At 71.6% G+C, this 55752-nt stretch carries 53 protein-coding genes and 1 pseudogene (2 of these 54 running past the window's edge); 23 read left to right on the top strand and 31 right to left on the bottom strand.

Going from position 1 to position 55752, the window contains the following annotated elements; all coding sequences use genetic code 11:
* From ACFYY7_RS05675 to ACFYY7_RS05635, 9 genes are all read right to left on the bottom strand, one after another.
* Window positions 1-136, bottom strand: partial view of a zinc-binding dehydrogenase gene (locus ACFYY7_RS05675; RefSeq protein WP_388657462.1) — the beginning only. 1004 nt of this gene lie to the left of the window's left edge; the window shows 136 of its 1140 coding nt (coding positions 1-136); the start codon lies at window positions 134-136; the stop codon falls past the left edge of the window.
* Window positions 133-435: a putative quinol monooxygenase gene (locus ACFYY7_RS05670; protein ID WP_388657459.1), complete on the bottom strand. Its 303-nt coding sequence runs from the start codon at window positions 433-435 to the stop codon at window positions 133-135. Before ACFYY7_RS05670 ends, ACFYY7_RS05675 begins: the two co-directional genes overlap by 4 nt.
* Window positions 436-440: 5 nt before the next feature.
* Window positions 441-1100: a glycerol-3-phosphate responsive antiterminator gene (locus tag ACFYY7_RS05665; RefSeq protein ID WP_388657457.1), complete on the bottom strand. Its 660-nt coding sequence runs from the start codon at window positions 1098-1100 to the stop codon at window positions 441-443.
* A gap of 96 nt (window positions 1101-1196) precedes the next feature.
* Complete coding sequence (locus ACFYY7_RS05660) at window positions 1197-2750, bottom strand: FAD-binding oxidoreductase (RefSeq protein ID WP_388657454.1); 1554 nt, start codon at window positions 2748-2750, stop codon at window positions 1197-1199.
* Complete coding sequence (locus tag ACFYY7_RS05655; protein ID WP_376320524.1) at window positions 2747-4420, bottom strand: FAD-dependent oxidoreductase; 1674 nt, start codon at window positions 4418-4420, stop codon at window positions 2747-2749. Before ACFYY7_RS05655 ends, ACFYY7_RS05660 begins: the two co-directional genes overlap by 4 nt.
* Window positions 4421-4494: 74 nt before the next feature.
* Window positions 4495-6066: an FGGY family carbohydrate kinase gene (locus ACFYY7_RS05650; RefSeq protein WP_351252748.1), complete on the bottom strand. Its 1572-nt coding sequence runs from the start codon at window positions 6064-6066 to the stop codon at window positions 4495-4497.
* A gap of 94 nt (window positions 6067-6160) precedes the next feature.
* Window positions 6161-7615, bottom strand: a complete 1455-nt coding sequence (locus ACFYY7_RS05645; RefSeq protein WP_388657450.1) for an MFS transporter — start codon at window positions 7613-7615, stop codon at window positions 6161-6163.
* Window positions 7616-7890: 275 nt separating this feature from the next.
* Entirely contained in the window at window positions 7891-9444 is a 1554-nt protein-coding gene (locus tag ACFYY7_RS05640) for a peptidoglycan-binding protein (RefSeq protein ID WP_388657447.1), read from the bottom strand.
* 227 nt (window positions 9445-9671) lie between these two features.
* A complete protein-coding gene (locus ACFYY7_RS05635; protein ID WP_388657444.1) occupies window positions 9672-10388 on the bottom strand; it encodes a nitroreductase family protein in 717 nt (238 codons plus the stop codon).
* Between the two features lie 227 nt (window positions 10389-10615).
* Between ACFYY7_RS05635 and ACFYY7_RS05630 the strand changes: the two genes are divergently transcribed.
* The 4 genes from ACFYY7_RS05630 to ACFYY7_RS05615 are packed head-to-tail and all read left to right on the top strand — an operon-like array spanning window position 10616 to window position 13582.
* Window positions 10616-10849, top strand: a complete 234-nt coding sequence (locus ACFYY7_RS05630; protein ID WP_388657441.1) for an acyl carrier protein — start codon at window positions 10616-10618, stop codon at window positions 10847-10849.
* Window positions 10846-12096, top strand: coding sequence for a beta-ketoacyl-[acyl-carrier-protein] synthase family protein (locus tag ACFYY7_RS05625; RefSeq protein WP_388657439.1), 1251 nt, complete (start codon window positions 10846-10848; stop codon window positions 12094-12096). Before ACFYY7_RS05630 ends, ACFYY7_RS05625 begins: the two co-directional genes overlap by 4 nt.
* Window positions 12097-12125: 29 nt before the next feature.
* Window positions 12126-13067, top strand: coding sequence for an alpha/beta fold hydrolase (locus ACFYY7_RS05620; protein ID WP_388657436.1), 942 nt, complete (start codon window positions 12126-12128; stop codon window positions 13065-13067).
* Window positions 13068-13081: 14 nt separating this feature from the next.
* Window positions 13082-13582 (top strand): SRPBCC family protein, encoded by a 501-nt coding sequence (locus ACFYY7_RS05615; RefSeq protein WP_388657433.1) that lies wholly within the window; start codon window positions 13082-13084, stop codon window positions 13580-13582.
* 46 nt (window positions 13583-13628) lie between these two features.
* Here ACFYY7_RS05615 and ACFYY7_RS05610 read toward each other — a convergent pair whose 3' ends face one another.
* A complete protein-coding gene (locus tag ACFYY7_RS05610) occupies window positions 13629-13997 on the bottom strand; it encodes a nuclear transport factor 2 family protein (RefSeq protein ID WP_388657430.1) in 369 nt (122 codons plus the stop codon).
* Between the two features lie 148 nt (window positions 13998-14145).
* Window positions 14146-14601, bottom strand: coding sequence for a DUF5709 domain-containing protein (locus ACFYY7_RS05605; RefSeq protein ID WP_388657427.1), 456 nt, complete (start codon window positions 14599-14601; stop codon window positions 14146-14148).
* A 271-nt stretch (window positions 14602-14872) separates the two neighbouring features.
* On the opposite strand from ACFYY7_RS05605, the gene ACFYY7_RS05600 reads away from it, so the two are divergent.
* On the top strand, window positions 14873-15103 hold the full coding sequence (locus ACFYY7_RS05600; protein WP_266728817.1) for a DUF6296 family protein: 231 nt from the start codon (window positions 14873-14875) through the stop codon (window positions 15101-15103).
* Window positions 15104-15127: 24 nt separating this feature from the next.
* On the opposite strand, the gene ACFYY7_RS05595 is transcribed toward ACFYY7_RS05600, so the two are convergent.
* Complete coding sequence (locus ACFYY7_RS05595; protein ID WP_351252758.1) at window positions 15128-15553, bottom strand: cold shock domain-containing protein; 426 nt, start codon at window positions 15551-15553, stop codon at window positions 15128-15130.
* 138 nt (window positions 15554-15691) lie between these two features.
* Complete coding sequence (locus tag ACFYY7_RS05590; RefSeq protein ID WP_388657424.1) at window positions 15692-16567, bottom strand: DMT family transporter; 876 nt, start codon at window positions 16565-16567, stop codon at window positions 15692-15694.
* A 131-nt stretch (window positions 16568-16698) separates the two neighbouring features.
* Here ACFYY7_RS05590 and ACFYY7_RS05585 point away from each other — a divergent pair, with 131 nt between their 5' ends.
* Window positions 16699-17853: a winged helix DNA-binding domain-containing protein gene (locus tag ACFYY7_RS05585; RefSeq protein ID WP_388657422.1), complete on the top strand. Its 1155-nt coding sequence runs from the start codon at window positions 16699-16701 to the stop codon at window positions 17851-17853.
* A 10-nt stretch (window positions 17854-17863) separates the two neighbouring features.
* On the opposite strand, the gene ACFYY7_RS05580 is transcribed toward ACFYY7_RS05585, so the two are convergent.
* Complete coding sequence (locus tag ACFYY7_RS05580) at window positions 17864-18706, bottom strand: response regulator transcription factor (protein WP_388657419.1); 843 nt, start codon at window positions 18704-18706, stop codon at window positions 17864-17866.
* 131 nt (window positions 18707-18837) lie between these two features.
* On the opposite strand from ACFYY7_RS05580, the gene ACFYY7_RS05575 reads away from it, so the two are divergent.
* Both ACFYY7_RS05575 and ACFYY7_RS05570 read left to right on the top strand, forming a co-directional pair.
* A complete protein-coding gene (locus tag ACFYY7_RS05575) occupies window positions 18838-20514 on the top strand; it encodes an AMP-binding protein (protein WP_266728749.1) in 1677 nt (558 codons plus the stop codon).
* A complete protein-coding gene (locus ACFYY7_RS05570) occupies window positions 20511-22118 on the top strand; it encodes an AMP-binding protein (RefSeq protein WP_388657415.1) in 1608 nt (535 codons plus the stop codon). The genes ACFYY7_RS05575 and ACFYY7_RS05570 overlap by 4 nt, the downstream gene beginning before the upstream one ends.
* A 22-nt stretch (window positions 22119-22140) precedes the next feature.
* Here the strand turns inward: ACFYY7_RS05570 and ACFYY7_RS05565 are convergent, their stop codons facing one another.
* The 3 genes from ACFYY7_RS05565 to ACFYY7_RS05555 form a co-directional block, all read right to left on the bottom strand.
* Window positions 22141-22359 carry a hypothetical protein gene (locus tag ACFYY7_RS05565; protein WP_124721328.1) on the bottom strand — a complete coding sequence of 73 codons (219 nt, stop codon included), beginning with the start codon at window positions 22357-22359 and terminating at the stop codon, window positions 22141-22143.
* A gap of 77 nt (window positions 22360-22436) precedes the next feature.
* Complete coding sequence (locus ACFYY7_RS05560) at window positions 22437-22991, bottom strand: GNAT family N-acetyltransferase (RefSeq protein ID WP_388657412.1); 555 nt, start codon at window positions 22989-22991, stop codon at window positions 22437-22439.
* A 52-nt stretch (window positions 22992-23043) separates the two neighbouring features.
* Window positions 23044-23754: a hypothetical protein gene (locus ACFYY7_RS05555; RefSeq protein ID WP_388658371.1), complete on the bottom strand. Its 711-nt coding sequence runs from the start codon at window positions 23752-23754 to the stop codon at window positions 23044-23046.
* A gap of 375 nt (window positions 23755-24129) precedes the next feature.
* Here ACFYY7_RS05555 and gcl point away from each other — a divergent pair, with 375 nt between their 5' ends.
* Entirely contained in the window at window positions 24130-25905 is a 1776-nt protein-coding gene (gcl, locus tag ACFYY7_RS05550) for a glyoxylate carboligase (RefSeq protein ID WP_388657409.1), read from the top strand.
* Window positions 25906-26600: 695 nt separating this feature from the next.
* On the opposite strand, the gene ACFYY7_RS05545 is transcribed toward gcl, so the two are convergent.
* The 3 genes from ACFYY7_RS05545 to ACFYY7_RS05535 all read right to left on the bottom strand — a co-directional run bounded on the left by ACFYY7_RS05545 (window position 26601) and on the right by ACFYY7_RS05535 (window position 30046).
* Window positions 26601-28058, bottom strand: coding sequence for a catalase (locus ACFYY7_RS05545; RefSeq protein ID WP_388657407.1), 1458 nt, complete (start codon window positions 28056-28058; stop codon window positions 26601-26603).
* Between the two features lie 201 nt (window positions 28059-28259).
* Window positions 28260-29159 (bottom strand): 2-hydroxy-3-oxopropionate reductase, encoded by a 900-nt coding sequence (locus ACFYY7_RS05540; protein ID WP_388657405.1) that lies wholly within the window; start codon window positions 29157-29159, stop codon window positions 28260-28262.
* 47 nt (window positions 29160-29206) lie between these two features.
* Entirely contained in the window at window positions 29207-30046 is an 840-nt protein-coding gene (locus tag ACFYY7_RS05535) for a TIM barrel protein (protein ID WP_388657402.1), read from the bottom strand.
* Between the two features lie 225 nt (window positions 30047-30271).
* Between ACFYY7_RS05535 and ACFYY7_RS05530 the strand changes: the two genes are divergently transcribed.
* The 9 genes from ACFYY7_RS05530 to ACFYY7_RS05490 all read left to right on the top strand — a co-directional run bounded on the left by ACFYY7_RS05530 (window position 30272) and on the right by ACFYY7_RS05490 (window position 39001).
* Entirely contained in the window at window positions 30272-31468 is a 1197-nt protein-coding gene (locus ACFYY7_RS05530; protein WP_388657400.1) for a lactonase family protein, read from the top strand.
* Between the two features lie 98 nt (window positions 31469-31566).
* Complete coding sequence (locus ACFYY7_RS05525; RefSeq protein WP_376316310.1) at window positions 31567-31818, top strand: hypothetical protein; 252 nt, start codon at window positions 31567-31569, stop codon at window positions 31816-31818.
* Window positions 31815-32192 (top strand): helix-turn-helix domain-containing protein, encoded by a 378-nt coding sequence (locus tag ACFYY7_RS05520; RefSeq protein WP_358947389.1) that lies wholly within the window; start codon window positions 31815-31817, stop codon window positions 32190-32192. The genes ACFYY7_RS05525 and ACFYY7_RS05520 overlap by 4 nt, the downstream gene beginning before the upstream one ends.
* A gap of 190 nt (window positions 32193-32382) precedes the next feature.
* A complete protein-coding gene (gene uraD, locus ACFYY7_RS05515; RefSeq protein ID WP_351252772.1) occupies window positions 32383-32892 on the top strand; it encodes a 2-oxo-4-hydroxy-4-carboxy-5-ureidoimidazoline decarboxylase in 510 nt (169 codons plus the stop codon).
* A gap of 5 nt (window positions 32893-32897) precedes the next feature.
* Complete coding sequence (gene uraH, locus ACFYY7_RS05510) at window positions 32898-33290, top strand: hydroxyisourate hydrolase (RefSeq protein WP_266728726.1); 393 nt, start codon at window positions 32898-32900, stop codon at window positions 33288-33290.
* Window positions 33291-33295: 5 nt separating this feature from the next.
* Window positions 33296-34243, top strand: a complete 948-nt coding sequence (gene pucL, locus ACFYY7_RS05505; RefSeq protein WP_388657397.1) for a factor-independent urate hydroxylase — start codon at window positions 33296-33298, stop codon at window positions 34241-34243.
* A 68-nt stretch (window positions 34244-34311) separates the two neighbouring features.
* A complete protein-coding gene (locus ACFYY7_RS05500; RefSeq protein WP_388657395.1) occupies window positions 34312-35706 on the top strand; it encodes a nucleobase:cation symporter-2 family protein in 1395 nt (464 codons plus the stop codon).
* 42 nt (window positions 35707-35748) lie between these two features.
* On the top strand, window positions 35749-37146 hold the full coding sequence (locus ACFYY7_RS05495; RefSeq protein WP_388657393.1) for an 8-oxoguanine deaminase: 1398 nt from the start codon (window positions 35749-35751) through the stop codon (window positions 37144-37146).
* Between the two features lie 505 nt (window positions 37147-37651).
* Window positions 37652-39001 (top strand): nucleobase:cation symporter-2 family protein, encoded by a 1350-nt coding sequence (locus ACFYY7_RS05490; protein WP_388658369.1) that lies wholly within the window; start codon window positions 37652-37654, stop codon window positions 38999-39001.
* A 124-nt stretch (window positions 39002-39125) separates the two neighbouring features.
* Here the strand turns inward: ACFYY7_RS05490 and ACFYY7_RS05485 are convergent, their stop codons facing one another.
* Window positions 39126-40004, bottom strand: a complete 879-nt coding sequence (locus ACFYY7_RS05485; protein WP_388657391.1) for a chitosanase — start codon at window positions 40002-40004, stop codon at window positions 39126-39128.
* Between the two features lie 208 nt (window positions 40005-40212).
* Window positions 40213-40521 (bottom strand): SH3 domain-containing protein, encoded by a 309-nt coding sequence (locus ACFYY7_RS05480; protein WP_351252777.1) that lies wholly within the window; start codon window positions 40519-40521, stop codon window positions 40213-40215.
* Window positions 40522-40824: 303 nt separating this feature from the next.
* On the opposite strand from ACFYY7_RS05480, the gene ACFYY7_RS05475 reads away from it, so the two are divergent.
* Both ACFYY7_RS05475 and ACFYY7_RS05470 read left to right on the top strand, forming a co-directional pair.
* Complete coding sequence (locus ACFYY7_RS05475) at window positions 40825-41508, top strand: alpha/beta fold hydrolase (RefSeq protein WP_388657388.1); 684 nt, start codon at window positions 40825-40827, stop codon at window positions 41506-41508.
* Window positions 41509-41578: 70 nt separating this feature from the next.
* Entirely contained in the window at window positions 41579-43717 is a 2139-nt protein-coding gene (locus ACFYY7_RS05470; RefSeq protein WP_388657385.1) for a hypothetical protein, read from the top strand.
* A 63-nt stretch (window positions 43718-43780) separates the two neighbouring features.
* Here the strand turns inward: ACFYY7_RS05470 and ACFYY7_RS05465 are convergent, their stop codons facing one another.
* Window positions 43781-44386, bottom strand: coding sequence for a TIGR03086 family metal-binding protein (locus ACFYY7_RS05465; RefSeq protein WP_388657383.1), 606 nt, complete (start codon window positions 44384-44386; stop codon window positions 43781-43783).
* A 48-nt stretch (window positions 44387-44434) separates the two neighbouring features.
* The gene (locus ACFYY7_RS05460) at window positions 44435-45496 is read right to left on the bottom strand and encodes an amidohydrolase family protein (RefSeq protein ID WP_388657380.1); all 1062 of its coding nucleotides are present in this window, start codon (window positions 45494-45496) and stop codon (window positions 44435-44437) included.
* Window positions 45497-45670: 174 nt separating this feature from the next.
* On the opposite strand from ACFYY7_RS05460, the gene ACFYY7_RS05455 reads away from it, so the two are divergent.
* Window positions 45671-46654 carry a fibronectin type III domain-containing protein gene (locus ACFYY7_RS05455; RefSeq protein ID WP_388657377.1) on the top strand — a complete coding sequence of 328 codons (984 nt, stop codon included), beginning with the start codon at window positions 45671-45673 and terminating at the stop codon, window positions 46652-46654.
* Window positions 46655-46810: 156 nt separating this feature from the next.
* On the opposite strand, the gene ACFYY7_RS05450 is transcribed toward ACFYY7_RS05455, so the two are convergent.
* The 3 genes and pseudogenes from ACFYY7_RS05450 to ACFYY7_RS05440 form a co-directional block, all read right to left on the bottom strand.
* Window positions 46811-48613 (bottom strand): ankyrin repeat domain-containing protein, encoded by a 1803-nt coding sequence (locus ACFYY7_RS05450; RefSeq protein ID WP_388657375.1) that lies wholly within the window; start codon window positions 48611-48613, stop codon window positions 46811-46813.
* A gap of 130 nt (window positions 48614-48743) precedes the next feature.
* Window positions 48744-49211, bottom strand: a pseudogene (locus ACFYY7_RS05445) (hypothetical protein); the annotation flags it as partial.
* Between the two features lie 140 nt (window positions 49212-49351).
* A complete protein-coding gene (locus ACFYY7_RS05440; RefSeq protein ID WP_388657372.1) occupies window positions 49352-49981 on the bottom strand; it encodes a TetR/AcrR family transcriptional regulator in 630 nt (209 codons plus the stop codon).
* Between the two features lie 83 nt (window positions 49982-50064).
* On the opposite strand from ACFYY7_RS05440, the gene ACFYY7_RS05435 reads away from it, so the two are divergent.
* On the top strand, window positions 50065-51369 hold the full coding sequence (locus tag ACFYY7_RS05435; RefSeq protein WP_388657369.1) for an extracellular solute-binding protein: 1305 nt from the start codon (window positions 50065-50067) through the stop codon (window positions 51367-51369).
* 87 nt (window positions 51370-51456) lie between these two features.
* On the opposite strand, the gene aceB is transcribed toward ACFYY7_RS05435, so the two are convergent.
* Together aceB and ACFYY7_RS05425 are read right to left on the bottom strand one after the other, a co-directional pair.
* On the bottom strand, window positions 51457-53076 hold the full coding sequence (gene aceB, locus ACFYY7_RS05430) for a malate synthase A (RefSeq protein WP_388657366.1): 1620 nt from the start codon (window positions 53074-53076) through the stop codon (window positions 51457-51459).
* A gap of 234 nt (window positions 53077-53310) precedes the next feature.
* Window positions 53311-53916 (bottom strand): NTP transferase domain-containing protein, encoded by a 606-nt coding sequence (locus ACFYY7_RS05425; RefSeq protein ID WP_388657363.1) that lies wholly within the window; start codon window positions 53914-53916, stop codon window positions 53311-53313.
* Window positions 53917-54205: 289 nt separating this feature from the next.
* On the opposite strand from ACFYY7_RS05425, the gene ACFYY7_RS05420 reads away from it, so the two are divergent.
* The gene (locus tag ACFYY7_RS05420) at window positions 54206-54508 is read left to right on the top strand and encodes a DUF5955 family protein (protein ID WP_356078955.1); all 303 of its coding nucleotides are present in this window, start codon (window positions 54206-54208) and stop codon (window positions 54506-54508) included.
* A 27-nt stretch (window positions 54509-54535) separates the two neighbouring features.
* On the opposite strand, the gene ACFYY7_RS05415 is transcribed toward ACFYY7_RS05420, so the two are convergent.
* Both ACFYY7_RS05415 and ACFYY7_RS05410 read right to left on the bottom strand, forming a co-directional pair.
* The gene (locus tag ACFYY7_RS05415; protein WP_351252790.1) at window positions 54536-55180 is read right to left on the bottom strand and encodes a response regulator transcription factor; all 645 of its coding nucleotides are present in this window, start codon (window positions 55178-55180) and stop codon (window positions 54536-54538) included.
* Window positions 55177-55752 carry the 3' portion of a sensor histidine kinase gene (locus ACFYY7_RS05410; protein ID WP_388657360.1) on the bottom strand. The gene runs 633 nt beyond the window's last position, so the window shows 576 of its 1209 coding nt (coding positions 634-1209); its start codon lies beyond the right edge, outside the window; the stop codon is at window positions 55177-55179. The genes ACFYY7_RS05415 and ACFYY7_RS05410 overlap by 4 nt, the downstream gene beginning before the upstream one ends.

Below are 55752 nucleotides of genomic sequence, written 5' to 3'. Positions count from 1 at the left end.
AGGCGGCGGCGATCCGTACCAGCACCTCGCCCTCACGCGGGGCGCCGAGCTCCAGCTCCTCCACCTCGACCGGGCGCGTCCCGGAGTACGGGCGGGCCGTCGATGTCCCGCGCAGCACCACCGCACGGGTCTTCACGCCGCCACCTCCGGACGCCGGGCGCAGCGCAGCACGTCGCGGCTCTCCAGCAGCGGGACGACCTTGCCGAGCACGATCTCCTGGAAGTGCGGGGTGGCGCAGTGCTCGGTGAAGTCGGCCTCGGAGGCGTACTCCTCGTACAGCACGATCGCCCGCGGGTCCTCGGTGCCCTGGTGGACCCGGTAGGCGAGGTTGCCGGGCTCCTCGCGGGAGGCGGCGGCCATCGCGTCGAGCAGGGGGAGGACGGTGTCCTCCTCGCCGGCCCTGGTGCGGTAGCGGGCTACGACGACGTATGTCATGGGGGTTACTCCTGGGGTGGGGCGGGCCTCTTCAGGGCGCCGGGCGGGACCGGCGGCAGCTGGTCGCGGCGCAGGTGCCAGAGGCGGGGGTCGGACGTGGCGGCCGCGGCCGAGCCGAGGGCCAGCGCGAGTGCCACGTCCGCGGGGGTCTCCACGAAGCCCGCGGCCACCGACGGGGACATCGCGCGCTGTGCCTGCGCGCTCATCCGGGCGATGATCGGGGCGGGCATGATCTCGACCAGGTCCGGCGCCCCGCGCGAGATCGCGTCCGTGGAGCGGCGCAGATTGGACCGGTCGGTGACGAACACCTTCATCATCGTCAGCAGGCCGAGCGGGCGGCCCTTCTCTATCAGGGAGAGCCGGGTGCTGACCACGCCGTGTGCGCCCATGTTCTTGATGAACTCCAGCGCGCCCCGGTCCTGAGCCAGACCGGGGCTGCTGTCCACGTTCACGAACACGGTCTTCCCCGCCCGGCCCAGCGCCGGTACGACCTGGGGGAGCATCCCCACCGCGAACGACGCGAGGATGCACACCTTCGCCGGTGCGGTCAGGAACTCGCGCAGCGGCTGGGTGCCGACCACCGACGCGACGACCGGCACCTCGGCGAACGCCGCGGTGAGCCGGGGGTCGAGTGCGGCACCGGACCGGGAGGGGGAAGGGGTCATGGCAAGGGCCTGCCTGGGGAGGGAGGGGTTCGTGGTTGCTGCCGGCCCGGGTCCTCTCGTCCGGATCGTGCCTGATCCGGACGAGAGGCCCTGGCGTCAGTTCAGCGGAGACGTACCGAATCGGCTGGGAAGGCCCAGTTTGCCAGGGTTGAGAATGCCGGCCGGGTCCAGGGCCTTCTTCACCGCGACGAAGGTCGCGAAGCCCGCCCCGAGGGATTCCTCCAGGTAGGGGCCGCGCAGCAGACCGCAGCCGTGGTGGTGGCTGAGCGCGGCCGCGTGCTCGATCAGTACGGCGTTGGCGGCGTCCCACACCGAGCGGTACCAGTCGCGGCGCGACTCGGGAGCCACGTCGCCGCGCAGCGAGAAGTACACGCAGGCGCCGTCGGTGTACGCGTGGGACTGGTGGGCCGAGGCGGCCAGGGTGCCGGGCACCGACTGGATCGCGGCGACCACCTCGTCGTAGATCACCGGGAGGTCGGTCCAGGACGCGGCCATCTCCAGGGTGTCGGCGACGAAGCCCGGGCCGGGCTTGAAGCCGTCGGCGGACTTGCCGACCAGCATCCGCTCGTCCAGCCAGCGCTCGAAGACCGCCTTGCTGTCCAGCTCGGGGCCGTACGCCTCGCAGACCTCCTTCGCCACTTCGATCGAGGCGTCGACGATGGCCGGGTCGCCCTCGTCGGCGACGAGCAGGAGGTTGGTCTCCGGGTGGCCGAAGTGGGTGCCCGACTCCAGGGTGTCGTACAGCCGCAGGACGGCCGGGGTCGCACCGCGCTGCATGATCTTGCGGCAGGCGTCCAGGCCCTCGGCGAAGGTCTTGAAGCCGTACGCGACGGCGTTCGCGTACTCCGGCAGCGGGTGGACCCGCAGCCGGGCCGAGACGATGACGCCGAGGGTGCCCTCGGAGCCGACGAACAGCTGGCGCAGGTCGGGGCCGACCGCGGCGCGCGCGTAGTCGCCGTACGTGGCCCGCGTACCGTCGGCGTGCACGACGTCCACGCCGACGACCATGTCCTCGATCTTGCCGTAGCGGGTGGAGAGCTGGCCGGCGCCGCGGCAGGCGATCCAGCCGCCGACGGTGGAGACGGCGAACGCGGACGGCCAGTGGCCGGTGGTGACTCCGTACTCCTCCTGGAGCTGCTTCTCGAAGAGGTCGCCGAACATGCCGGCCTGGACGTCCACGATGTTGGACTCGGCGTCGAAGCCGGTGATCCGGTTCAGCCCGCAGACGTCCAGGACGACGCCGCCGAAGACCGGCAGCGCCGCGCCGGTGACGTTGGAGCGCCCGGCGGACGGGGTGACCGGGATGCCCGCCTCGTGGCAGATCCGCAGCACGGCCGCGACCTGGTCGGCGTCGGCCGCCTCGACGATCACGGCGTCCGGCGTCGCGGGGCGGCCCTCGGTCTCGCCGATCATCGAGCCGGCCCACCAGTCGCGGGTCCGGGTGACGACCTCCTCGCGGGCGGTGTGCACCGCGTGCGCGGCCTCGCGCAGCGCCTCGATCACGGTCTCGGGGACCTCGACCGGGTCCACCTGGAGGGCGGCCTCGCCGTCCCCGATCGCGGTGTTCTGCGCCCACTTGGCGAAGCTGGGGGCACCGATCGTGTAGTTGCCCCGGTTGAACGGGTGGGTGATGGTCTGACGGCTGATCATGCTGCTGCCCCTTCGAGGAGTACGGACTTTTCGTGACGGACGGCTGCGAGGTACTCGGAGACCGAACGCTCCACCTCGGCCTCCGAGAGGTTCAGTTCCCGGCCGAGGATCGCGCCCACGGCCCCGGCGGCCTCGGCGGACGCGTCCCGGGCGAACAGCCGGGCGCGCATCCGGCGGGAGAGCACGTCGTCGACCGAGCGGGCCAGTTCGGCGCGGGCCGCGTAGACGACCTCGGCCCTGGTGTACGGGAGTCCCGCGACGATCGGCTCGGCCAGCGACGGGTCGTCCTGGATCAGGTCGCCGACGAAGCGGGCCTCGGTGCCGAAGCGCTCGCCGAGGTGCGCGGCGATGCCGCCGGAGGCCGCGACGGCCTCGGCGTCGTAACCGGCGCCGCCGAGCAGCGGGAGGTCGGTGGTGCGGCTCCTGCCCTTGCGGCCGAGGACGGTCATCACCTTGTCGATGACGAGTTCGCCCATGTGCCGGCTGGTGGTGAGCTTGCCGCCGGTCACCGTCACCATGCCGGTGCGGCCGACGGTGATGTGGTGGTCGCGGCGCATGTCGAGGGTCGCGCCCTCCTTGCCGCCGACCAGCGGGCGCAGACCGCCGATGGAGCCGACCACGTCGTCCGGGGTGAGCTTCCCCTCGAAGGCGGTGTTGGCGCCCTCCAGCAGGAAGTCCATCTCCTCGCGGGTGCAGTGCACGTCGTCGGGGGAGCCCTGGTAGTCCTCGTCGGTGGTGCCGAGGACGACGCTGTTGCCCCAGCGGGTGCAGGTCGCGCGGCGGGCCCGGCCGGGGATCGGCACGGTGACCGTGCAGTTGATCCGCACCTTGTCCCACGGCACCACGATGTGGACGCCCTTGGCGGGCCTGACCTGCGGCTTGTGGCCGTCGTCCGCCTTCGCGTCGAGCTCGTCGGTCCATACGCCGGTGGCGTTGACGACGGCCCGCGCCCGGATGTCGAAGGTGTCGCCGTCCGCCGAGACCCGGGCGCCGGACACCTTGCCCGCCTGCATCAGCAGGCCCTCGGCCCTGGCCCCGTTGAGGATCGTCGCACCGAGCGCGGCGGCGGTCCGCACGATGGTGAGGACGAGGCGGGCGTCGTCGGTACGGGCGTCGAAGTACATCAGCCCGCCCTTGAGGTTCTCCGCGCGCAGCGTCGGGGCCTGCGCGAGGACCTCGGGAACGGTGAGCCGCTGGTGCAGCTTGCCGATCCGCCAGCCGCCCACCAGGTCGTACGTCCACAGCAGGCCCTCGAAGCCCTTGGCGAGGCGGGCGTCGAAGATGCCCTCCTTCTCCAGGATCGGGAAGAGGAACGGCAGCCGGTGCACCAGGTGCGGGGCGTTCTTGCGGAAGCGGTGCCGCTCCAGGAGCGAGTGGCGGACCAGGTTGACGTTGCCCTGCTCGATATAGCGCAGGCCGCCGTGCACCATCTTCGAGGACTTCGACGACGTACCGGAGGCGAAGTCGTCCTTCTCGACCAGCGCCGCGCGCAGCCCTCGCGAGGCCGCGTCGAGCACGGCGTACGCCCCGGTGATGCCGCCGCCGATGACAAGTACGTCGTACGTGTCGTCGGCCAGCCGGCGCTTGAGGGCCGCCCGGTCGAGCAGCAGGGGCGTTCGGCGGGTCGCCGCGGCGCTGCGCCGCGGCTTCCGGGCGGGCATGGTGATCACAACATCAACTCCTGGTGTTTCGGTGCGGCGGCCGCGTGGTCGGTACCGGCCGCCGGGTGACGGTCGGGGGGCCGTCAGTGGGGGGTGTGAGGTTCGGGGTCCCGCAGCGGGAGCAGGGCGGGGTCGTTCAGGTGGGCGATGAGCACGTCGCGCCAGGCGGAGCGTTGCGCGGTGCGTTCGGCCGCCGTGATCGAGGGCTCGAAGATCCGGCCGAGCGGCTGTGCCTCGACGACCTCTTCGAGCGAGGACCACAGGCCCTGCGCGACACCGGCGAGATACGCGGTGCCCCGCAGGCTGGCGGTGGCTGAGTCGGAGACCCGCTCCAGCGGCAGGCCGGTCAGGTCGGCCTGGATCCGCATCAGCGGGTCGCTGCCGGATACCCCGCCGCCGACCCGGAGCCGGGTGAACGGGGTGCCCATGGTGTCGGCGACCCCGTCGATCAGGTCGCACACCGAGTGCGCGATCCCGTCGAGCACGGCGCGGGCCAGGTCGGCGCGGGTGGTGGCGAGGGTGAGCCCGGTGAGGGAGGCGGTGGCCTCCGGGTGCCAGACCGGCGTACGGACCCCGGCGAGCGCCGGGACGAAACGCGGGGTGCGGCCCGGCCGGGTGGGGACCCGGCCCGCCTCCTCACCGAGCTCCTTCGGCGATGCGAACAGCCCCAGGTCGTCGCAGAGCCAGCGCAGTGCCGAACCCGCCGTGGAGGTGTACGCCTCCAGGCTGTAGTGGCTGATGTCGCCCTGCCGCCGGCCGGGCTGGGCGAGCACCCCGGAGATGTCCGGCCGGGGCAGGGCGGGCGTGGTGCCGGTCGCCGCGTCGACGAAGGCGCCGGTCCCGTAGACGCACATGCCCTGCCCGGCGGCGAGGCCGCCGAGCGCGACGAGTGCGGCGTGCTGGTCGCCCATGGAGGCGGCCAGCGGGACGGCGATCCCGAGGGCGGCCGGGTCGGTCGTGCCGAATCCGGCGTCGTCGGAGCGGAGTTCCGGGAGCAGGTCGAGGGGGAAGCCGAGGTGGCCGATCCACTCCTCGTCCCAGGCGTGCCGCTCCAGCAGATAGCCACCGGTGGAGGCGGCGTTCGTCGGCGTCGTGGCGTGCACGGCGCCGCCGGTGAGCCGCCAGATCAGCCAGGTGTCGACGGTGCCGAAGAGCAGCCGGCCCTCACGGTGCGCGGCGGCCACCTCCGGGTGCGCGGCGATCTGCCGGGCGGCCCAGAGGAACGGTGCGCGGGCACCGACCGGCCGGCCCTGTCGGGCCAGCAGGGCGGCGTCCCACTCCGCCTCGTACGCGGTCAGCTCGGCCGCGTGCCGCCGGTCCTGCCACACCACCGCGGGCAGCAGCGGCCGTCCGGTCACCCGGTCCCACAGCATCGCGGTCGCCCGCTGGGTGGACAGGGCCACCGCGGTGATCTCGATGCCCTCCTCGCGGGCCCGGCCGACGGCCCGGCGCGCCACCTCGACGGTGGCGGTCCAGATCTCCATCGGGTCCTGCTCGACCGAGAGGTCGTCCGGATGGCTGACCTTGATCGACCGGTAGAACACCTCGTGGGCGGCGCCGGAGTCGAGGACGACTCCGGCCCGGGTGCCCGTGGTGCCCTCGTCGATGGACAGCACACCGCGCCGTGCGGCGGCGCCGGGGAGCGTCTGCGTCATTGCAGCCCTTTCATTACGAGCATCGCGAGCGAGCTGTGCGGAGGGAGTGGGAGGGGAGGTGACCATCGTGTGGTGCGACGGGCCCGGCGGCCGGTCAGCGCGCGGTCACGGACTCCGCGGATTCCGGCGCACCCGACCGGGCGGCAACGGCGGTCCGGTCCTGTCCGGCTGCCTCGTCGGGGGAGGCGGCCTTCGTCGGGTCCCACTTGATCGCCAGGCAGGTGATCAGGCCGAGCAGCGGTACGACGGAGAGCACCAGGAAGGTGTCGGCGAGCCCCAGGGAGTCCTTGATCTGCGGGAACACGTACAGCCCGACGACACTGCCGAAGCTGCCGACCATCCCGGTGACACCGGTGCCCAGCGCCCGGACGTCACTGCTGTACGAGAGCGCGGCGATGGACTTTCCGTTGGCACCCGGACCCGCGGAGTGGCAGAGGATGAACAGCACCGGCAGCAGGAACGCCACGGCCGTGGGCACCTTCTCGAAGGTCAGCCCCATCGCGAGCAGCGCCACGAACACCCCGGCGAAACCGGCGGCGGAGCTGAGCCGCAGCCCGAGCCGGCGGCCGAAGTACGCGGAGAGGAGCCCGCCCGCGATACCGAAGGCGTTGAAGACCATCGAGCCGATCGTCGCCTTCTCGAAGCTCTCGCCGAAGATCGTGAGGCTGATCAGCGGGAGGTACCAGCCGACCGCGAAGTACTGCATCGACTGCCCGAGCGAGATGACCGAGGACAGCACCGTGCGCGGCAGGTACTCGCCCCTGAAGAGCAGCCCGGCCTGCCGGAAGCCGATGGCGGGCGCCTCGGTGGCGGCGCGGGTCGCCTCGTCCGGCTTCCCGGCGACGGCCTCGATGCCGTAGATCCGGTCCAGGTTGACGACGGCCTCGTCCAGCCGGCCCTTGCTCGCCAGCCAGGTGGGGCTCTCCCGCAGCATCAGCCACTGGCCCAGCAGCAGCACGGCGGCGACGACCGCGGCCGAGCCGACCGACCAGCGCCAGATGTCCGCGCCGACGTCCAGGTTGAAGAAGACCAGGGCGAGCACGAGATTGCTGGTGGTGGCGACGTACCAGACGGCCTGCCACAGGTTCAGCCGGCCGCCCAGCTTCGCGGGGGTGTACTCGGCCAGCAGCGCCATGGCGACGGCGAAGTCGATGCCGTAAGCGACACCCACCAGGACCCGGCCGAGCCAGACGACGGTGAAGTCACCGGCGAAGGCGGCCAGCAGGGCGCCCGCGATGGCGAACACCTTGGCGATGAGCAGCGGGGGAACGCGGCCGATCCGGGTGGCGAGCCAGCCGCCGACCGGGTTGAAGATGATCGCCAGGGCCGGAGCGGTGGCCGTGAGGATCGAGACCTGCGTGCTGGTGAGCTCCATCTGGGTCGTCATCGGCCCCAGGCCGGCGCTCAGCGCGGCATTCGAATAGGCGTCGAGAAACAGCCCGCCGAACACGAGAAACCAGATGACCTGCGCCCGGCCGGTGATCTTTCCCAGCCCATCGATGAGCGCAACGACGTCGCCGACGCCTTTGACGCTCGGACGTTGTGCCATGAATCCGCCTTCGAGGAAGACCCATCGGCGGCACGGGGAGCACAAAAAAACAGGCATGACGAAACCACCGACAGGTGGTCTATGTCTGTGCCTGTCAAAACACTGCGGAAAGCGCCGCAGCACGTGAACTGCAAGGAATGCGAACTACGCAGTGAGGTTAAGAACGCGCCAGGAGAAACGTCAAGGGTTTCCGGCAGGTTACTTGAACGTGACATGGATTCCGCGAGCGGGCGGGGCGGTCCGCACCCGCCACGCCCGCCCGCGCGGAAAGCCCGTCAGCGGCCCGTCTGCAGCGCCGCCCAGGTGCCCGGCCCCACGATGCCGTCGGCCGTCAGCCCCCGGCTCGTCTGGTAGTTGCGCACCGCCGTCACCGTCGCCGGGCCGAAGCTGCCGTCGATGCCGACCGTCGTGCCGAGCGCCGCGGTCAGCGAGCGCTGGAGCCGCTTCACACCGTCGCCCGAGGCGCCCTGCTGGAGGCTCGGGGTCGTCCCGGCCGACAGCAGCGCGGTCCAGGTCCTGGGCCCGACCACACCGTCGGCGCTCAGCCCGCGCGCCGCCTGGTACGCCGCCACCGCGGTCTTCGTCGCCGGGCCGAAGTTTCCGTCCACGGAACCCGCGGGGTAGCCCTGGTCGTTCAGCAGCTGCTGGACCGCCTTGACCTGAGCGCCCGTCGAGCCGTTCTGCTGGGTCGCGTACGAGGTGAAGCTCAGCCCGTCGCCGCTGTTGCCGCCGCCGGAGCTCCCGCCGACCAGCTGCATGTAGCGGTTCCAGTCCCAGTAGGGCCCCGGGTCGGTGTGGTCGTTGCCCGGTGCCTCGCTGTGCCCGATGACGTGCGCCCGGTCCTTCGGGATCCCGTAGCGGTCGCACAGCGACTTGGTCAGCGCCGCCGAGGAGCGGTACATCGTGTCGGTGAACCAGGACGGGTCGTCGATGAACCCCTCGTGCTCGATGCCGAGCGCCGAGGCGTTGGCGCTCTTCGCGTGGTACGCGGTGTCCTTGTCGCGCACCATCTGGGTGATCTCGCCGTCCGAGGAGCGCACCACGTAGTGGGCGCTCACCTCCGCGGTCGGGTTCTGGAACCAGCTGATCGAGCCCGCGTACGAGCCCTGCGTGACATGGACGACCACCTTGTCGATCTTGGCCGAGCGGCCGGGGGCGAAGTTGTTCGGATTGGCGGCGACCCACTTCGCGGAGGGGTAGTCGGGGCTCTGCGTGCGTACGTCGGTATCGGCGAGCGCACCCTTCTGCGGGGCGACCGGACGGCTCGTCACCGAGATCCGCTCACCGCCGGGGACGACCGTGTGCAGCCCGGAGGCCAGGAAGGTGTAGACGGTGTCGGCGTAGAGGGCGGCGGCGGCCCCCTGCGCACCGCCGTACCGGGCGACGGCCGGGTACCAGGCGTCGATGTCGTCGCGGTCCCGGGCGTCGAGGCCGAGCTTGTCCGCGTAGGCGCGCAGCACCGCCGCGCCGCCCAGGATGTTGGCCCCGGTGTCGGTGCGCAGTTCGGCGAGCGGCTTGCCGGTGAGGGCCGCCGCCCGCTCCAGTGTCCGGTTCGTGGGGTTGCTCACCAGGTGCATCACGCCGTAGCCGCCTGCCTGGCTGGGGCGCCCGGAGTGGCCGTCGAGCCGGGTCTCGCCGTAGCCGACGGCGGCGAGCAGATCGCGCGGCACGTCGAACTCCGCGGCGGCCCGGGTGAACGCCCGGTCCATCGGATGGCTGTCGTCCGGAGCGGCGAAGGCCGGCGTGCCGGTCACGGTCAGGACGGTGGCGGTGAGGGCCGCCAGGACGGATGCGCGGCCCTTTGTGTGGGCGGCGGCGCGGCTGGGCATACCTGCTCCTGCTCGGTGGGGGGAAGAGCGAAAAGGGGACGGCCCCCGGGCCCGAGTGGGGTGGGCCGAGGGCCGTGAAGCCCGCTCAGCGTATCTATCCGCCAAGTGCATGACAATCATTTGCAGGTGTGTCGAACTGACGCTCACTCCAATGGAGTTGAGGCGGAATCAGACGGCCTGCCCGGCCGGTGGACGGGCCGTCACCGGGCAGGACCGACGGGGGCCGCCTACCAGCGGTCGCGGTGGATGACGTCCGCCACCGGGCGGCGCCGCACCGGGCCGAAGTTGCCCTGCGGCCATCCGACCGGAATGGCGGCATAGGTGTGCATGTCCTCGGGGATGCCGAGGGCTTCCTTCCACTCCTGCTCCAGCATCAGATGCCAGATGGTGATGTTCGCCGCGAGCCCCAGGGCCCGCGCGGCGAGAAGGACGTTCTGCACGCCCGGATAGACGCAGGAGCCCTCGGCGAGCGCCTGGAAGCGCGTCTGGGTGTTCATCATGTGCTCGGTCGCGGCCGGGCCGAGCGCCCGCGCGGAGGCCAGCAGCCCCTCCTCGTCCAGGCGCGGCTCCGGGAACCGGTAGCACGGCACGATCAGCGCCGGTGTGTCGGCGAAGTGGTCGCGCTGGTACTCGATCGCGGCGACCATCCGGCCGTACGCCGCGTCGTCCATGCCCTTCGGGGCGTACTTCCCGGTCGTCGCCAGATAGGCGTCCACGCACCGCTTCCACAGCGGCGCCAGACGGGCCATCACCTCGCGGTCGGTCACCACGACGTACTCGTAACACTGCATGTTGCCGCCGCTGGGACCCCAGACGGCTGCCTGTATGAGCTGCTCCAGCGTCTCGTCCGGCACCGGTTCCGGCTTCAGGCGGCGCATCGCGCGCATGGTGGACATGGTCGGGAAGAGCGCGGGCCCGTCCGCATGAGTCGTGTCGATCGTCATGATCGCGGAGTTTACGGGCCGGGCACCGGCGGCGGGAGGCCCGTCGGGCGCCGTGAACCGCTGAATTCGTACACCTGGACGGCCCCCCACCGCACGGGGGAACGCGGACCGGCTCGACCTTCGCGAAGGCGTATAAATGGTTCTTCCGGACCAGCCGGCGTCCCCCGATGGCACTCACACCTCACGCGGCAGGGCGTCACCGCGTACGAGAGCGCAGGAGCGCCACAATGAGCACGGCAGAAGAGATCAGCACCTTGCTGGTGGCGAACTTCGGCACCGACCCCCTCGCCATCGTTCCGGAAGTATCGCTCCGTCATCTCCGGCTCGACTCACTGGCGTTGGAGGAACTGCGGCTGATCATCGAGGACCGGATGGGCGTCGATCTGGACGACGTCCAGCTGTCCTCGCGGGACACCGTCGGGCAGCTCGTCGACCTGGTGCACCGCAAGGCAGCCGCGTGACGGGCCGCCCGTACCGCCCCGAGCCGTTCGCCGCCGCCGTCACCGGGATCGGCATGGTCACCGCCGCGGGCACCGGGGCCGAAGCGACCTGGCGCACCGTCCATGAGGCGTCGACCGCCCCGTCGGTGCCGCACCGGCCCGAACTCGACGGCCTGCCCTGCGACTTCATGTACACCATCACCGGCCTCGACCCGCGGGCACTGCTCGGGGTGGCGACCGCGCGGCTGATGGACCGCTTCTCCCAACTCGCCGTCATCGCGGCCCGCGAGGCCGTCGCCGACGCCGGTCTCGACCCCGCGGTCTGGGACGGCGGACGGGTCGCCGTCGTGATCGGCTCCGCCCACGGCGGACTGCCGTTCTACGACGAGCAGCACACCACCCTCACCGAACGCGGCGCACGCCGGGTCTCCCCGAAACTCGCCCCGCTCACCGTCGTCAACGGCGCGGCCAGCAGCGTCGCCACCGACCTCGGCGCCCTCGGCCCGAGCCAGGCCGTCTCCACCGCCTGCTCCTCCGGCACCGTCGCCATCGGCACCGCCCACCAGATGCTCCGCACCGGGGCCTGCGACATCGTCATCGCGGGCGGCGCCGAATCGGTCTGCTCCCGGCTGCTGATCGCCAGCGCCTGCCAGCTCAAGGCCGTCTCCACCCGGCGCGACGACCCCGAGGCGGCCTGCCGCCCCTTCGACACCCACCGGGACGGCTTCGTCGTCGGCGAGGGCGCCGGACTCCTCGTGCTGGAACGGCCGGAACACGCCCTGGCCCGCGGTGCCACCGTCCGCGCGCACATCGCCGGCTACGGCGCCTCCAGCGACGCCCACTCCGCCGTGGCCCCCGACCCCGAGGGCCTGGGCATCGAGCGGGCGCTGCGCTCGGCGCTCGCGGACGCCGCGATCGCGGCCGGGGACATCGGCCATGTCAACGCTCACGGCACCTCGACCGTCTCCAACGACCTCATCGAGGCGATGATGCTGCGCCGGGTCCTGGGCGAGCACCCCCTCGTGACCTCGACGAAGGCGATGACCGGACACACCCTGGGCGCCGCCGGCGGCATCGAGACCGCACTGACCGTGCTGGCGCTGGAGAACCAACTCGTGCCGCCCACCGTGAACCTCGACGCCCCCGACCCCGCGATCCCCATCGAAGTGGTGAGCAAGGAGGCCCGGCGGGGAACGTTCGACGCGGCCGTCAAGACCTCGCTCGGATTCGGCGGACACAACGCCGTACTCGTTCTCACCAGGGCCTGACCCGGAAACCAAGAGGCAGGCGAACCACCATGGCCGACGAGATCATCCGGACCCTGTCGGTGGACGGGCTGCGCTACGGCTACCGGGTCCTGAGACAGCCCTCGCCGCGCACCGAACCGGTCATCATCCTCGGCGGCGCGCTCCAGGGGATGTACGGCTGGCCGCAGATGGACGACCACCTGGGGCCGCTCGCCTCCGTGGTCACCGCCGACCTGCCCGGCATGGGCAACGCGGACCTGCTCCCGCCCGGTGCGGGCGACGACGTCCTGCACGCCGCCGTTACCGGGATCATCGACGATCTGAACGTGGAGAGGGCCAACCTCTTCGGGTTCTCCTACGGCACCTCCATCGCCTTCGGCTGCGCACAGCAGCATCCCGGCCGGATCGCCCGGCTGATGCTCGGCGGAGTGCCCGCCCACATCACCGACGAGCAGCGCGACCGGTGGGGCCGCGCCGTCGACCGGCTGGAGACCGGCGACCTGGAGGGGCTGGCCGGACTGGCCGCCGGGGTGCTGATGTGCCAGGACCCCGAACGCAAGGTCCACCGCGGCGAGTTGGCGCGTCGCTATGTGAGGCGTTCGTTCCTGTACGCCCTCACCAACTCCCCGCACGCCGCGCTTTCGCTGCACCGGGCACTGGGACACCGGCCGGACTTCTCCGGCGGGCTGTCCGGCGTACCGGCCCTGGTCTTCGCGGGCGTCCACGACACGGTGACCTCGCCGGAACGGCAGCGCGCCTTCGCGGCCACGATCGAGGGCAGCCGGTTCGTCACGATCGGGGAGTCCGACCACTGGGTCGTCCTGGAGCGTCCGGACGACGTCGCGGACCTCGCGGCCCGCTTCTTCACCGACCGCCCGCTGGAGCCGGCCCCCGGACTGAGGCCTGTCCGGACAACACACCCGGCCGCGCTCCCCGGGCAGTCACGGACCTCGCCCGCACCGGCGGGACGGGACCTCGCCGACACGCCGTGAGGGAAGGAATCGTCATGGACAAGCCCGAGTTCGTCTACGCCATCTACATCCAGACCAGCGCCGAGAAGCTCTACCACGCGCTGACCGACCCCGAGCTCATCAAGATCTACATGGGGGGTTACGGCCCCGACTCGACCTGGGAGCCCGGCGCTCCGGTCCGCTGGAAGATGGACCCGGACGGCGAGTTCGAGGAGGTCGGCCAGCGGGTCCTGGAGGCGGAGCCCGGCAAGCGGCTCTCGTACACCTGGCACACCCTCCAGCCCATGCACCGCCAGATGTTCGACTTCGCCTCGGACGAGGAGTGGGAGAGGGCCGTCCGGGAGCGGTCGAAGGTCGCCTTCGACATCGAACCGGCCGAGGAACCCGAGCTGGGGATCAAGCTGACGCTCACCCATGACGGGTTCGACAGCCCGGACAGCAGGATGCTGGAGGGCGTCAGCGGCGGCTGGGTCGCGATCCTCTCGACGCTCAAGACCCTTCTGGAGGGCGGGAAGTTCCTCGACGAGCCGGCCTGAGGCGGGTGGTGCGGTGCGGGGCCCGCCCCAGGCATCCGGCGGACGTTCAGGCGCCGGGCACCCGGTCGAGGAAGCCGCTGACCGAGGTGATGCGTCCGTCGTCGGCGAGGGTGATCACGTCGAAGCCGGCGACGGGCGCCGAGCCGTCGGTGGCGGAGACCAGCTCCCAGCCGAACCGCGCGATGTCGTGATGGCCGTCCGGCGTGCCGGTGAGTCGGAACTCGAAGCCGGGGAACTGCTGATGCGCGCCGTCGATCGTGGCCGCGAGCTCTGCGTGGCCGCGCACATCGGCCAGCGGGTCGGTGTAGGTGGCGCTCTCGGTGAAGGCGGCCGCCACGGCCTTCGCCAGCTCCTCGTCGGTGGCCGCGTTCCAGGCGGCGAAGTAGCGCTGAACGGCCTCGTCGTATGCGGTCATCGCGGTGCCCTCTCCTCGTGTCCCGGCTTCCGGCCGGGCTCTCGTGTGCTGGTGGAGGAACACGATGTCCGATGGCGGTGAGGGCGTCGATTACCTCCGGGGTAATGGGTCCGCACGGCCCGTGCGACAACGAGGGGGAGGCGCCGTCTCAGATCCGGCCGTCCGAGACCACATGCATGGCGGCCTCCTCGGCGGACGCGCCGGCCCCGTCGATCCCGACGTCCTCGCCCGCCATGGTGTCCGGCTCGTCGATGTCCAGCTGCCGGGTGAGCCGGCCGGCGCGCACCGTGCCGACCTCCGCGTCCCAGAGCTCGCCGTCGCCGCCGGGCAGGTCCCCCAGGCCGTCGCCGACCAGGTCGGAGGGGTCGGGGAGCTCGCGGGCCAGGCGGCCGTCCAGCGTCTCGCCGTCGTGCTGTTCGGCGGCGGTGGTGCCCCGGTCCTCCACCGCCCACGGCCGCTCGGGCGGGGAGTAGCCCTCGTCGAGCGCGTCGGTCAGCCCCCGGTTGTCCAGGGTGTCCTCGACGTCGAGCTGCTCGGTGAGGTCCGAGGCCTCCGGCTGCTGCTGGGGCTGGTATACGTCGTCTCCCCTGTCGGCATCGTTCATGGCGTTGTCCCTTCCCGGTTTCGGGGATCCCGGGCGTGCATGCCGTGCACACGACTCGGGAGAAAAGGGGTCATTCATGCGGTATGAACCCGAGTGCTGTCGAACCGCCCGTATGGCTTCAGGATAACGGTCTCCCGCCCGCCCGGCCGTGGGTGGCGGGGGAAGCCACCAGCAGCCGTGGGCCGCTGCCCGGGCGCCGCGGACCGGTCGGGGGGACCATGGAAGATGCGGGCGGAACATGCCCTGCCCCATCCGCTATCGGAGAACGGTCATGGATTACCCGGAGAGCTACCAGCTGGTATTTCAGGCGTCCGCGGTGGAGGACGACACGGTGACCGTCCGGCGCACGGAACAGTCGGGGGCGGGCGGCTTCCCGATCTACGAGGACGAGACCGGGATCGTGCGCGCGGAGATCAGCGACCGGGGCGAGGTGCGCATGCTGGCCAGCGGTGGACACCAGGTGTTCGGCACCCCGCTGGTGGTACGGGAGCCGAGCGGCTGAACGGCCGGATACGCCCCGGGGGTGTCAGCCCTCGGTCCAGCCGTGGTTCTTGGCGAACTGCAGCAGCCCGCGCCGGATCTGCAGGATCTGGGCACCCGTCAGCGAGGGTGCGGACTCCAGCAGTACGTCGGTCACGTCCCTGGTGTACTCGGCCGCGCTGAGCACATCGCACAGGGTGTCGTCGTCGGGCCCTCCGGAAGCGGCGACACCCACCGTCCTCGGCGGAGTCAGCGGCTTCCCGTCGGGTCCCTCGGCGAGCCGGACGGACGATGCCTTCAGGCCGCGGTCACCGTCCTCGATCTCGAACTCGACCGCCGTGCCCGTGTGTACGTAGGACTCGGGGATCAGCATGTCGTTCACATGGAGGAAGACGTCCTCGCCCCCGTGATCGGGTGAGATGAAGCCGTATCCCCGAGCTCCGTCGAACCGCACAACGCGACCAGAAACCACACCGACCCCCAGAAAAGAAACGGGCCCCTTGCCCGTACGCCACACCTGGCTAGACCGGAGAATAGCCCCGAGCGGTCGACGGCGCGACCCGATCGGGAGCAATCGCCCCGGCCCGGGGGAGGACACCCGCGCGCCGGCTCATCTCACCCTCCGCGCGGGCTGGGCCGGGTTTCCGGCCGCCAGCGGGGAGCGGGCCAGCTCGACACAGCCCGCCGTGATCAGGGCGAGCGCGACCAGTTCGGGCAGCACCCACCACCCGGTGCGCAGCTCCTCGCCGAACAGCGTCACCCCGTACGCCACGCTGATCAGCGCGTCCCCGAGGGTCAGCATCGGCTGGACGGCGACCAGTGTGCCCGCCTGAAGGGCGTTCTGGAGGAGGAACAGAGAGCCCACCCCGGCCGCCGCGGTGGCGTACAGCTGCCAGGACGTCAGGAGCGCCGCCGCCCCGCCGCCCCCTTCGAGCCGTGCCATGGCGTCCTTCATCAGCGCGGCGGTCAGGGCGTACCCGCACGCGGCGGCGAGGCCGAGCAGCGCTCCCCGGGTGTTGCCGCGGCTGCCCAGGGCCGCGGCGATCAGCGCTGCCTCGAAGAGCCCGGTCAGGATCAGCGCGGGGACCCAGGCCGCCCCGTGCACGCTCGTACTGCCGCCGACGGGGGCCGCGGACGCCATGCCCAGGGCCAGCCCGGACGTCACGGCAGCCACCCCGTACCAGACCCGCCGGGGCAGCCGGACGCGCATGACGAACGCGGCCATCAGCAGCGTGGCGGGCAGCTCGATCACGAAGATCGGCTGGACCACGGCTATCGGCCCGGTCGCCAGCGCCACCGCCTGGCAGACGGCTGCGACGATCACCAGGCCGATCCCCGCGAGCCACAGCCGCTGGCGCACCAGATGCCCGATCAGCGACAGACGCATCGCCTTGCTGTCGGGGACGGTACGGGCCGCACGGCGCTGGAGCACGGAGGCGGCGCCATTGCTGAGCGCGGTGAGAACGGCGAACAGGACACTGATCACCGATCCATGATGCGGGCGGCCGTCCGCCGATCCCCGGTCCTGCGACCGGGCGGCATGGCGGGGCGTACGGATACGGGACGCGTTTCCCGAAGAGGACCGAAGCTGTCCGCAAGCCCGCATAGCGTGCACCCATGGCCGTCAGGAAGAACCCCGCCGCACCCGCCGTGCTCTCCCCCCGCGCCCTGAACCGCGCCACGCTGGAGCGCCAGTTGCTGCTGCGCCGCACCGCGATGTCCGCGAAGGACGCCGTGGAGCACCTGGTCGGCCTTCAGGCACAGAACACCGGACCGCCCTACTACCAGCTCCACGCCCGCCTCGACGGCTTCGACCCGGCCGAGCTCGCCGTGCTGATGGAGTCCCGCGAGGTGGTCCGCATCGTCACCCTGCGCTCCACCATCCATCTGCACACCGCCGCCGACGCGCTCACCCTGCGCCCGCTGGTACAGCCGGCCCGCGACCGGGAGCTCAACATCTTCCGCAAGGGGCTCGCCGGGGTGGACCGGGACCGGCTCGGGTCGGTCGCCAGGAAGTTCGTCGAGGAGCGGCCCCGTACGCCCAAGGAGATCCGCGAGGCGCTGCACGCCGAGTGGCCCGACGCGGACCCGCAGTCCCTGGGCGTGGCCGCCCGCTGCCTGCTGCCGCTGGTCCAGGTCACCCCGCGCGGGGTGTGGGGGAGGAGCGGCCAGGTCGCGCTGACCACCGCCGAGCACTGGCTCGGCGCCCCGTCGCAGCCGGCCCCCGCGCCCGATGCCGCGGTGCTGCGCTACCTCGGTGCCTTCGGGCCGGCCTCGGTGAAGGACATGCAGGCATGGGCCGGGCTGACCCGGCTGCGGGAGGTCTTCGAACGGCTGCGACCTCAGCTCATGACCTTCCGGGACGAGAACGGGGTCGAGCTCTTCGATCTGCCGGACGCCCCGCGCCCGGACGAGGACACCCCGGCCCCGCCGCGCTTCCTGCCCGAGTTCGACAATGTGCTGCTCGGCCACGCGGACCGGACCCGGGTGATCCCGCCGCAGTACCGGGGGCGCAACGGCAACGGCAACCAGTCGTACGGCACGGTGCTCGTCGACGGGTTCCTCGCGGCGGTCTGGCGGCTGGGCGACGGTGGCGGACCGGGCTCCGGGGCGGGGCCGCTCACCGTGCAGCCGCTCGGCACGCTGAGCCGGGCGGAGCGCGACGCGGTCACGGAGGAGGCCGTACGGATGCTCTCCGCCATGGCGCCGTCGGCGGACGGCACCGACGGATACGACATCCGGTTCGCGACGTTCATCGACTTCGGGGGGTGAAGCACGAGTCCTACGGCAGCAGTCCCGCGCGCCGGGCCGCCACCACCGCCTGCAGCCGGGTGTGCGCCCCCAGCTTGCGCATGGCCGAACGCAGATAGCCCTTCACCGTCTCCGGCCGCAGCCCGAGCCGCTCCGCCGCCACCGCGTTGGTCGCCCCCGCCGCCACGCAGGCCAGCACGTCCAGCTCGCGCGGCGCCAGCTGCACCCCGGAGGGCCTCGGCGTCCGGGCCCCGGCCGCCGAGGCCAGGAGCCCGCACACCGCGAGCAACTCGTTGCGCAGTGCCGGGTCGACGACCTTCGGGACCAGGGCCCGGAGCTCGCGATGGGCCTCGCGGACGTCCTCCCACGCCTCCGGGGCCGCCCTCGGGTCCGTGACCTGCTCCCGGGTCACGGCCAGTAGCTGCTGCACCTCGTCCCGTACCACCAGGGCCTGTTCCACATCGCGGGCGGCGGCGACCGCCGCGTCGAACGTACGGTCCCCGAGCGTGATCGGCTCACGCAGCGCCCCGTACAGCACCCCGCGCACCCTGCGCCGCACCACGACCGGGACCGCGACCACCGAGCGCAGACCCTCCTCCGCGACCGCCAGGTCGTACTCGTGGCTGATGTGACGCGAGGAGTGGTAGTCGGTCACCGCGCACGGCCGGGACAGCGCGATCGCCTTGCCTCCGAGCCCGCTGCCCGCCGAGATGACCAGCCCGCGCAGCACGCTGGTCTGCGCCCCGTTCAGCTCGGCGATCCGGGCATGACGGGCATCGGCGAGCAGCCCGCCGAAGGCCACCGGCAGCCCACTGGTCCGGCGCAGCCGCAGCAACGCCGCCTGCATCTCGACCGCATCGACGGATTCCGGCACGCTGACGCCTTCCTGCCCGGCTCCGGGGGCTCGGCCACCCCCTCGCTGCACCCCCGTTCGGGGGTGGTGAGACCTGGGTCACTGTTTACATGATGTTAAGTGACCGGTCCGGTCCGCAATGAGGAGGGCACATGTCGGCAACCAGTGCGACGGAGACGTTCCGGGCCGCCCGGGACTTTCTGCTGAAGCACCGCGAGGACTACCAAGCGGCGTACGAGGGCTTCAGCTGGCCCAGGACCGACCATTTCAACTGGGCACTCGACTGGTTCGACGCCATCGCCGAGAACAACGACCGCACCGCCCTGCACATCGTGGAGGAGGACGGCAGCCGCACCGAGGTGTCCTTCGCCCGGATGTCCGCCCGCTCCAACCAGGCCGCGAACTGGCTGCGTGCCCAGGGCGTGCGCGCCGGGGACCGGATCCTCGTCATGCTCGGCAACCAGGTCGAGCTGTGGGAGACCGCCCTCGCCGCGATGAAGCTGCGCGCCGTGGTCATCCCCGCCACCCCGCTCCTCGGCCCGGTCGACCTGCGCGACCGGGTGGAGCGCGGCCGGGTCCGCCACGTCCTCGTCCGGGACACCGACGCCGCGAAGTTCGACGAGGTGCCCGGCGACTACACCCGGATCGCGGTCGGTGCCGAGGTCCCCGGCTGGCTGTCGTACACCGGGGCCGACGAGCAGCCGGACACCTACGAGGCGGACCGGGAGACCGACGCCGACGAGCCGCTGATGCTCTACTTCACCTCCGGCACGACCGCCAGCCCCAAGCTCGTCGAGCACACCCATGTGTCCTACCCCGTGGGCCACTTGTCGACGATGTACTGGATCGGCCTCAAGCCCGGGGACGTCCACCTCAACATCTCCTCGCCCGGCTGGGCCAAGCACGCCTGGTCGAACCTCTTCGCGCCGTGGAGCGCCGAGGCGACCGTCTTCATTTTCAACTACACCCGCTTCGACGCGGGCCGGCTGATGGCCGAGATGGACCGCTCGGGCGTCACCAGCTTCTGCGCCCCGCCCACCGTCTGGCGGATGCTGATCCAGGCCGACCTCTCCCAGCTGAAGACCCCGCCGCGCGAGGTCGTCGCGGCCGGTGAGCCGCTGAACCCGGAGGTCATCGAGACGGTGCGGCGCACCTGGGGCGTCACCATCCGGGACGGCTTCGGCCAGACCGAGACCGCCGTCCAGGTCGCCAACACCCCGGGCCAGCTGCTGAAGGCCGGTTCGATGGGGCGGCCCAGCCCCGGCTTCAAGGTCGAGCTCCTGGACCCGGTCACCGGTGAGCCCGGCGCGGCCGAGGGCGAGATCTCCCTCGACCTGTCCGGCCGCCCGGTGGGCCTGATGACCGGCTACCACGGCGACCCGGACCGCACGGCCGAGGCCATGGCAGGCGGCTACTACCGCACCGGCGACATCGGCTCGCGCGACGCGGACGGCTACATCACCTATGTCGGCCGTGCCGACGACGTGTTCAAGGCGTCCGACTACAAGATCTCGCCGTTCGAGCTGGAGAGCGCCCTGCTGGAGCATGAGGCGGTCGCCGAGGCGGCGGTCGTCCCCGCCCCCGACCCGGTCCGGCTCTCCGTCCCCAAGGCGTACGTCGTGCTCGCGGAGGGCTGGGAGCCCGGCGAGGAGACGGCGAAGGTGCTCTTCGAGCACTCCCGGGCGGTCCTAGCCCCGTACAAGCGGGTCCGCAAACTGGAGTTCGCGGAGCTGCCCAAGACCGTCTCCGGCAAGATCCGCCGCATCGAACTCCGCGAGCGCACGGCCCAGGGCACCGGCACCGAGTACAACGAGGGGGATCTGCGGTGAGCGAGCTTTCCTACGCGCACGGCACCGGCACCACGCCGCTGCTCGGCGACACCATAGGACGCAATCTCGACCGCGCCATCGAGGCGTTCGGCGACCGCGAGGCACTCGTGGACGTCGCCTCCGGGCGGCGCTGGACCTACACCGAGTTCGGCGCGGCGGTCGACGAACTGGCCCGTGCCCTGATGGCGTCGGGGGTGGCCAAGGGGGACCGGGTCGGGATCTGGGCGATCAACTGCCCGGAGTGGGTGCTGGTGCAGTACGCCACCGCCCGCATCGGCGCCATCATGGTCAACATCAACCCGGCGTACCGCGCGCACGAGCTGGCGTACGTGCTGAAGCAGGCCGGGATCTCGCTCATGGTCTCCTCGCTCTCGCACCGCACCAGCGACTACCGCGCCCTGGTCGGCCAGGTCCGCGCCGACTGCCCCGCGCTGCGCGCCGTGCACTTCATCGGCGACCCGTCCTGGGACGAACTGCTGGCCGCCGCCGGATCCGTGACGCCGGGACAACTCGCCGACCGTGAGGCGGAGCTGTCCTGCGACGACCCGATCAACATCCAGTACACCTCCGGCACCACCGGCTTTCCCAAGGGCGCCACCCTCTCCCACCACAACATCCTCAACAACGGCTACTTCGTGGGTGAGCTGGTCGCCTACACGGAAGCGGACCGGGTCTGCCTGCCGGTCCCCTTCTACCACTGCTTCGGCATGGTCATGGGGAACCTCGGCATCACCTCGCACGGCGCCTGCATCGTGATCCCGGCCCCCGCCTTCGAGGCCGCCGCCGTGCTCGCCGCCGTGGAGCAGGAGCGCTGCACCTCGCTCTACGGCGTCCCCACCATGTTCATCGCGGAGCTGAACCTGCCGGACTTCGCCTCGTACGACCTCTCCTCGCTGCGCACCGGCATCATGGCCGGATCGCCCTGCCCGGTCGAGGTGATGAAGCGGGTCGTCGCCGAGATGCACATGGACGAGGTGTCCATCTGCTACGGCATGACGGAGACCTCGCCCGTCTCCACCCAGACCCGCCGCGACGACGACCTGGAGCGCCGCACCGGAACCGTCGGCCGGGTGATGCCGCACATCGAGGTCAAGGTCGTCGACCCGGTGAGCGGGGTGACGCTGGAGCGCGGTGCGGCGGGCGAACTGTGCACCCGCGGCTACAGCGTGATGCTGGGGTACTGGGAGCAGCCCGACCGGACCGCCGAAGTCATCGACGCGGGCCGCTGGATGCACACCGGTGACCTCGCGGTGATGCGGGAGGACGGCTACGTACAGATCGTCGGCCGGATCAAGGACATGATCATCCGAGGTGGCGAGAACGTGTATCCGCGGGAGATCGAGGAATTCCTCTACGGCCACCCGAAGATCGCGGATGTGCAGGTGGTGGGCGTACCGGACGAGAGCTACGGCGAGGAGATCCTGGCCTGTGTGATCCCGAGGGACCCGGCGGACCCGCCGACCCTGGACGAGATGACCGACTACTGCCGCGAGCAGTTGGCGCACTACAAGATCCCGCGGCTGCTGCGGATCCTGGAGACCTTCCCGATGACGGTCAGCGGGAAGGTCCGGAAGATCGAACTGCGGGAGGGCTACGGGCAGTAGGACCGGATCGCCCCGGGCGCGGTCAGGCGGCCTCGATGATGTCGCCGGTGCCGCCCCGGGTCGCGGCCGCCCATTCGATCAGCAGCACTTCGTAGGCGGCGGACTCCACCGAGGACCAGTCCTGGCCGGCGCGCGCGTCCACGAACGCCCGTATCGCCTCGTTCGCCCGCGCGGCGGACGGGGGCGCCGGCCGGGTCGTGCGCGGCCGGTCGTCAGGTGTGTTCCGTGGAGTTAAAGCCATGTGCACCACCTTAAGGCCCGCCACTGACAGCGAGCCGAACATTTGTGGCCCCCTGGCCTGAACGTGACCGATTGCACTCACTGTTGCCGGTCGGCTCCGGTGAGCTGCCGGAGGTGACCGGTGTGCGGGATCTCGCGCCGCATGCAGACCCTCGGCCAGTGATCCAGGCCGTGTTCGGCCTCCTGCGCCCTGATCTTCCGCAGCCCGTTGGTGAGTTCGGCTCCGTCAAGGGTGCGGAAGCCGAGGCGGGCGTAATACGGCGCGTTCCAGGGGACGTGGGAGAAGGTCGTGAGCGTGAGCGCGCCCAGGCCGCGCTCGCCGGCCCAGCCGGCGAGATGGTCGATGAGCGCGCTGCCCAGGCCGCGCCGCGCGGCGGACGGGTGCACGGAGACCTGCTCGATGTGGGCGGCTCCGTCGACCGGGTCGGCGATCAGATAGCCGACCGGGCGGTCGTCCGGGTCCGTGGCGACCCAGGCCCGGCCGGCCCTGCGGTAGTCGTCCAGCAGCGTGAGCGCCGGAGGGTCGTCGTCCGCGACGGCGGACATGCCGAGTGTGCGGAACGGTTCGCCGGCGGCACGTTCGATGTCCTGGATCAGCGGGAGGTCGGTGCGGCGGGCGGTACGGATGCGCATGCCGCCAGTATGTCGCCCGGCATGCCGAGCGACGTATTGCTCGGTGATTCGCTCAGGCCCCGGTGCTGAGCAGTTCGTCGGCGGGGCTGTTGACCGGCTGCGGTGTTCCCGCCGGGTCGATCACGAAGAGCGGCACGCCCAGGCCCTCCGCGCGCGCCGCGGCGTCCGGCGCGTACCCCGCGAGCGAGAAGAAGACCCCGGTGACCGACGCGCCGAGCGCGTGCAGCCAGAGGCACTCGACATCGCGCAGGGTGGTCGGCCGGCCGACCGTGTCGACCTGGGCCATCAGCCCGGTGGCCCGCAGATCGATCCGTACGGGGGAGGGCTTCGGGGGCCGCACCACTTCTCGGTAGCCCAGCCACCTCAGATACCGGGCCGCGGTCGCCAGCGCGTCGCCCGCGCTGTGGATGGCGACGGCGCGGAACGCGGGCCGGGGTGCCGGGGCCGTGCGCGGCAGCGGGATGTGCGAGGGGCCGGCCGGCCGGGGCCCGTCCCCGGGTGCCGCCACCGGCCGGACCGGGACGCGCAGCACCGTCCCGCACGGGCAGCACAGCTCGGGCTGCGGCCACTGGTCCCGGCGCCCGCAGGCTGGACAGCGCACCGTCACCCAGTCGTCGTTCCAGGTGCGGTGGGTGATCGGAACGACCTGGGCCCCGGGCAGTAAGGGCGGGGCGGTCGGTGTGCCGCACGGGCAGGGGTAGGCGGGCGGGCTGTACGCATGGTCGCGGCGGCAGGCCGGACAGCGTACCGGCACCGACTCCACCATGATCTCCCTCCGGCGTTCTCCCACCGGCCCCCCTCGGCCGACGGGCGCCTCCCTGGCGCACCGGAACGCGCCCGCACCGGCCGTGAAGGGCCGGCTCCGTTCCGGACCCCATCGTCCACCAAGAGCGACGTCCTGGGGAGGGACTTGGCGTACTTCGCGGACGGGCCGGGCGCATCGGCTGCCGTGCGCGCCCTCCCTCGCGGTGTGCGCCGTCTCCTGCCGTGTGCACCGTCTCTTGACGGTCGACGGGGCGCGCCTTAGATTGACTTCCGTATCACAGAATCAGTTTTCCGTAATGCGGAATTGGTGCTCTCAGGTGGCGCGACAGAGCCCGACTCCACCAGGTCCGAGCAGGAGCACTCAATGCCTCGAATGACCGCTGCCCGAGCGGCAGTTGAGATCCTCAAGCGCGAAGGCGTCAGCAACGCGTTCGGTGTGCCGGGCGCGGCGATCAACCCCTTCTACGCGGCCCTCAAGGCCTCCGGCGGGGTTCATCACACGCTGGCCCGTCACGTCGAGGGCGCCTCCCACATGGCGGAGGGCTACACCCGGGCGCGTCCGGGCAACATCGGCGTGTGCATCGGCACGTCGGGGCCGGCCGGCACCGACATGATCACCGGCCTCTACTCCGCCATCGCCGACTCGATCCCGATCCTCTGCATCACCGGCCAGGCCCCGACCGCCGTGCTCCACAAGGAGGACTTCCAGGCGGTCGACATCGCCTCGATCGCGGCGCCCGTCACCAAGGCCGCGACGACCGTCCTGGAGGCCGCGCAGGTCCCCGGCGTCTTCCAGCGGGCCTTCCACCTGATGCGCAGCGGCCGTCCCGGCCCGGTCCTCATCGACCTGCCCATCGACGTCCAGCTCACCGAGATCGAGTTCGACCCCGATCTGTACGAGCCGCTGCCGGTGCACAAGCCCGCCGCGACCCGCAAGCAGATCGAGCGCGCCCTGGAGCTGCTGAACGCCTCCGAGCGTCCGCTGCTCGTCGCGGGCGGCGGCATCATCAACGCCGACGCCTCCGAGCTCCTCGTCGAGTTCGCCGAGCTGACCGGCGTCCCGGTCGTCCCGACCCTGATGGGCTGGGGCGTCATCGCCGACGACCACGAGCTGAACGCGGGCATGGTCGGCCTGCAGACCTCGCACCGCTACGGCAACGCGAACTTCCTGGAGTCCGACTTCGTCCTCGGCATCGGCAACCGCTGGGCCAACCGCCACACCGGCAAGCTGGACGTCTACACCCAGGGCCGGAAGTTCGTCCACGTCGACATCGAGCCCACCCAGCTCGGCAAGATCTTCGCCCCCGACCTCGGCATCGCCTCCGACGCCAAGGCGGCGCTGGAGCTGTTCGTCGAGGTGGCGCGCGAGCTGAAGGCGGCCGGAAGGCTCAAGGACCGCTCGCAGTGGGCCGCCTCCACCCAGGAGCGCAAGGCGACCCTCCAGCGCCGCACGCACTTCGACAACGTGCCGCTGAAGCCGCAGCGGGTGTACGAGGAGATGAACCGGGCGTTCGGCCCCGAGACCCGGTACGTCACGACGATCGGCCTCTCCCAGATCGCCGGCGCGCAGATGCTGCACGTCTACCGGCCGCGCCACTGGATCAACTGCGGCCAGGCGGGCCCGCTCGGCTGGACCATCCCGGCCGCGCTGGGCGTCGCCACGGCCGACCCGGACGGCTCCGTCGTGGCGCTCTCCGGCGACTACGACTTCCAGTTCATGCTGGAGGAGCTGGCCGTCGGCGCGCAGCACCGCATTCCGTACGTCCACGTCCTGGTGAACAACTCCTACCTGGGGCTGATCCGCCAGGCGCAGCGCAACTTCGACATCGACTTCCAGGTCAACCTGGAGTTCGAGAACCTCAACTCGCCGGAGCTCGGCGTGTACGGCGTCGACCACGTCAAGGTCGTCGAGGGCCTGGGCTGCAAGGCCATTCGGGTCACCGAGCCGGACCAGCTGCTGCCGGCCTTCGAGGAGGCCAAGAAGCTGGCCGCGGAGTTCCGGGTGCCGGTGGTCGTCGAGGCGATCCTGGAGCGCGTCACGAACATCGCGATGAGCGGTACGGACATCGCCTCCGTCAACGAGTTCGAGGACATCGCGACGGACCCGTCCCACGCACCGACCGCGATCCGCCCGCTCGCGGCGTCCTGACGACCCGCCGGCGGCCCGTGGCCCCCGTCCCCGACTCCGGGGGCGGGGGCCACGGCCGTTCTCCGGTACACGGGGTGCGCGGGGCACGTGGGGCGTGCGGGGCACGTGGGGCGTGCGGGCGTGCAGGGCGTGCGGGGCACGTGGGGCGCGCGGGGGACGCGGGGACCAGAAGCCAGGAGCCAGGAGCCGGGCCCGAGGCGGGGACCCGCGGTCGGGGCGGGGGCCCGGGACCGGGGCGGGAGCGGAGCCAAGGGACCGGCACACTGCCTGCGCGCACGCATGAAGAAGGGCGCGGAGTACGGGACCGTATCCGTACTCCGCGCCCTGGCACGGGAAACACAACAGAACACAACAGGGGCCGCGGCGGCGGCGATCGGGCCGGGAGGGCTCGTCCTCTTCAGGTCAGAGAACGAGGAGGCATCCCGGCCCTCACCACCGCACTGGCATCGCACGACCGCCGCGGCCTCGTCCTGCCCGCGCCGCGTGACACCCCTCATCCGGGTACGCGACGCGAGCAGGGCTCGGTGGGAGGCTCAGGGCCTCTCGTTTGGATCAGGCCGGGCTCGCGGGGTCTGGCACGCACACTCGCCGCGTTGTCGTCGGTCGCCATGGCTCCGCCATGCCTCCCTCCTCCGCCTTGCGATCGCACGCACCGGGCCCCGCTCCCTGATCCGGCCTGATCCAAACGAAAGACCCTAGTCCTCGCGCAGGGCGCGGACCGCCTCCTCCACGCGCTTGCCGTAGTCGGCGTCGGCGGCGTGGAAGTGGGTGAGGTTCTTCTCGATCACGTCGTCGCGGGTCACCTGGGAAAGGCCCCCGGCGATGTTCGCGACCAGACGGCCCTTCTCGTCCTCGGACATGAGCCGGTACAGCTCACCCGCCTGGAAGAAGTCGTCGTCCTTGGTGTGGGCGGGCGCCGCGTGGGTGCCGGTCCAGCCGTGGATGGCGAGCGGGGCGGAGAGCGCCGCGTCGGTCTGGGCCGGGCCCGCGTACGAGTTGGGCTCGTAGTTCTTGTCGTGGCGGGCGCCGTTGCGGGTGGCGTGCAGCCCGTCGCGGCCGTAGTTGTCGACGACCGCGGTGCGCGGCGCGTTCACCGGGAGCTGGGTGTGGTTGACGCCCAGCCGGTAGCGGTGCGCGTCCGCGTAGGCGAACAGCCGGCCCTGGAGCATCTTGTCCGGCGAGGGACCGATGCCGGGCACGAAGTTGTTCGGGGAGAACGCGGCCTGCTCGACCTCGGCGAAGACATTGTCCGGGTTGCGGTCCAGCACCAGCCGGCCCACCCGCTGGAGCGGGTAGTCGCTGTGCGGCCACACCTTGGTCAGGTCGAACGGGTTGAAGCGGTAGTCCGCGGCCTCGGCGGCCGGCATGACCTGCACGTACAGCGTCCAGGACGGGTTGGTGCCGCGCTCGATGGCCTGGAGCAGGTCCGTCTGGTGCGAGCTGTTGTCCTTGCCCGCGAGCTCGGCGGCCTGCTCGCTGGAGAGGGACCGCACACCCTGGTTCGTCTTGAAGTGGTACTTGACGAAGAAGGCCTCGCCCGCGGCGTTCGTCCACTGGTACGTGTGCGAGCCGTAGCCGTTCATGTGGCGGTACGAGGCGGGAATGCCGCGGTCGCCCATCAGCCAGGTGACCTGGTGCGTGGCCTCGGGCGCGTGGGCCCAGAAGTCCCAGACGTTGTCCGGCTCCTGACGGCCCGTGAACGGGTCGCGCTTCTGCGAGTGGATGAAGTCGGGGAACTTGATCGGGTCCTTGATGAAGAACACCGGGGTGTTGTTGCCGACCAGGTCGTAATTGCCCTCGTCCGTGTAGAACTTGAGGGCGAAGCCGCGCGGGTCGCGCACCGCGTCCGCGCCGCCCAGCGAGTCGGCGACGGTGGAGAAGCGGATGAACGTCTCGGTGCGCTTGCCGACGGCGGAGAGGAAGTCGGCGCGGGTGAAGCCGGTGACGTCGTCGGTCACCTCGAAGTAGCCGTACGCGCCGGAGCCACGGGCGTGGACCACGCGCTCCGGGATGCGCTCCCGGTTGAAGCGGGCCAGCTTCTCCAGCAGGTGCTGGTCCAGGAGGAGGATCGGGCCACCGACACCGGCGGTGGCGGAGTTCTGGTTGTCGGCGACCGGGGCGCCTGACTCGGTCGTAAGCACACGCTGCGTCATGGTGTCGGGGCGACCTTCCGTACGGGAGCTGCTGAACTGCGACGGCTCGGGGGCTCCAGGAGCGTAAGTACGCCCCGAACCCGGCGTCAACAGTTTGTTGAATTTGATGAGTGGTGTTCCGGACGGCGCCGACGCCTGGGCGCGACAGGACAGGTGTCAGCGCCGACGCCGTCCGGAAGTCTCTGGGGTGTGCCGGGCCGGTCAGGCCTGGACGGGCTGCCCCGACAGGCGCTCGACCGAACGCAGCAGTGCCGAGTGGTCCAGGCCGCCGTCGCCCTGCGCACGCAGCGAGGCGACGAGCTGGGCGACCACGGCGCCGACGGGCAGCGCGGCACCGACATTGCGGGCGGCGTCCGTGACGATGCCCATGTCCTTGTGGTGCAGGTCGATCCGGAAGCCCGGCGCGAAGTCCCGCTTGAGGAAGTTGTCCTTCTTGCGGGTCAGGACGGTCGAGCCGGCCAATCCGCCGTTGAGCACGTCCAGCGCGGCGGAGAGGTCGACGCCGGACTTCTCCAGGAAGACGACGGCCTCGGCGCACGCCTGGATGTTGACCGCGACGATCAGCTGGTTGGCGGCCTTCACCGTCTGGCCGGAGCCGTGCGGACCGCACAGCACGATGGTCTTGCCGAGCGCCTGGAGGATGGGCTGGGCGGCGTCGAAGTCGGCCTGCTCGCCACCGACCATGATCGACAGCACCGCCTCGATGGCACCGGCCTCGCCGCCGGAGACCGGGGCGTCGATCACCCGGATGCCCTTGTCCTTCGCGTTCTTCGCGAGGTCCACGGAGGTCTGCGGGGTGATCGAGGACATGTCGATCAGCAGCGCGCCGGGCTTCGCGTTCTCCAGGATGCCGTCGGCGCCGTAGGCGATGGCCTCGACCTGCGGGGAGGCGGGCACCATCGTGATGACGACATCGGCGTCCCGGACCGCCTCGGCGATCGAGCCCGCGCCGGAGCCGCCGGCCGCGACCAGCCGGTCGATCTTGTCCTGCTCCAGGGTGTAACCGGTGACGTCGTACCCGGCCTTGATCAGGTTCTCGGACATGGGCGAGCCCATGATGCCGAGTCCGATCCACGCAACCTTGGGGAGGTTGTTGCTCATGATGGTGCCTTCCGATAAGCGTGTGTACGAGGGGGAGTTCGCTGCCCTCAGCGGGCTGCCCGCGCGGTGGCCGGGAGCCACTCGAAGGCCTCGGCGCTCGGCCGGTCGCCCGGCTTGTACTCCAGGCCGACCCAGCCGTCGTAACCGGCCTTCGTCAGCTCGTCGAGGAGCTGCTCCAGCGGGAGCGAGCCGGTGCCGGGCGCGCCGCGCCCCGGGTTGTCGGCGATCTGGACGTGGCCGGTCTTCGCGGCGCAGTCCGCGATGACCTGGCTGAGGTCCTCGCCGTTCATCGACAGGTGGTACAGGTCCAGCAGGAACTTGGCGTTCCCGAGACCGGTCGCCGCGTTGACCTTGTCGACGATCTCGATCCCGGCCGGTGCGCTCACCAGGGGGTAGCGCGGCGACTCCGGCTTGTTGAGGGTCTCGATCAGGAGCACCGCCCCGATCCGGTCGGCCGCACGGGCGGCGACCACCAGGTTCTCCAGGGCGAGTTCGTCCTGCACGGCCGGGTCCACGCCGTCGACGCGGTTGCCGTACAGCGCGTTGAGCGCCTTGCAGCCGACCGAGGCGGCGAAGTCGGCCGCCACGTCGATATTGGCGCGGAAGCGGTCCGACTCCGCGCCCGGCACGGAGAGCGCGCCGCGGTCGGGGCCGGGCAGCTGTCCGGCGTAGAAGTTCAGTCCCACCAACTGCGTGCCCGCGTCGTCGAGCGCCTTCTTGAGGGCGTCGAGCTCGGCCTGCGGAGGGGTGGGGGTCTCGATCCAGGGCCACCACAGCTCGACCGCCGTGAAGCCGGCCGCGGCGGCGGCCGCGGGACGCTCCAGGAGCGGGAGTTCCGTGAAGAGGATCGAAAGGTTCACATCGAAGCGCTGGTCCGGGTAGCCCATGAGGGTTCGGCGCTCCTTCCGTATTGCGGAAGTTAGTTTCTACGTAACGGAAGATTGCCCGGAGCTGCGGAAGCTGTCAAGGGGGTGCCCGGAATTCGGTCCCGGGTCTTTCGCGCCGGTTGCGCAAGGTGGGACCCCAATTGCGCCGGTTGCCGATGAGGTCCGGGGCGCGCCAGGGTTGCTGGTGCCACCCATGCAGCCCGACCCCCACACGAGGTGCCTCGCATGAACCACGCCACCAGCCGACGCACCGTCCTCGGAGCACTCGTCGCGGGCGCGGCCCTGTCGGTGGCTCCCGCGCCGCCCCGCTCCCCGGGGCCCGCGCCGGATCCCGCGGCCGCCGTCGGCCCGCGCCCGCGCACCACCCCGCGGCTGCTCATCGGCACGTACACCTCGGCCGAGGGCGGCGGCACCGGAATCGGGACGGCCGGCTACGACGCCGTCACCGGGGCCATCACCGCCGGTCCCGTGATCACGGGCGTGGCCAACCCCTCGTACCTGGCCATGCACCCCTCGGGCGCCACCGTCTACGCGGTCGACGAACAGGACCGGGGCGGCGTGAGCGCCATCGCCCTGTCGCCGGACGGCGGCCACCGGGTGCTCGGGACGCGCGGTTCGGGCGGGGCCGGGCCCACCCATCTGTCCGTCCACCCCACCGGAAGGTGGCTGCTCACCGCGAACTACACCTCGGGCAGCGTCGCGGTGCACCCCATCGGCGGCGACGGATCGCTGGGGGAGCGTACCGACCTGGTCGCCCACACCGGCCCGCCTCCCGGCCCCGGCCAGGACGGGCCGCACGCCCACCAGATCGTCACCACCCCCGACGGCGGCCACGTCCTCGCCGTGGACCTCGGCAACGACACCGTGTACACGTACCGGCTGGACGAACGGCGCGGCACGCTCGACGAGGTCTCCCGCGCGACGCTGCGCCCCGGCGCCGGACCCCGGCACCTCACGTTCCACCCCGGCGGCCGCCACGCCTACCTGGCCTGCGAGGTCGACAACACCGCCGTCGTCTGCGGCTACGACCCCGCCACCGGCACCCTCTCCCCGGGCGCCCCGCAGTCCACCGGGACCGGCCCCGGCATCAGCTACCCGGCGCAGTTCCTGGTCACCGCCGACGGCCGGTTCGCCTACCTCGCCAACCGGGGGCACAACAGCATCGCGCGCTACGCCGTCGAGCAGGACGGGGCCGCGCTCCGGCTGCTCGGCACCGTGCCCGTCGGCGGCGACTTCCCCCGGCACACCGCCTTCTCGCCCGACGGGAAGCTGCTCTTCGCGGCCAACCAGAGGTCCGGCACGGTGACGGTCTTCCGGGTCGACGCCCGCAACGGCGCCCTGACCCGCACGGGTGAGGCGTTCACCGCCCCGGTCGCCGTCTGCGTACTGCCCTGCCCGGACCCGCGCCCGGCCGGACACTGAGGCCCGCCCGATCTCCCCACGGCTGGACGCGGGTCCGTTAGGGTCGGGCCCGAGCCGCGGGCTTCACAGCGACGCGGCGAACGCATGAGGGAGGCACAGTGCGCTTGAGAGTGGAGTTCACCACCGAGCCCTTCGATCTCGACGAGGCGCCCGCCCACGCGGTCGTGGCCCGCGAGGTCATCCAGTCGGCCGACCTGGACGCCGTGGACGTCGGCCCCTTCGGCAATACGGCGGAGGGCGGGGCGGACGAAGTGCTCACCGCGGTGGACTCGCTGCTGCGCCGCGCCCTGGCATCGGGTGCCACCCGGGTGTCCCTCCAGGTGAACGTGGTCGGAGAGGAGTCCAAGTGACCGAACCGGCCGATCACCCGCTCGTCACCGCGGTCAAGCCGCTCGTCGACGCCATGGGCGCCGAGCTGCTCGGACCCGGCCAGGCCCAGCCCGACGATGTCGTACTGGCCTGGGAGGGCGAGGACGTCATAGCCGTCCGGCTGCCCCAGCTCTCGGATTCCCTCGATCACATCCTGGCCGCCATGGAGCGCCGGCACGGCATGCCGCTCGCCGATCTGGACCGCAGGACCAAACAGTCGGTGGTGCGGACCCTGGAAGCACGTGGTGCCTTCTCGGTACGGCACGGCGTGGAGACGGTGGCAGGCGCGCTGGGGGTCAGCCGCTTCACCGTCTACAACTACCTGAACAGGGAAAATGCCGCCAAAGGCGAGTAGTTGAGGCGGTAGGTGAGCGAAGGCCGCACAAGACCGCGGGGGGCCGTCGTCCGGAGCACCGGGCGGCGGCTTTTTGCGTTCGCGTAATTTCAACAAAGTGTTGACGTGGTGTTGCGGAGGGCGTTAGCTATCCGCAGCCCGACCGACGCGAAGCGAAAAACGCACAGCGAAAACAGCCACGGAGGCTCCCGTGACTTCGAGCACCACACCGGGCCTCGCCCGGTTCAACACCCTGGCGGACGACGAGGCCACCACCGCGTTGCACGAGGTGTGCGCCAGCGCGGCATGGGGAAGAGCGATCCTCTCCCGACGCCCGTACACCACCGCGGAAGCCCTCCTCAGTGCCAGTGACGCCGCCACGGCCGCGCTGACCACTCAGGATCTGGCCGACGCGATGGCCGGTCACCCGCCGATCGGCCGCCCGAAGCCCGGGGACCCGACCTCCTCCCGCGAACAGCGGGGGATGGCCGGCGCCACCGAGGAACTCAAGGCCGAGATGCTCGAACTGAACCTGGCCTACCAGGAGCGGTTCGGACATGTCTTCCTGATCTGCGCCACCGGAGCCACCGGCGAGCAGATGCGCGACGCGGTGAAGTCCCGGATCGGGAACTCGCCCGAGCAGGAGCGCGGAAACGTGCGCACCGAGCTGGGCAAGATCAACCGCATCCGGCTTACCCGTCTCGTAACCGAAGGAGAGTGACGGTCTTGAGCACCGACACCACCGCATCGGTGTCCACCCACATCCTGGACACCAGCATCGGCCGCCCCGCCGCGGCCGTCGCCATCACGCTCGCAGCCCGCAGCGGCAGCGACGCACCGTGGACGGCACTCGGCGGATCCGCGACCGACGCGGACGGGCGATGCAAGGACCTGCCGGCGCTGCCGGAGGGCACCACCCATGTACGTCTCGACTTCGAGACCGAGGCGTACTTCGCAGCCAAGAAGCAAGCCGAGGCGCAGCAGGACGCCCCCCGCGTAAGGGACAGCGGTGCCTTCTTCCCGGAAGTGGCGATCACCTTCGCCGTCGTACCGGGCGAGCACTACCACGTACCGCTGCTGCTCAACCCGTTCGGCTACTCCGTTTACCGAGGGAGCTAGCAGACATGCCCACGATTCTCGGCCAGAACCAGTACGGCAAAGCAGAGAACCGCGTCGTCAAGATCACGAGGGACGGCGACACCCACCACATCAAGGACCTGAACGTCTCCGTCGCCCTCTCCGGCGATCTGGACGACGTCCACTACAACGGTTCGAACGCCAACTGCCTTCCGACGGACACCACGAAGAACACCTGCTTCGCGTTCGCCAAGGAATACGGCATCGAGTCGGCCGAGCAGTACGGCATCCACCTCGCCCGGCACTTCGTGGACAGCCAGCCCTCGATCCACCGCGCGCGCATCCGCATCGAGGAGTACGCCTGGGAGCGCATCGCCGGCTCCGACGGCAACTCCAGGTTCATCGGCGCCGACGAGGTCCAGCACTCCTTCGTACGCAAGGGCCAGGAGACCCGCCTCGCGCAGATCACGTACTCCGCCGAAGGTGACGGAGGGGCGAAGTTCGAAGTCCTGTCCGGGCTCAAGGACCTGACCGTGATGAACTCCACGAACTCCGAGTTCTGGGGCTTCATCAAGGACAAGTACACGACGCTCCATGAGGACTACGACCGCATCCTCGCCACGTCCCTGTCGACGTGGTGGCGGCACAACTGGACCTCCGACGAGCAGCGCATGCCGCAGTGGGAGAAGTCCTACGAGCAGACCAAGAAGCACATCCTGCAGGCGTTCGTGGAGACGTACTCGCTCTCGCTCCAGCAGACGCTTTACCAGATGGGTTCGCGGGTCATCAACAGCCGGAGCGAGATCGACGAGATCCGCTTCTCCGCGCCCAACAAGCACCACTTCCGGCAGGACCTCTCCGCCTTCGGCCTGGAGAACGAAGCCAAGGACGGCGCCGTGTACTACGCCGCCGACCGCCCCTACGGCCTGATCGAGGCCACCATCCTGCGCGACGGCTGCGAGCCGCACATCCCGGTCGACATGACCAACCTCTGACGCGGGGGCGCGCATCCCCGCCGACCGCGGTCGGCGGGGATGCGCCACACCGGAGGGAACAGCTAGCCATGGCAACGCCTGCAAAAGGGCCGGCAGAAGGCCCGTGTTCCACCCGGCCGGAAGGACCCGAGGTCCACCCGGTCGACCAGAAGCTCCACCCCTCGCGGCTCGTGCCGGCCGCGCTCCAGCACATCGCCGCCATGTACGCGGGAGTGGTCACGCCCCCGCTCATCATCGGCCAGGCCGTCCACCTCGACACCGCGGGCCGGACCCGGCTCATTGCCGCGAGCCTGCTCATCGCAGGTGTGGCCACCCTCCTGCAGACCCTGGGCGTCAAGGGCTTCGTCGGCAACCGGCTGCCCTTCGTCAACGCCGCCTCCTCGGCCGGAATCGCGCCGATGCTCGCCATCGCCGAGACCAACGCCAAGGGGGACCAGCTCCCCGCCATCTACGGTGCGGTGATGGTCGCCGGCGTCTTCTGTCTCGCCATCGGACCCTTCTTCGGCAAGCTCCTGCGCTTCTTCCCGCCGCTGGTCACAGGCGTCGTCATCACGCTCATCGGGGTGACCCTGATGCCGGTGCCGGTCGCCTGGGCACAGGGCGGCGACAAGACCGCCGCCGACTTCGGCGACATGAAGTACCTGGCACTCGCCGCCTTCACACTCGTGGTCATCCTGCTCATCCAGCGCTTCGGCCGCGGCTTCGTCAAGCAAGTGGCCCTGCTGCTCGGCCTGTTGATCGGAACCCTGGCCGCGATCCCGTTCGGCATGGCGGACTTCGGAGCGCTCCGCTCCGCCCCGGTCGCCGCGCTGCCGACGCCCTTCGCGTTCGGCGCGCCCGAGTTCCAGCCCGCCGCGATCATCTCGCTCTGCCTGGTGACGCTCGTCCTGATGACGGAGTCCAGCGCCGGAATGCTCGCCATCGGCGAGATCTGCGACCGCGAGACCGACGGCAGGACCATCACCCGGGGCCTGCGCACTGACGGCATCGCCACCCTCCTCGGCCCCGTCTTCGGCGGCTTCCCCACCTCCGCCTTCGCCCAGAACGTCGGCGTCGTCTCACTGACCAAGGTGCGCAGCCGCTACGTCGTCGCCGCCGCGGGAGGCGCGCTCCTGGTCCTCGGTGTCTTCCCGGTGCTCGGCGCGGTGGTCTCCACGGTGCCGATGCCCGTACTCGGCGGCGCCGGCATCGTCCTGTTCGGCTCGATCGCGGTGAGCGGCATCCGCACCCTCTCCGAGGCCGGACTCGACGACAGCTCCAACATCATCCTGGTCGCCGTGGCGCTCGGCGCGGGCATCATCCCGCTCGCCGCGCCCGAGTTCTACGCCGGATTCCCGTCCTGGGCGCAGACCGTACTGGGCTCCGGGATCAGCGCCGGAGCACTCGTCGCGGTCCTGCTCAACCTGTTCTTCCACCATCTCGGCACCCACGGCCGCACGGCCGTGGCACTCAAATCCTCCTAGGGTCCTGCCGTGCCCACACCGCCGGAAAGAGAAGGAAGCACCATGGCAGCATCGGCAGCCCCTGACCATGTGGAACGCATCGTCATCGAGAACTGTTCGATCGCGACCGTCGACGCCGACGACACCGAGTACGCCTCGGGCCATGTCGTCGTCGCGGGCGACCGCATCGAATCCGTCGGCGCCGGCCGGGCCCCCGAGAACCTGGCCGACGTCGTACGCCGCATCGACGGCACCGGGCACCTGGTCACCCCCGGCCTGATCAACACGCACCACCACTTCTACCAGTGGATCACCCGGGGCCTCGCCACCGACCACAACCTGTTCGACTGGCTGGTCGCGCTGTACCCGACCTGGGCGCGCATCGACGAACAGATGGCCCGCGTCGCGGCACAGGGCTCGCTCGCGATGATGGCCCGCGGCGGCGTCACCACCGCCATGGACCACCACTACGTGTACCCGAAGGGCTCCGGCGACCTGTCCGGCGCCATCATCGGGGCCGCCCGTGACATGGGCGTACGGTTCACCCTCGCCCGCGGGTCCATGGACCGCAGCGTCAAGGACGGCGGCCTGCCGCCGGACTTCGCGGTCGAGACCCTCGACGGCGCGCTCGCCGCCACCGAGGAGACCGTCCGCACGCACCACGACGCCTCCTTCGGGGCGATGACCCAGGTGGCCGTCGCGCCCTGCTCCCCCTTCTCCGTCTCCACCGAACTCATGAGGCAGGGCGCCGAGCTGGCGCGCCGACTCGGAGTCAGGCTGCACACCCACGGCAGCGAGACGGTCGAGGAGGAGAAGTTCTGCCACGAGCTGTTCGGCATGGGCCCGACCGACTACTTCGAGTCGACGGGCTGGCTCGGCGAGGACGTGTGGATGGCGCACTGCGTCCACATGAACGACTCCGACATCGCCGCCTTCGCCCGCACGGGCACGGGTGTCGCGCACTGTCCGTCGTCCAACGCACGCCTCGCCGCGGGCATCGCCCGCGTCCCGGACATGCTGAGGGCAGGCGTACCCGTCGGCCTCGGCGTGGACGGCACGGCGTCCAACGAGTCCGGCGAACTGCACACCGAGCTGCGCAACGCGCTGCTCATCAACCGGCTCGGCGCCCACCGCGAGGCCGCGCTGAACGCCCGCCAGGCGCTCAGGCTCGGCACCGCCGGCGGGGCCAGGGTCCTGGGGCGCGCCGCCGAGATCGGCTCCCTGGAACCCGGCAAGCTCGCCGACCTGGTCCTCTGGAAGATCGACGGCATCGGGCACTCCTCGATCGCCGACCCGGTGACCGCCATCGTCTTCGGCGCGGCGGCCCCGGTCACGCTCTCTCTTGTGGGCGGAAAGCCGGTCGTCGAGGACGGACGGCTGTTGCACGCCGACGAGGACGCCATCGCCCGCGATGCGCGTCAGGAGGCGCAGCGCCTCGCGCGGATCGCCGCCGGGGGCTAGGGCGTGGCCGCCGGATCTCCGCGGCGTCGCGGCGCCTGGCACGCACGCTCGCTTCGTTACCGAAAGGCCCTAGTAGCTCCGCTACGAGGACCTTCCGGTGCCTCGCGATCGCACGTACCAGACGCCGCTCCTTCTTCCGCGGAGATCCGGCGGCCACCCCCGCCCAATGAACTCCGGTCGGGGGGGACGGCCCCCGACCGGACTTGAGCAGCCGAGCGGGCTGCTCAAGTGCCGCCCCGAGTCGTGGCCCAAAGCTTCACGGTCTCGGGGCGGTCAGCACTACCTGGGCGCAGTACCCACAACCGAATACCGGCAAGTCCTTGCACGACGCACCACCTCCCTGATGCGAGTGCCGCCCAGGCACTGGAAAACAACCGGAGGAGCCGCAGTGGCCACCAAGCCCAGGTTCACCAAGCAAGGCATCACCCCCGACGAGGAAACCGAGGGGCGGACCGAAAACCCGGCAGGCAAGCATCCGGTCGACGAGAAGCTGCCGCCGCTGAAGATGGCGACCACCGGCCTCCAGCACGTCGCCGCCATGTACGCCGGCGTCGTCGCGCCGCCGCTGATCGTGGGCGCGGCCGTGGGCCTGTCGTCCAAGGAACTCACCTTCCTGACCGGCGCCTGTCTCTTCACCGCGGGCCTCGCCACCTTCCTCCAGACGCTCGGCATCTGGAAGATCGGCGCCCGGCTGCCGTTCGTCAACGGTGTCACCTTCGCCGGCGTCGCCCCGATGATCGCGGTCGTCAACTCGACCGACGACAAGAAGGACGCGCTCCCCGTCATTTTCGGGGCGGTGATAGTGGCCGGTGTCCTCGGGTTCATAGCAGCCCCCTTCTTCAGCAAGCTGGTGCGCTTCTTCCCGCCCGTCGTGACCGGCACGGTCATCACCCTCATCGGTGTCTCGCTGATGCCGGTCGCCTTCGGCTGGGCCCAGGGGCCCAACCCGGCGGCGAAGGACTACGGCTCGACGACCTACCTCGCCCTCGCGGGCATCACCCTCGTCGTCGTCCTCCTGCTGCGGCGCTTCACCACCGGCTTCGTGAAGCAGATCGCCGTACTCCTCGGTCTGATCATCGGCACCCTCATCGCGATCCCGTTCGGCGTCACGGACTTCAGCCCGATCGGCGACGCGGCGATCATCGGCTTCCCCACGCCGTTCCACTTCGGCGCCCCGCAGTTCGCCGCCGCGGCGATCGTCTCGCTGTGCGTCGTCATGGTCGTCTCGATGACCGAGTCCACGGCCGACATGCTGGCGCTCGGTGAGATCGTGGAGCGCCCGGCCGACGAGAAGACCATCGCGGCCGGTCTGCGCGCCGACACGCTCGGCTCGGCGATCAGCCCGGTCTTCAACGGCTTCATGTGCAGCGCGTTCGCCCAGAACATCGGCCTCGTCGCGATGACGAAGATCCGCAGCCGGTACGTCGTCGCCACGGGCGGTGGCTTCCTCGTCCTCATGGGCCTGTGCCCGATGGCGGCCTCGCTGATCGCGGTCGTGCCGCGGCCCGTCCTCGGTGGCGCGGGCGTGGTGCTCTTCGGTTCGGTCGCGGCGAGCGGCATCCAGACCCTGGTCAAGGCCAACCTGGAGAAGGACAACAACGTCCTGATCGTGGCCGTGTCCCTGGCCGTCGGCCTCATCCCGATCGCCGCTCCGGAGTTCTACCACTCGTTCCCGGAGACCGCTAAGATCATTTTGGACTCGGGCATCTCGACCGGCTGTGTGGCGGCCGTGATCCTGAACCTCCTGTTCAACCACATCGGCGGCGGCCGCGACGCGGACGTCGTGACGGCACCGATGGAACCGGGCGACGAGATCGCGTCCACCCGCGCCGGCTCCGCCCCGGCACTGCACTGACCACGCGCGTGTGAAGCGGCGGCCGTCCGCAACACGGAGGCCGCTTCATGCCGGGCGACCCGGACGGCCGGTCCCGCATGAGCCGCGACGCGGCGGGACCGGCCTCGGCGTTCCACCACTCGGGTCAGCCGATGTGGAAGCTGTCGCCGTACACCTTCCAGTCGAGCGGCGGGTCCAGGTTCAGGTTGCCCTTCTTCAGGAAGACCCGCTGGGCGGTGTCCACCCGGCTGGTGTCCTCATGGGCCTCCTCCTGCTTCATCGCCCAGACGCGGGCGTCGAGGAAGGCGCCCAGGTACGTGACCTCGTCGCCGCCCTGGGACGGTGGCTTCGCCTTGGACAGGGCCCGCTTGCGGATGGAGCCGAAGCTGGTGCTGTCGCCGCCGTCGCCGTGCATGACGATGGCGTCGTAGTACGCGAACTGGCCCAGCGTGCCGATGCCGTCGGCCTTGCCCTGCTTGACGGCCGGCTTGAAGTACACCCGGTCCCGCTCGTCGTTCTGCGCCTGCTGGAACGCAGGGTCGGCGGCGGCCTTCACCCAGTCCTTGGTGAAGTTCGGATCGAGACCGCTGTGCGAGGGGGTGCCGTTGACCTTCCGCAGCGCGGGGAGGTACTTCGCGAGTACGTTGCCGGGCTTGCGCTCGGTGTACAGCTCGACGAGGTCGAGCATGTCGCCGGTGCCGGAACAGAAACCGATGATGCCCGCGGTGTAGCCGCGGTCGTCGTCGATGTCCTCGATGTACTTGTACTGGGACTTCCAGTCGAGCGAGGAGTTCTCGGCGCTGGAGACCAGTTTCATGGCGATCTCCTTCTTCGCCGGATCGTCCAGCCCGGTCGCGGCGACGGCCCTGGGGGCCGCTGCCGCCGGCTTGCCGGCAGCCTGGTGCGAGGGGGCACCGGCATAGGCGGCGACGGGAATGGCCGTGAGGGCCAGTCCGACCGCGATGACCGTGATGCGGACGGAGCGGGTGTTGAGACGTGCGGCGCGCTTAGGGGGAGCGTGCACCAGTCCTCCAAGGGGAGTTCTTCGTTCCGACGGTCTGTTAGGAAGCTTTCCTATCAGGGTGCGGGGTGGCCGTACACCCCTCCGGCGCCGGGGAGTTGGGAAGTTCTCCCGCAACGCGGGAGGCCCCGCACCGCGCCGGAGGCGCGATGCGGGGCCGAGTGGGGGCCGAGGTGCAGGTCGGCGGTTGGACCGAGGCGGCGCGGCGGCCTCAGCAGTCGAGGTAGGCCACGTGGATCCAGACGCCGGTCGGGCCGCCCCACAGGTTCCCCATGACCCAGTCGCCCTGCTTGCCGCGGGCGTCGAGGTTCTGGCCCCGGTTCACCTGGCCCAGGACCGGGTACTCGCTGCCCGGCCCGCCGCGGAAGTTCACCCCGTTGTCGTTGACGGTGCAGACCGCGGCCGGTGCCTTCACGGCCTGCACGGCGGTGGAGCTCGGCGCGGCCTGGGCGGCGGGGCTCACGGCCAGCCCGAGGCCGGCGGTCAGCACCGCCGCGGTCAGCATCAACTTCTTCATCATGTGGTTCTCTCCTCCGTATTCCGGCCCACGTCGGCGCGAGCCGTCGATCAGCCCAACGGGGCCGCCGACCGGCCGGTCACGGGTCGGGTCCGATCTTCGGGCAGGAATGAAGGCGCAGGTCATACAGCCTGCGCACCGGCGTACGCAGGCACCGGGGCGGACGCTTCCCGCGCCCGTCGATCATGGGTTTGAGCGGCACCGGATCCGGAAAACACCGCCGGACGCCCGCCACGCGCCCGCCGGTGGCGGCGACCGCGGAGGCGGCGGAACGATCCGCGCCCGTGCGCCTGTAGCGTCATGGGTATGGAAGATCAGTCTGTAGTGGATGTCGGCGACGTACGGCTCGCGTACCGGACCTGGGGCGACCCCTTCGGCTCGCCCGTGGTCCTGCTGCACGGCCTCGGCGGCTCCGCCGCGAGCTGGGAGGCGGCCGCCGCCCTGCTCGGCGAGGAGTGGCGGGTGTACGCACTCGACCTGCGCGGCCACGGCGAGAGCGACTGGCCGGACGAGTACTCCTTGGAGCTGATGCGGGACGACGTCCTCGGCTTCCTGGACGAGTGCGAGCTCGACCGGGTCGGCCTGGTCGGCCACTCCATGGGCGGTGTCGTCGCCCATCTGTTCGCCCAGGAGCACGCGGACCGGGTGGAGCGGCTGGTGCTGGTGGAGACCCCGCCGCCGTTCCCGAGCGAACTGAAGCCGGTTGCCGAGCCGGAGGGGCCGGTGGACTACGACCGGGCCGTCGTCGCTCCCATCCGGGCCGAGGTGGCCGACCCCGACCCCGAGTGGGCGGCTGGCCTCGGCGAGATCGTCGCGCCGACGCTGATGATCGCGGGCGGTCCGGAGTCCACCATGCCCCAGGGGCGCCTCCAGGAGATGGCCTCGCTGATCCCGGACTGCCGTCTGATCACGATCGGGGGCGGCCACCGGGTGCACGAGGTCCACCCCGACCAGGTCGCCCACCAGATCACGGAGTTCTTCACCAGCTGAGGACCGGCGTCCGGGGCGACCGGGCGCCGGCCCGCGGGTGTTGTCGGTGCCGGGTGGCAGGATCCGCTTCATGGATCTCGTACTGTTCCTCGCCGACGTCGACGCCCAGCCCTGGGCGGATCTCCAGCACGCCTACGGGAGCGCGGCGGACGTCCCCCGCCATCTGCGTGCGCTCGCCGGCGAGATCGAGGAGGCCGCGTCCGAGGCGATCTCCGAGCTGTACAGCTGCATCCTGCACCAGGGTTCGGTCTACGAGGCCACGGCCCGCGCCGTTGCGTACCTGGCACGGCTCGCCGGGGCCGGGCACCGCACGGAGGACCTGCTGGTGCTGCTCGGCGGGATAGCGGAGGGCGGGGCGGACGACGGTGACGGCGACGCGGCAGCCTGCCGGGCGGCCGTCGTCGGTGAGCTGCCGCTGATCCTCACGACGGTCGATGCGGAGGATCCGGGGCTCCGGTGCGCCGCGGTGTGGGCCGCCGCGATGACCGGCGCGGCCGAGCGGGTACTGCCGGTGCTCCACCGGCGCTGGAAGACCGAGACCGAGCCCCTGGTACGGGCCGAACTCCTGGGCGCAATGGCCCATCTGGACCCGTCGGGCACGGCCGACGCGGCGACCGCGGCCATCGGCGCGGACGAACCCGGTGAGGTACGGATCGCGGCACTGCTGGCGTGTGTGGACGGCGGACTGCCGTGGGGACCGGCGCACCACGGGGAGATGCTCTCCCTCCTGCCGGTGAACGGCCTCGTCGAGGACCGGCTGGATCTGGAGCGCAACGAACCGCTTCAGTACGTCGTCGAAGCGCTGCTGCTCCGCGACACCGACGCCGACCGCGACGCCACGTACACCCTGCTCGACGCCGCCCTGCGCAGTACGGACCCCGCGGCGCGGGAGGAGGCGCTGTGGGCCGCCGAGACGGCGTGCCTGCTGTCGCGCAGCGCGCCGGAGCGGCTGTCCGGTGCGGCGGAGGCGCTGATCGCCGACCCGGCGGACGCGCACTCGGCGTACTCGCTGCTCGCGAAGCTGGGCGTCCGGGCCGCGGCGGCGGCTCCGCAGCTGGCCCGGATCGCCGTGGGGGAGGGCGATCCGGCGGACCGCGCGCTGGAGGCGCTCGTCTGCGTGGACCCCGGCCGGGCCGCCCCGCTCCTCGCCCGTGACCTGGGGCGGCGCCCACGGGCCCTGGGCGCGGCATGCGGGTTCCTGTACGCGGGGGTGGCCGGGGCCTCGTTCACGTACGACCCGGAATTGCTGGACGCCATCCGTGACCGGCTGGCCGCGGCGGACGGTCCCGCCGCGGATGAGGCCGTCCGGCTGGTCTCCCTGCTCGGCGCGTGGGGGAGCCGGGCATCGGCCGCCCTGCCCGAACTGGCGGCCGCGCTGCCGGTCTGCCCGGCGGCGGTACCGAAGGCGCTGGTCGCGATCTGCCCGCCGGAGCACCGGGAGGCGACCGCGGAGCTCCTGACCGTCGCGGCACGCACCGGCCCGGCGGAAGGCCGGCTCGCCGCGGCGACGGCGGTGCGCGAGCTGACGGGGGAGACCGGCCCGCTGCGGGCGGCCGTCGCCGAACGGCTGACCCCCGGCGATCCGGCGGTGCGGGAGGCGGCGAGCCTCGCCGCCGGGCTGGGCCCGGAGGCGGTCGCCCTGGTCCCCGCCCTCAGGTCCGCGCTCAGCGACCGGGCGGGCGGGCGCAACATGCCGCAGATGGACGCCGATGTCGAGATCGCCGCGGCGCTGTGGCGGATCACCGGTGACCCGGAGGAAGCGGTGCCGGTGCTGGCCGGTGTGCTCGCGGAGACGGAGCCGATGTGGCTGAGCTGGACGTCCGGCCGTGCCGCGCGGGCAGCGGGCCGCATCGGCGACGCGGCCCGGCCGCTGGTCCCCGGGCTGGAGGGCCTGCTCATCGAGCCGAGGCAGGTCCCGTCGGCGGTGCTCGCCCTGCACGCGATCGCGCCGGAGTCCCTGGACGGCCCCCGCGCGGCCGGACTGCTCCTGGACGCGGCGGAGCGGGACGCCGACGCGGAGACCGCGCTGGAGGCCCTGGCCGTACTCGGACCAGCTGCCCTCACGGAGGAAGGCCGTCGCCGCCTGACCGCCCTGGCCGAACGGGACCGCCGGGTGCGGGCCGCGGGCCTGGGGCCAGGGATGTCCCCGGCCGACGAACGGCTGCGGGAACAGGCACGCGAGGTGGCGCGCATGCCGGTCACCGCCTGACCGGGCCCCGGCCCCGCGCGGGCCACGCCGTCCGAACCCCCGAGCGGCGCCCCCGCGTACCGCTCAGTCGCCGGGCTTCCAGTCCGGGCGGCGGCCGCTCATCGCGATGGCCCGGTCGACGAGGGGCGCGTCGGCCGGGACCGGGACGGGCGGGCCGAAGATGCTCTCCGGCCTGGGGTTGTCGTCGCTGGGGGTCAGCATGGCCAGCGAGGCGCGAAGGCTCGCCTCGTCCCCCTCGTACGTCTGGCCGGTCGACCGGGCGAGGTCCCAGCCGTGGATCACCAGCTCGTCCAGCGCGACCAGCAGTGCCACTTCGCCCGGCAGATCCACGCTGCCCGCCCTGGTCATCCCCTGCCGGGCGGCAGGATCGCGCCAGGCCGTCACCAACTCGTCCAGCAGTGGCGGCAGCGTCTCGCGCCAGTCGTCGCCGAGGACCGGAAGGCCTGCGTCCGCAGGGGTGTCGGTCGTCGGGCCGAAGTCCTTCCGCGCCGCGTCACGGAATGCCGCGCTCAGCCCGGCCACATGGGCGAGCAGCTCGCGCACGGCATAGTCCGGACAGGGCGTGGGGCCGTCCAGCTGCTGATCGTCGATGCCGTCGAGCAGGGCGGCGATCTGCCGCGCGGCGGGTTCCAGGTCGATCGTGGGAGTGGTCTCCGTGTGCGTGTCCATACAGTGCTGACTCCTCCGTTGCCCGGAACTCATCGGGGGTGCCTGGGCTCATCGCACGACGCGTCCGCGGAGCACGATCCGGCTCGGGTGGTTCAGCGCACCGGGGTCGAGCGTCGGATCGGTGGCGTACGCGACGACATCGGCGGGTGCGCCGTCCACCAGGCCCGGCAGCCCGAGCCAGGCCCGCGCCGTCCAGGACGCGGCGCCGAGCGCGGCGTGGGCGGGAAGGCCCGCCCGTACCAGCCACTCCATCTCGCCCGCGACCGTTCCGCACGGGAAGGAGTCCGTCCCGGCCAGCACCGTCACCCCCGCTTCGTGGGCCGCGCGCACATTGTCGAGCATGGTGTCCCAGCCGGCCAGCCACAGATCACGGCGCGCGCTCGGCTCCCGTGCCCGCATCGCGTCCTCCTTCGCGCCGAACACGCTCAGCGTCGGCACGAACGCCGTTCTCTGCGCGGCCATCCGGTCCAGCAGGGCAGGGTCGAGATGCATCCCGTGCTCCAGGCTGTCGGCGCCCGCCAGTACGGCGTTGCGGGTGCCCTCGGCGGTCTGGCAGTGCACCGCCACCTTGCCGCCCGCCGCGTGCACCAGCGCCACCACCGACCTCAACAGCGGCAGTGGCACGGCCGGTTCGTCGGCGGCCCAGTCACCGATGACCTTGCACCACCCGCCCGAAGCCGCCGCCTCCTCCACGGCCGCCCGCGCCAACTCGTCCTCGCTCACATCGCGTCCGAAGCCGGGGAAGAACCGTCCGGGTGTGGCCAGCCACCGTCCCGCCGACGTCACATGAGGCAGCTCCGGGTCCTTCGCCACCCATGCGGGCATCCGCTGCGAGGTGCCGGGGGTGCGCACCGCGAGCACTCCGGCGTCCCGGTGCTCGCCCAACTGCCTGCGCAGCAAATCCTCGTCGAACGGCGAGCCCGGCTCCAGGGCACCCGGATGCGTATGCACATCGACGAGACCGGGCAGCAGCCAGCCGCCGTCGACGACCGTCTCCGCGTCCCGCCCGGCGAGCCCGCCGGGCGGAGGCCCCGCGCGGAGCACCTCGCCGTCGGTCCAGAACGTGCGTTCCTCGCGTTCGGGCAGCACAACACCCCGTATGCACAACATCATCCGACCGTACGCCACTTCGGGGACCGGCCGCCGGACGGCCGACGCGCGCAGGCCGCTCGCGCAGGCCGCCCGTACACATCGCCACATTGCGGAAGCTTCCGCTCCACCCTCTTGTCGGAGACCCCCGCGCCATGCGATACAGGTCTGGACCATTGCTTCCGGACGGAAGGCATGACCGTGCAACGCCCCCACGCAACCGCCGCGTCGGCCTGCTCCGCAGCCCTGCTCCTCGTCGCGCTCAGCGCCTGCGACTCCGCTCCCCGGGCCGACACCGTCAAGCCGACGGTGCCGGGCCGTGTGACGGCGCAGGCGAGCAGCGCCACCTCCGTGCACGTCATGTGGGAGCGGGCCTCCGACGACAAGGCGGTCACCGGCTACGAGGTCTACCGCGAGGGCGAGCGGGTCGAATCGGTCCCGGCCGCCAAGGTGATGACCGACGTGGACGGGCTGACCGCGTCGACCGCCTACACCTTCACCGTCCGCGCCCGCGACGCCGCCGGGAACCTCTCCGCGCCGAGCGCCGCCGCCCGCGCCACCACACCCGCCCCGACCCCCGCCGACCACGAACCGCCGACCCGCCCGGTGAAGCTGCGCGGAACGGTGGACGGCAGCCGGGCGGTGAACCTCACCTGGGGCGGCTCGACGGACGACGTCGGAGTCACCTCGTACGACATCTACCAGGAGGACTCCCGGATCCACAGCGTGCCCGGCACCCGGACCACGGCACATCTGACCGGCCTGCGCCCCGGCACCGTCTACACCTTCACGGTCCGTGCCCGCGACGCCGCCGACACCTCCTCGCCGGACAGCAACGCCATCGACCTCACCACCGCCGCCGCGCCGGGCGCACCCGCTAGCACCGCCCCCGCCGACCTGCGGGTCAGCAACCGCGTCCAGGGCAAGGAGTACGCCATCGACCTGGACTGGAAGCAGCCGGAGACGGGCGGCGAGATCCCCGCGTACCAGCTCTTCATCGGTGGCCGCCTGACCACCACGATCGTCTGGGGCGCCAACCCGCCCAAGGGCCGGGCGAACTACCGCCTCACCGTCACGGACCCGCGCGGCACCCGCTACTCGATGAAGCTCCGCGCCAAGCTGCCCGACGGGAAGTGGGGCGACTTCTCCGACCAGCGCACGGTAGTCCTCGGCGACTGAACCCCCTGCCGGCTGTCCCGGGCCGGCGGGCGGCGGCATGACGTCACGGCCGGGCCCGGTCGGTGACGCGGACGGTCTCCACCCACCTCGGGGGCTGCGGGGCGTCCGGGCTCGGCGGTACGTGGGGCTGTCCCGGTCTGCCGGGGACGACGGTGCTCACCCGTCCTCATCCTCTCCGTCCTCCTCGGCGGCATTCTTCTTCTCCCACTCGTACCACCAGCCGGCACCGAGGCCCGGATGCTCGTTCTCCACCCGTTCCCTGAGGAAGTCCAGGTCCGTCCGCCGGTACTTGCGGATCAGCTGGTCCAGCGAGAGTCCCGCCCGGTCGACGACGTCGATCCGTGCCCCGGCCCCGATCAGCGCCGTCACGAGTTCCGCCGGACCGCCTTCGGCGACCGCCACGCAGAGCGCGGTGCGGTTCCGGTGGTCCACGGCCTCCAGATCGATACCGGCCGCCAGGAGCCGGGGCAGCAGGGGCTCGTGGTCGAGGAGGTTCAGCACATGGAGCAGGGTTCGCCGTCCGCCGTCCCGTACGCGCGGGTCCATCCCGGCGTCCAGGAGCTCCAGGACCCCCGGGGTGTCCCCGTGCTGGGCGCGCAGAAAGAGATCCCGGAGTTGCGCCCGCAGGGCCTTGGGCAGCCGGCCGATCCCGGAGGTGGCGGAGTGCTCCACGGCGAAGCAGCCGGTCACCGCACCGCCGAAGGCACGCAGCGCGTTCTCGTGCTGTCGCTCCTGGGGGCTGTGCGGGGAGTCGAGCCGCCCGTCGCGGAAGGCGGCCTGGTGCCACTCGCCGCGGCACCTGACCCGTACCGGCGCGGGCGGCGTCGGTCCCGGCGACCCCGCCGTCGTGTCGAGGCCGGGAAACAGGGCCCCGGCGACCAGCGGATGCAACTGCCCGGGAGTCACATCACCGGCCCGCAGCAGTTCGAGGTCCGGCAACCGCTGCCAGCACGCCTGGGGCAGACGGGCCACGTCCCCAGCCGCCTCCCGCTCGACCCGTCTGATCCGCGGCCTCCTGCCGCCGCCCCGGCCCGTGAAGTCCAGCAGGGCGCAGCCGCGCCACTTGTCGCCGGTCTGGAGGAGCGTCACCGGGTACAGGTCCGCGAGCCGTCCGGCCTCCGACGCCAGCCCCGGAACATCGAGCGCCAGCCGGGCCAGGATCGTCTCCGGTGCCGTCCGGAGCCGCGACGGCGATTCCGGGTCGGCCGCGTCGAAGTCGATGCCCGCTACCGCCAGCGCCTCCGCGATCCGGCCCCGCTGGTACAGCAGCGTCGCCCACTCGGCACGGGCCACCGGGTCGCCGGCGCCCGGGTCCGCGTCCGGCAGTTCGTCCGCCCCGCGTGGTGTGCCGTCGGCGTGGAGGAACGGCAACCGGTCGCCGCCGCCGGCGCGTGCGCGCAGTTCGCCGGTACGGCGGGCGTCCCACAGGTACCGGCAGGCCCGCCAGTCCAGGACGCCCAGGGAGCGGGTGCGGGGTGTCGAGTCGTGTCGCACCGCCCCGAACCGGAGCGAGATCCGCTGCGGTCCCTCGATCAACGAGGGCGTGCGCAGATACAGATACGGAGCCGTCGCCCCGGACACGTCCGCCGTGACGCCGTAACCCGCCAGGACCACGGTCAGGTCGGTGACCAGCGTCGAGCGCCCGTCCACTCCCCGCGGCAGATACTGGCGCACCAGGTCGGGTACCAGACCGAGGAGATCGTCACGGAGCGCCGCGGCCACGTCCGGACCGTACCGCGCGGAGACCTGCGGCAGGTCGAACGCCACATCGAACCGGGCCGCCGCGCAGGCCCCCTGCCAGTCCCCGGCCGCACGTCGTTCGGCGGACGCCTCGATCATCCACCGGGGCACCGCGTACCGGTGTGCCTGCAGTCGGCTCGCCCTTTCCTGCGGATCGAGGAAGGCCGCCACCGCGTCGGCTCCCGTGTTCTGCGCCCGCGCGGGACGAACCGACGCCATCGTCTCTCCTCCACGAAAAGGTGGCAGGACCGGCCGGAGTCGAAACCGGCGTCCGCCGGCCTGGCGCCAAGGGCTGTCCCGCAGGGCGCGACGGCCGCTGCCTCTGCGCTGCAGCCTGCCGCGATCGATCCTATCCGTGGCGGTCCCAACACCACGCACCAGTGCCGCCGTTGAAGAATGGTCTGAACCTCTTGACGGGCTGGTCCAGACCACTTGGTTTCCCCTGTGCTCCATGGGCGGTCCGATGCCCGTGCACATCGCTCTGGTGTGCACGGGGCGGTGCCGTCCGACGCCGGATCGGGTGTCCGAGGGTGCGGCGTCCGATCGCGATACCGGCGGCATCGTGACGGGACATCCTGCGGTCCACGGTGACCAGCGGCTTCTGCCAGTGCTGGGCACCCCACACGGAGGTATGGGCGGGGTCGACCGCGACAATCGCAAGGCCGTGTTCGGCGGCCATGGAGACCAGCCGGGCCCTGAGCCTCCCGGTCGGGATGCCGGAGACGAGCTGCCGGAACCGTTTCCGGCGGCCGTGCTTCTCCCGGGTCATCTCGGCAGTGAAGTCGAGATCCTCGATGGCGATCGCACCCGCACCGGTCTCGTTGATGAACGCCCTGGACGCCGGCCTGAAGTAGCCGGCCCGGGGCCGACCGACCGGTTCGCGCAGCCCCGGCGGGTTTCGCGAACCGGATCCGCGGCGACCGGGGTCGGGGGAAGAAGGGCCGGGGACGACAGGGGTCAGGGGCTCTTCAGTGCGCTCTCGGCAGCGGTCAGGCAGCGCTCGGCCAGCGCCGCCGGTCCCTGCGGTCCCGCGGCCGGGGCGTCGCCGGCCGCCCAGGTCTCCACCGCTGCCCGCACCGCCGCGCCCGCGACCCCGGCCGTCAGCCGGATGTCCAGCGAGTCCGCCCCGTCCGGCAGTCCGGCACGCGCCGTGAGCACCCCTGCCAGGGTGACGTCCGCGTCGTGGCACGCGTCGTTCCAGACCGACTGGAGCGCCGGGCTGTCCGCCGCCATCCGCAGCAGTGACCGCACCCACTCCAGCGACTCCGTGGCCGCCGTGTCACCGGGGTCCGCGGCCAGCGCGCACGCCGCCGCGTGTCGCAGCGCGTCCGGCACCGACAGGCCGGCCGGGGCGCCCCGCACCGCCTCCACCCACTGCCGGGCGCCGGCGGCGAGCAGTGGGGTGATGGCCTCCTCCTTGGTCGCGAAATAGCGGTAGAAGGTGCGCGGGGCGACGCCCGCGGCCCGCGCGATGTCCTCGGCGCGCGTGCTCCGCAGGCCGTGCTCCACGAAGAGAGCCGCCGCCGTGCGGGCGATATCCAGTCGGGTCGCGGCCTTGCGCCGCTCCGTCAATGAGCCACCTTGCATGCGGATCAGGTTATGCCCTGGGGTACTTCGGCCGCCGGACAGGCGATGGGCAGTGAGTGCCCTTGTGGCAGAATCTGCCATAAATGCATGTGCTGAACGAGCAAGAGGTGGCAAGAGCGGTGCGTCGGCGGCAGTTCCTTCTTCAGACGGCCGGCCTCGCCGGCACCACGGCCGCGTTCGGGCTCACCGGCTGCTCGTCGAGCAAGGAGGTGAAGCTCCACCTGCTCGTGGCCAGTTACGACAAGAGCATCGGCGCTTCGCTCGGCGACCAGTGGGACAGCGTCGTGGCCGCCTTCGAGAAGCAGCACGACGGCATCAGGATCGACCTGGAGCGGGTCCCGTACAACAAGATCGACAAGGTGCTCGCCCAGCGGGTCGAGGAGGGCCGGGCGCCCGACATCGCACAGTCGAACGTCTTCGCGCCCTATGCCGAGGACGGCCGGCTCTACAACATGACCCAGCTGTTCGACATCGTCACCCAGGCCGACTTCATCCGGACCTTCACCCAGGCGGGCACGGTCGACAACGCCGCCTACGGCATTCCGTTCCTGGCCAGCACGCCCCGGCTCTTCTACAACAAGGAGCTCTTCCGGCGCGCCCGCGTCAGCGGTGCCCCCACGTCGTGGGACGAGTTGCGGGCGGCCGCCCAGGCGCTGAAGGCGATCGGCGTGAAGACGCCGTACGGGCTCCAGCTCGGCCCCGAGGCGGCCGAGGACGAGGCCCTGTCCTGGATGCTCGCGGCCGGCGGCGGCTACACGGACGAGCTGGGGGAGTACGACTTCCTGCGGCCGGAGAACCCCGAGGCCCTGGCCTGGCTGCGGGACGAACTGGTCGCGGAGGGGCTGGCCGGTGCCGACCCCACGAAGCTCAACCGGACCGACGCGTACGCCCAGTTCCTGCGGGGCGACATCGGCATGATGATCGCCCACCCCATGCTGATGGGCGCGGCCGACCAGGCGAAACTCCCTTACGCGCACGCCGCGTTCCCCAAGAAGAACGGCGGGGCCGCCCCTCCGGTGGGCATCAGTGACTGGCTGATGGCGTTCCAGCGCAACGGTCACCGCAAGGAGTGCGGCGCCTTCCTCTCCTACCTCTACGGCGGGAAGTCCGCCCGTACCTACGGCGGCGGCCAGTCCGCGCTGCCCGTGACGTACTCCGCCTCCGACGCTGCGACCGGGAAGTCCGCCGAACGGCAGCTCCTGCCGTTCATCGAGCAGTTGGAGGAGGCGCAGTTCGCGCCGGTCAACATGCGGTCCTGGCCCGCAGTCCGGGGCGCGATCCGCACCGATGTGGGTCAGGCGGTGATGAAGGGCGGCGACCCCGAGTCGGTGCTCACCGGGCTGGACGAGTCGGCCGTCAAGGCGGACATGGAGGCGGCGACCGGCTGACGGTCGAACGCCTGAGCCCCCGGCGCTGTGCGTGCCGGGGGCTCAGGCGTTTCGGCCCGGGAGGTACGGGCCCTGCGGGCGTGCGGGTCAGCCCAACTGCTCGTACGCGGGCAGCGTCAGGAAGTCCGCGTAGTCCTGGTCCAGGGAGACCTGGAGCAGGAGGTCGTGGGCCTGCTGCCACTTGCCGGCGGCGAACGCCTCGTCGCCGATCTCCGCGCGGATCGCGGCCAGTTCCTCGGTCGCGACCTTGCGGGCCAGCTCCGCCGTGGCGTGCTCGCCGTTCTCGAAGACCACGTCCGCGTTGATCCACTGCCAGATCTGCGAGCGGGAGATCTCCGCGGTGGCGGCGTCCTCCATCAGGTTGAAGATGGCGACCGCGCCCATGCCGCGCAGCCAGGCCTCGATGTAGCGGATGCCGACCGCGACGGCGTTGCGCAGCCCCTCGTAGGTGGGCTTGGCGTCCAGGGTGTCGATGGCGATCAGGTCGCCGGCGGCCACCGCGACGTCCTCGCGCAGGCGCTCCTTCTGGTTCGGCTTCTCGCCGAGGACCGCGTCGAAGGACGCCATGGCGATCGGGACCAGGTCCGGGTGGGCGACCCAGGAGCCGTCGAAGCCGTCGTTCGCCTCGCGGTCCTTGTCGGCCTTGACCTTCTCGAACGCGACCTTGTTGACCTCGGCGTCGCGGCGGGACGGGATGAAGGCGGCCATGCCACCGATGGCGTGCGCGCCGCGCTTGTGGCAGGTGCGGACGAGGAGTTCGGTGTACGCGCGCATGAACGGCGCGGTCATCGTCACCGCGTTGCGGTCCGGCAGGACGAACTTGGAGCCGCCGTCGCGGAAGTTCTTGACGATGGAGAAGAGGTAGTCCCAGCGGCCCGCGTTCAGCCCGGCGGCGTGGTCGCGGAGCTCGTAGAGGATCTCCTCCATCTCGTACGCGGCCGTGATCGTCTCGATCAGGACGGTCGCGCGGACGGTGCCCTGCGGGATGCCGACGTAGTCCTGGGCGAAGACGAAGATGTCGTTCCAGAGGCGGGCCTCCAGGTGCGACTCCGTCTTCGGGAGGTAGAAGAACGGGCCCTTGCCGAGGTCGATGAGGCGCTGGGCGTTGTGGAAGAAGTAGAGGCCGAAGTCGACCAGCGCGCCGGGCACCGGGGTGCCGTCGAACTGGAGGTGGCGCTCGCTCAGGTGCCAGCCGCGGGGGCGCATGACGACCGTGGCGAGCTCGTCGGCGGGCTTGAGGGCGTACGACTTGCCGGACTTCGGGTCCGTGAAGTCGATGGCGCGGGTGTACGCGTCGATCAGGTTGAGCTGGCCGAGGACAACGTTCTCCCACGTGGGGGCGGACGCGTCCTCGAAGTCGGCGAGCCAGACCTTCGCGCCCGAGTTCAGGGCGTTGATGGTCATCTTGCGGTCGGTCGGACCGGTGATCTCCACCCGGCGGTCGTTCAGCGCGGCCGGGGCCGGGGCGACCTTCCAGGAATCGTCCGCGCGGATCGCCGCCGTCTCGGGCAGGAAGTCCAGCGTGGAGGTGCGGGCGATCTCGGCGCGGCGCTCGCCGCGGCGGGCGAGCAGCTCGTCGCGGCGGGGCGTGAACTGCCGGTGCAGCTCGGCCACGAACGCGAGGGCCGCGTCGGTCAGGACCTCTTCCTGCCGGGGCAGGGGCTCGGCATCGACGATGGCCAGCGGGGACGGCGCTGGTGCGGACATGAGCTGTCACTCCTTCAGCGGGCGGTGCGGGCGGCGTCTCACGGCCGCCGGGTCGCCTGAAATGGCACGGCGTGCCAGGGCTCCGGGATACGGGCGTGGAAGCCGTCCGAGGTGCAGAGGGCTTCTGACCAGTGGATAGTAGTTTCCTCATGGTGGAAGTTCAATGGTTTGTTGATGTCGAGATTCTCCGGGTCGACAGAACTGCCCCGATGCTGGCGCAGCGTGCCAGTCCGGTCACCCGAGGTGTTTCAGGTCCTCCACCGTGTCGATGTCGTACGCCTGAGCCACATCGGAACACTCGACGAGCGTGATCGCATCGCGGTGCGCCCGCAGATACGCCCTAGCGCCCTGGTCACCCACCGCCCCCGCCGCGATCTGTGCCCACAGGTCCGCCCCGAACAGCACCGGATGGCCGCGCTCCCCGCCGTACGATGCGGCCGCGATCCCCGTCCGGGAGCGGTACGCCGCGCGCACCCGGGCCACCGCGTCCGCGCCGATCCCCGGCTGGTCGACCAGGAGGACGAGTGCCGCGTCCGCCCCCGTGGCGGCCAGCGCCCCGAGGCCCGCCCGCAACGAGGAGCCCATGCCCTCGGCCCATCCGGGGTTGACGGTCACCGCGCAGCCGGTGAGGTCGGCCAGCTCCCGTACCCGCTCGGCCGCCGCGCCGAGCACCACGTGGACGGGGTCGCAGCCGCCGTCCCGCAGCATCCGCACCGCGTGCTCGACCAGTGGCCGGCCATGGTGTTCGAGCAGGGCCTTGGGCCGCCCGCCGAGCCGTCGCCCGCCGCCTGCGGCGAGCAGCAGTCCGGCTACCTTCGGGGCTGGTGTTGTCGCAGTCATGCGGTCTGGATACACCGACGCGCCCCGGACGCGCACCCCTCGTGCCCCGTCGCGCACCCTGCGCACACCCTTCGCGCAAGCAAGCGGAGGCGGGTGCGGACGGCGACGGCGTCCACCGCACGGCGCGCAGATCACCCATACGGGACACCCCGAATTCTGTCCGCGGAGTGGCGCCCGATACCTGTCATGGCGTTAACTTGCGCGCACGCCCGGACACTTGAACAAGGTGTGGGGACCGGTCGGAACACTGGCACAAGGATGTGCGAGGGGGAGTGCTTTGTTGCGAAGCGTGGGGCAGACGCGGGTGACCGGCAGCGGCGAGGATCCGAGGGTGACCGAGCTGCGCACGGCCGTCTCCCGGCTCCGCCGTGAGCTGGCGGGGCATCCGCGCGAATTCCCGGACCGGGGGATCGCCGAGGAGGAGCTGGCCGCCCTGGACGCGATGGCGACGGGCGGCGTGCCCGAGATTCCGCGGCTGCGCCGTTCGCTGCTGCTGATCGCGGGGGCGATCGGCTCGGTGAGCGCGCTGGCCTCCGCGCTCAGGGACGTACGGGTCGCCGTCGATCTCTTCGGCGAGCCGCCGCGCGGCTGACCGGCGGCGCGACGGCGGGCGGCGGCGTCAGCGGCGGATGAGCCTGCGGGCCGTCGCCGCCGCGACCGCCGAGGTGCGGGAGTCCACGCCGAGCTTGGCGTAGATGTGCACCAGGTGGGACTTCACCGTCGCCTGGCTGAGGAAGAGCCGCTTGCTGATCTGCAGGTTCGACAGCCCCTCGCCGACCAGTTGGAGTACCTCCAGCTCGCGCTTGGTGAGGGCCTCCGCGGGGGTCCGCATGCGGTCCATCAGACGGTGGGCGACGGCCGGTGCCAGCGCCGAGCGGCCCGCCGCCGCGGTGCGTACCGCCGCCGCCAGCTCCTCCGGCGGGGCGTCCTTCAGCAGATAGCCGGCGGCACCCGCCTCGACCGCGGCCAGGATGTCGGCGTCCGAGTCGTACGTGGTGAGGATCAGGACGCGCGGCGCGCCCGGCTGCGCCGTGATGGCCGCGGTGGCCTGCGAGCCGTGCATGCCCGGCCCGAACTGGAGGTCCATGAGGACGACGTCGAACTCACCGGTCGCGGCGAGCTCGACGGCCCGCTCGGCCGTGGCCGCCTCGGCGACCACCCGGAAACCGGGTTCGGAGTCGAGCACGGCGCGCAGCCCCGCCCGTACCACCGGGTGGTCGTCGGCGAGCAGCAGCCTGATGGGGGTGTCGGCGGGGGTGGTCATGCGGCGTCCTGTCCTGGCCGGCCGTCGGGGATCGGGAGCGGAAGGGTCAGGGCGACGGCCGCGCCCTGACCGGGGGCCGACTCGACACTGAGCGTGCCGCCCAGCGAACGGGCCCGCGCACGCATCGCGGGCAGTCCGAAGCCCCCGGTGTCCTGGTCCGCGACGACCGGGCCGAGCCCCGGGGTGAACCCCCGGCCGTCGTCTACGACGTCCAGCGACACCGAGGTGTCCATGAAGCTGAGGGTGATCTCCGCACGCCGGGCCCTGGCGTGCTGAACCGTGTTGGCCAGCGCCGACTGGGCGGTACGCAGCAGCGCCACCTCGTACGGGGTGGGCAGCTCCACCGGCGTGCCGCTCACCGCGAACTGCACGGTGAGGCCGGGGCCGGTGCTGCGGGACGAGAGGCGTTCCAGGGCGGCCGCCAGGGAGCCGTTCTCCAGGTCCGGCGGCGACAGGGCGCGGACGAAGCGGCGGGCCTCGGCCAGGTTGTCCTGGGCGGCCTCCCGGGCCCGGCGGACATGCGCGGTGGCGGGGGCGTCGGCGGCCAGGGTGCGTTCGGCGGCGCGCAGCAG

The organism is Streptomyces sp. NPDC001933 (assembly GCF_042890955.1).
Taxonomy (GTDB): domain Bacteria; phylum Actinomycetota; class Actinomycetes; order Streptomycetales; family Streptomycetaceae; genus Streptomyces.
The sequence above is the reverse complement of the archived record's forward strand: the minus strand, read 5'-3'. Positions and strand labels throughout refer to the sequence as shown.

Coding starts and splice junctions, on each gene's coding strand:
- ACFYY7_RS05670 (WP_388657459.1), bottom strand. CDS start 435: ATGACATACGTCGTCGTAGCCCGCTACCGCACCAGGGCCGGCGAGGAG.
- ACFYY7_RS05665 (WP_388657457.1), bottom strand. CDS start 1,100: ATGACCCCTTCCCCCTCCCGGTCCGGTGCCGCACTCGACCCCCGGCTC.
- ACFYY7_RS05660 (WP_388657454.1), bottom strand. CDS start 2,750: ATGATCAGCCGTCAGACCATCACCCACCCGTTCAACCGGGGCAACTAC.
- ACFYY7_RS05650 (WP_351252748.1), bottom strand. CDS start 6,066: ATGACGCAGACGCTCCCCGGCGCCGCCGCACGGCGCGGTGTGCTGTCC.
- ACFYY7_RS05645 (WP_388657450.1), bottom strand. CDS start 7,615: ATGGCACAACGTCCGAGCGTCAAAGGCGTCGGCGACGTCGTTGCGCTC.
- ACFYY7_RS05640 (WP_388657447.1), bottom strand. CDS start 9,444: ATGCCCAGCCGCGCCGCCGCCCACACAAAGGGCCGCGCATCCGTCCTG.
- ACFYY7_RS05635 (WP_388657444.1), bottom strand. CDS start 10,388: ATGACGATCGACACGACTCATGCGGACGGGCCCGCGCTCTTCCCGACC.
- ACFYY7_RS05630 (WP_388657441.1), top strand. CDS start 10,616: ATGAGCACGGCAGAAGAGATCAGCACCTTGCTGGTGGCGAACTTCGGC.
- ACFYY7_RS05620 (WP_388657436.1), top strand. CDS start 12,126: ATGGCCGACGAGATCATCCGGACCCTGTCGGTGGACGGGCTGCGCTAC.
- ACFYY7_RS05615 (WP_388657433.1), top strand. CDS start 13,082: ATGGACAAGCCCGAGTTCGTCTACGCCATCTACATCCAGACCAGCGCC.
- ACFYY7_RS05610 (WP_388657430.1), bottom strand. CDS start 13,997: ATGACCGCATACGACGAGGCCGTTCAGCGCTACTTCGCCGCCTGGAAC.
- ACFYY7_RS05605 (WP_388657427.1), bottom strand. CDS start 14,601: ATGAACGATGCCGACAGGGGAGACGACGTATACCAGCCCCAGCAGCAG.
- ACFYY7_RS05600 (WP_266728817.1), top strand. CDS start 14,873: ATGGATTACCCGGAGAGCTACCAGCTGGTATTTCAGGCGTCCGCGGTG.
- ACFYY7_RS05585 (WP_388657422.1), top strand. CDS start 16,699: ATGGCCGTCAGGAAGAACCCCGCCGCACCCGCCGTGCTCTCCCCCCGC.
- ACFYY7_RS05575 (WP_266728749.1), top strand. CDS start 18,838: ATGTCGGCAACCAGTGCGACGGAGACGTTCCGGGCCGCCCGGGACTTT.
- ACFYY7_RS05565 (WP_124721328.1), bottom strand. CDS start 22,359: ATGGCTTTAACTCCACGGAACACACCTGACGACCGGCCGCGCACGACC.
- ACFYY7_RS05560 (WP_388657412.1), bottom strand. CDS start 22,991: ATGCGCATCCGTACCGCCCGCCGCACCGACCTCCCGCTGATCCAGGAC.
- gcl (WP_388657409.1), top strand. CDS start 24,130: ATGACCGCTGCCCGAGCGGCAGTTGAGATCCTCAAGCGCGAAGGCGTC.
- ACFYY7_RS05545 (WP_388657407.1), bottom strand. CDS start 28,058: ATGACGCAGCGTGTGCTTACGACCGAGTCAGGCGCCCCGGTCGCCGAC.
- ACFYY7_RS05540 (WP_388657405.1), bottom strand. CDS start 29,159: ATGAGCAACAACCTCCCCAAGGTTGCGTGGATCGGACTCGGCATCATG.
- ACFYY7_RS05535 (WP_388657402.1), bottom strand. CDS start 30,046: ATGGGCTACCCGGACCAGCGCTTCGATGTGAACCTTTCGATCCTCTTC.
- ACFYY7_RS05530 (WP_388657400.1), top strand. CDS start 30,272: ATGAACCACGCCACCAGCCGACGCACCGTCCTCGGAGCACTCGTCGCG.
- pucL (WP_388657397.1), top strand. CDS start 33,296: ATGCCCACGATTCTCGGCCAGAACCAGTACGGCAAAGCAGAGAACCGC.
- ACFYY7_RS05500 (WP_388657395.1), top strand. CDS start 34,312: ATGGCAACGCCTGCAAAAGGGCCGGCAGAAGGCCCGTGTTCCACCCGG.
- ACFYY7_RS05495 (WP_388657393.1), top strand. CDS start 35,749: ATGGCAGCATCGGCAGCCCCTGACCATGTGGAACGCATCGTCATCGAG.
- ACFYY7_RS05490 (WP_388658369.1), top strand. CDS start 37,652: ATGGCGACCACCGGCCTCCAGCACGTCGCCGCCATGTACGCCGGCGTC.
- ACFYY7_RS05480 (WP_351252777.1), bottom strand. CDS start 40,521: ATGATGAAGAAGTTGATGCTGACCGCGGCGGTGCTGACCGCCGGCCTC.
- ACFYY7_RS05475 (WP_388657388.1), top strand. CDS start 40,825: ATGGAAGATCAGTCTGTAGTGGATGTCGGCGACGTACGGCTCGCGTAC.
- ACFYY7_RS05470 (WP_388657385.1), top strand. CDS start 41,579: ATGGATCTCGTACTGTTCCTCGCCGACGTCGACGCCCAGCCCTGGGCG.
- ACFYY7_RS05465 (WP_388657383.1), bottom strand. CDS start 44,386: ATGGACACGCACACGGAGACCACTCCCACGATCGACCTGGAACCCGCC.
- ACFYY7_RS05460 (WP_388657380.1), bottom strand. CDS start 45,496: ATGTTGTGCATACGGGGTGTTGTGCTGCCCGAACGCGAGGAACGCACG.
- ACFYY7_RS05455 (WP_388657377.1), top strand. CDS start 45,671: ATGACCGTGCAACGCCCCCACGCAACCGCCGCGTCGGCCTGCTCCGCA.
- ACFYY7_RS05450 (WP_388657375.1), bottom strand. CDS start 48,613: ATGGCGTCGGTTCGTCCCGCGCGGGCGCAGAACACGGGAGCCGACGCG.
- ACFYY7_RS05440 (WP_388657372.1), bottom strand. CDS start 49,981: ATGCAAGGTGGCTCATTGACGGAGCGGCGCAAGGCCGCGACCCGACTG.
- ACFYY7_RS05435 (WP_388657369.1), top strand. CDS start 50,065: ATGCATGTGCTGAACGAGCAAGAGGTGGCAAGAGCGGTGCGTCGGCGG.
- aceB (WP_388657366.1), bottom strand. CDS start 53,076: ATGTCCGCACCAGCGCCGTCCCCGCTGGCCATCGTCGATGCCGAGCCC.
- ACFYY7_RS05425 (WP_388657363.1), bottom strand. CDS start 53,916: ATGACTGCGACAACACCAGCCCCGAAGGTAGCCGGACTGCTGCTCGCC.
- ACFYY7_RS05415 (WP_351252790.1), bottom strand. CDS start 55,180: ATGACCACCCCCGCCGACACCCCCATCAGGCTGCTGCTCGCCGACGAC.